At 50.2% G+C, this 57,671-nt stretch carries 54 protein-coding genes (1 of these 54 running past the window's edge); 28 read left to right on the top strand and 26 right to left on the bottom strand.

Annotated elements, in window-relative coordinates; genetic code table 11:
• On the top strand, positions 1-670 hold the 3' portion of the coding sequence (locus tag FQZ95_RS01335) for an ROK family protein (protein ID WP_032185489.1). The gene continues 263 nt to the left of window position 1, outside the view; the window shows 670 of its 933 coding nt (coding positions 264-933); the start codon falls outside the window, past its left edge; the stop codon is at positions 668-670.
• Positions 651-1,331 (top strand): D-lyxose/D-mannose family sugar isomerase, encoded by a 681-nt coding sequence (locus FQZ95_RS01330; RefSeq protein ID WP_088541994.1) that lies wholly within the window; start codon positions 651-653, stop codon positions 1,329-1,331. The genes FQZ95_RS01335 and FQZ95_RS01330 overlap by 20 nt, the downstream gene beginning before the upstream one ends.
• A 43-nt stretch (positions 1,332-1,374) precedes the next feature.
• Here FQZ95_RS01330 and FQZ95_RS01325 read toward each other — a convergent pair whose 3' ends face one another.
• Together FQZ95_RS01325 and xanP are read right to left on the bottom strand one after the other, a co-directional pair.
• Positions 1,375-3,084 (bottom strand): AsmA family protein, encoded by a 1,710-nt coding sequence (locus tag FQZ95_RS01325; protein WP_160529790.1) that lies wholly within the window; start codon positions 3,082-3,084, stop codon positions 1,375-1,377.
• A 120-nt stretch (positions 3,085-3,204) separates the two neighbouring features.
• On the bottom strand, positions 3,205-4,596 hold the full coding sequence (xanP, locus tag FQZ95_RS01320; protein WP_001295238.1) for a xanthine/proton symporter XanP: 1,392 nt from the start codon (positions 4,594-4,596) through the stop codon (positions 3,205-3,207).
• A 279-nt stretch (positions 4,597-4,875) separates the two neighbouring features.
• Here xanP and gltS point away from each other — a divergent pair, with 279 nt between their 5' ends.
• Positions 4,876-6,081: a sodium/glutamate symporter gene (gene gltS / locus FQZ95_RS01315; protein ID WP_000468837.1), complete on the top strand. Its 1,206-nt coding sequence runs from the start codon at positions 4,876-4,878 to the stop codon at positions 6,079-6,081.
• A 188-nt stretch (positions 6,082-6,269) separates the two neighbouring features.
• Here gltS and recG read toward each other — a convergent pair whose 3' ends face one another.
• The 5 genes from recG to gmk are packed head-to-tail and all read right to left on the bottom strand — an operon-like array spanning position 6,270 to position 12,133.
• Complete coding sequence (recG, locus tag FQZ95_RS01310) at positions 6,270-8,351, bottom strand: ATP-dependent DNA helicase RecG (protein WP_160529789.1); 2,082 nt, start codon at positions 8,349-8,351, stop codon at positions 6,270-6,272.
• 5 nt (positions 8,352-8,356) lie between these two features.
• The gene (gene trmH / locus FQZ95_RS01305; RefSeq protein ID WP_001070177.1) at positions 8,357-9,046 is read right to left on the bottom strand and encodes a tRNA (guanosine(18)-2'-O)-methyltransferase TrmH; all 690 of its coding nucleotides are present in this window, start codon (positions 9,044-9,046) and stop codon (positions 8,357-8,359) included.
• Between the two features lie 6 nt (positions 9,047-9,052).
• Positions 9,053-11,161 (bottom strand): bifunctional GTP diphosphokinase/guanosine-3',5'-bis pyrophosphate 3'-pyrophosphohydrolase, encoded by a 2,109-nt coding sequence (spoT, locus tag FQZ95_RS01300; RefSeq protein ID WP_032304059.1) that lies wholly within the window; start codon positions 11,159-11,161, stop codon positions 9,053-9,055.
• Positions 11,162-11,179: 18 nt separating this feature from the next.
• Complete coding sequence (gene rpoZ, locus FQZ95_RS01295; protein ID WP_000135058.1) at positions 11,180-11,455, bottom strand: DNA-directed RNA polymerase subunit omega; 276 nt, start codon at positions 11,453-11,455, stop codon at positions 11,180-11,182.
• 54 nt (positions 11,456-11,509) lie between these two features.
• Entirely contained in the window at positions 11,510-12,133 is a 624-nt protein-coding gene (gmk, locus tag FQZ95_RS01290; RefSeq protein WP_001295237.1) for a guanylate kinase, read from the bottom strand.
• A gap of 257 nt (positions 12,134-12,390) precedes the next feature.
• Here gmk and ligB point away from each other — a divergent pair, with 257 nt between their 5' ends.
• Positions 12,391-14,073 (top strand): NAD-dependent DNA ligase LigB, encoded by a 1,683-nt coding sequence (ligB, locus tag FQZ95_RS01285; protein ID WP_032185481.1) that lies wholly within the window; start codon positions 12,391-12,393, stop codon positions 14,071-14,073.
• On the opposite strand, the gene FQZ95_RS01280 is transcribed toward ligB, so the two are convergent.
• The 3 genes from FQZ95_RS01280 to FQZ95_RS01270 form a co-directional block, all read right to left on the bottom strand.
• Positions 14,070-14,687, bottom strand: a complete 618-nt coding sequence (locus FQZ95_RS01280) for a trimeric intracellular cation channel family protein (RefSeq protein WP_000924289.1) — start codon at positions 14,685-14,687, stop codon at positions 14,070-14,072. The genes ligB and FQZ95_RS01280 overlap by 4 nt on opposite strands.
• Positions 14,688-14,978: 291 nt before the next feature.
• Entirely contained in the window at positions 14,979-15,803 is an 825-nt protein-coding gene (gene dinD, locus FQZ95_RS01275; RefSeq protein ID WP_001315077.1) for a DNA damage-inducible protein D, read from the bottom strand.
• Between the two features lie 220 nt (positions 15,804-16,023).
• Positions 16,024-16,887 carry a YicC/YloC family endoribonuclease gene (locus tag FQZ95_RS01270; protein WP_032185479.1) on the bottom strand — a complete coding sequence of 288 codons (864 nt, stop codon included), beginning with the start codon at positions 16,885-16,887 and terminating at the stop codon, positions 16,024-16,026.
• 126 nt (positions 16,888-17,013) lie between these two features.
• On the opposite strand from FQZ95_RS01270, the gene rph reads away from it, so the two are divergent.
• From rph to FQZ95_RS01255, 3 genes are all read left to right on the top strand, one after another.
• The gene (gene rph, locus FQZ95_RS01265; protein WP_001247087.1) at positions 17,014-17,730 is read left to right on the top strand and encodes a ribonuclease PH; all 717 of its coding nucleotides are present in this window, start codon (positions 17,014-17,016) and stop codon (positions 17,728-17,730) included.
• Between the two features lie 65 nt (positions 17,731-17,795).
• Positions 17,796-18,437, top strand: a complete 642-nt coding sequence (gene pyrE / locus FQZ95_RS01260; RefSeq protein ID WP_000806154.1) for an orotate phosphoribosyltransferase — start codon at positions 17,796-17,798, stop codon at positions 18,435-18,437.
• A 296-nt stretch (positions 18,438-18,733) separates the two neighbouring features.
• Positions 18,734-19,693: a reverse transcriptase family protein gene (locus tag FQZ95_RS01255; RefSeq protein WP_103253763.1), complete on the top strand. Its 960-nt coding sequence runs from the start codon at positions 18,734-18,736 to the stop codon at positions 19,691-19,693.
• 43 nt (positions 19,694-19,736) lie between these two features.
• Here FQZ95_RS01255 and slmA read toward each other — a convergent pair whose 3' ends face one another.
• The 3 genes from slmA to coaBC all read right to left on the bottom strand — a co-directional run bounded on the left by slmA (position 19,737) and on the right by coaBC (position 22,096).
• The gene (gene slmA / locus FQZ95_RS01250; RefSeq protein WP_000818601.1) at positions 19,737-20,333 is read right to left on the bottom strand and encodes a nucleoid occlusion factor SlmA; all 597 of its coding nucleotides are present in this window, start codon (positions 20,331-20,333) and stop codon (positions 19,737-19,739) included.
• 106 nt (positions 20,334-20,439) lie between these two features.
• Positions 20,440-20,898, bottom strand: a complete 459-nt coding sequence (gene dut / locus FQZ95_RS01245; RefSeq protein WP_000976070.1) for a dUTP diphosphatase — start codon at positions 20,896-20,898, stop codon at positions 20,440-20,442.
• Positions 20,876-22,096: a bifunctional phosphopantothenoylcysteine decarboxylase/phosphopantothenate--cysteine ligase CoaBC gene (gene coaBC / locus FQZ95_RS01240; RefSeq protein WP_088541997.1), complete on the bottom strand. Its 1,221-nt coding sequence runs from the start codon at positions 22,094-22,096 to the stop codon at positions 20,876-20,878. The genes dut and coaBC overlap by 23 nt, the downstream gene beginning before the upstream one ends.
• A gap of 171 nt (positions 22,097-22,267) precedes the next feature.
• Here coaBC and radC point away from each other — a divergent pair, with 171 nt between their 5' ends.
• The 4 genes from radC to mutM all read left to right on the top strand — a co-directional run bounded on the left by radC (position 22,268) and on the right by mutM (position 24,484).
• A complete protein-coding gene (gene radC, locus FQZ95_RS01235; protein WP_088541998.1) occupies positions 22,268-22,936 on the top strand; it encodes a RadC family protein in 669 nt (222 codons plus the stop codon).
• A gap of 216 nt (positions 22,937-23,152) precedes the next feature.
• The gene (gene rpmB, locus FQZ95_RS01230; RefSeq protein WP_000091955.1) at positions 23,153-23,389 is read left to right on the top strand and encodes a 50S ribosomal protein L28; all 237 of its coding nucleotides are present in this window, start codon (positions 23,153-23,155) and stop codon (positions 23,387-23,389) included.
• A 20-nt stretch (positions 23,390-23,409) separates the two neighbouring features.
• Positions 23,410-23,577, top strand: a complete 168-nt coding sequence (gene rpmG, locus FQZ95_RS01225; RefSeq protein WP_001051798.1) for a 50S ribosomal protein L33 — start codon at positions 23,410-23,412, stop codon at positions 23,575-23,577.
• Between the two features lie 97 nt (positions 23,578-23,674).
• Complete coding sequence (gene mutM, locus FQZ95_RS01220) at positions 23,675-24,484, top strand: bifunctional DNA-formamidopyrimidine glycosylase/DNA-(apurinic or apyrimidinic site) lyase (RefSeq protein WP_032185475.1); 810 nt, start codon at positions 23,675-23,677, stop codon at positions 24,482-24,484.
• Between the two features lie 38 nt (positions 24,485-24,522).
• On the opposite strand, the gene coaD is transcribed toward mutM, so the two are convergent.
• Positions 24,523-25,002 (bottom strand): pantetheine-phosphate adenylyltransferase, encoded by a 480-nt coding sequence (coaD, locus tag FQZ95_RS01215; RefSeq protein ID WP_001171862.1) that lies wholly within the window; start codon positions 25,000-25,002, stop codon positions 24,523-24,525.
• A gap of 7 nt (positions 25,003-25,009) precedes the next feature.
• Complete coding sequence (gene waaA, locus FQZ95_RS01210; RefSeq protein WP_000891553.1) at positions 25,010-26,287, bottom strand: lipid IV(A) 3-deoxy-D-manno-octulosonic acid transferase; 1,278 nt, start codon at positions 26,285-26,287, stop codon at positions 25,010-25,012.
• A 412-nt stretch (positions 26,288-26,699) separates the two neighbouring features.
• On the opposite strand from waaA, the gene rfaQ reads away from it, so the two are divergent.
• The 9 genes from rfaQ to FQZ95_RS01165 all read left to right on the top strand — a co-directional run bounded on the left by rfaQ (position 26,700) and on the right by FQZ95_RS01165 (position 35,830).
• The gene (rfaQ, locus tag FQZ95_RS01205) at positions 26,700-27,758 is read left to right on the top strand and encodes a lipopolysaccharide core heptosyltransferase RfaQ (RefSeq protein ID WP_000360404.1); all 1,059 of its coding nucleotides are present in this window, start codon (positions 26,700-26,702) and stop codon (positions 27,756-27,758) included.
• A complete protein-coding gene (locus FQZ95_RS01200; RefSeq protein WP_032185473.1) occupies positions 27,755-28,879 on the top strand; it encodes a glycosyltransferase family 4 protein in 1,125 nt (374 codons plus the stop codon). Before rfaQ ends, FQZ95_RS01200 begins: the two co-directional genes overlap by 4 nt.
• Positions 28,872-29,669 carry a lipopolysaccharide core heptose(I) kinase RfaP gene (gene rfaP / locus FQZ95_RS01195; RefSeq protein WP_032185472.1) on the top strand — a complete coding sequence of 266 codons (798 nt, stop codon included), beginning with the start codon at positions 28,872-28,874 and terminating at the stop codon, positions 29,667-29,669. The genes FQZ95_RS01200 and rfaP overlap by 8 nt, the downstream gene beginning before the upstream one ends.
• Positions 29,670-29,684: 15 nt before the next feature.
• A complete protein-coding gene (gene waaO / locus FQZ95_RS01190) occupies positions 29,685-30,701 on the top strand; it encodes a lipopolysaccharide 3-alpha-galactosyltransferase (RefSeq protein WP_032185471.1) in 1,017 nt (338 codons plus the stop codon).
• Between the two features lie 16 nt (positions 30,702-30,717).
• The gene (locus FQZ95_RS01185; RefSeq protein WP_032185470.1) at positions 30,718-31,713 is read left to right on the top strand and encodes a glycosyltransferase family 8 protein; all 996 of its coding nucleotides are present in this window, start codon (positions 30,718-30,720) and stop codon (positions 31,711-31,713) included.
• 9 nt (positions 31,714-31,722) lie between these two features.
• On the top strand, positions 31,723-32,415 hold the full coding sequence (gene rfaY, locus FQZ95_RS01180) for a lipopolysaccharide core heptose(II) kinase RfaY (RefSeq protein ID WP_000633087.1): 693 nt from the start codon (positions 31,723-31,725) through the stop codon (positions 32,413-32,415).
• Between the two features lie 25 nt (positions 32,416-32,440).
• A complete protein-coding gene (locus FQZ95_RS01175) occupies positions 32,441-33,469 on the top strand; it encodes a UDP-galactose--(galactosyl) LPS alpha1,2-galactosyltransferase (RefSeq protein ID WP_000364800.1) in 1,029 nt (342 codons plus the stop codon).
• Positions 33,470-33,547: 78 nt separating this feature from the next.
• Positions 33,548-34,531 carry a glycosyltransferase family 2 protein gene (locus FQZ95_RS01170; RefSeq protein ID WP_032185469.1) on the top strand — a complete coding sequence of 328 codons (984 nt, stop codon included), beginning with the start codon at positions 33,548-33,550 and terminating at the stop codon, positions 34,529-34,531.
• 45 nt (positions 34,532-34,576) lie between these two features.
• Entirely contained in the window at positions 34,577-35,830 is a 1,254-nt protein-coding gene (locus FQZ95_RS01165; protein WP_032185468.1) for an O-antigen ligase family protein, read from the top strand.
• Between the two features lie 69 nt (positions 35,831-35,899).
• Here the strand turns inward: FQZ95_RS01165 and rfaC are convergent, their stop codons facing one another.
• From rfaC to rfaD, 3 genes are read right to left on the bottom strand one after another with little or no spacing between them, the layout of a single operon-like run.
• The gene (gene rfaC / locus FQZ95_RS01160; protein WP_032185467.1) at positions 35,900-36,880 is read right to left on the bottom strand and encodes a lipopolysaccharide heptosyltransferase RfaC; all 981 of its coding nucleotides are present in this window, start codon (positions 36,878-36,880) and stop codon (positions 35,900-35,902) included.
• A gap of 3 nt (positions 36,881-36,883) precedes the next feature.
• Positions 36,884-37,930: an ADP-heptose--LPS heptosyltransferase RfaF gene (gene rfaF, locus FQZ95_RS01155; RefSeq protein ID WP_000699228.1), complete on the bottom strand. Its 1,047-nt coding sequence runs from the start codon at positions 37,928-37,930 to the stop codon at positions 36,884-36,886.
• Between the two features lie 9 nt (positions 37,931-37,939).
• Positions 37,940-38,872, bottom strand: coding sequence for an ADP-glyceromanno-heptose 6-epimerase (gene rfaD / locus FQZ95_RS01150; RefSeq protein ID WP_000587750.1), 933 nt, complete (start codon positions 38,870-38,872; stop codon positions 37,940-37,942).
• 213 nt (positions 38,873-39,085) lie between these two features.
• Here rfaD and kbl point away from each other — a divergent pair, with 213 nt between their 5' ends.
• From kbl to waaH, 3 genes are all read left to right on the top strand, one after another.
• Positions 39,086-40,282, top strand: a complete 1,197-nt coding sequence (gene kbl / locus FQZ95_RS01145) for a glycine C-acetyltransferase (protein WP_001213834.1) — start codon at positions 39,086-39,088, stop codon at positions 40,280-40,282.
• 9 nt (positions 40,283-40,291) lie between these two features.
• The gene (gene tdh, locus FQZ95_RS01140) at positions 40,292-41,317 is read left to right on the top strand and encodes an L-threonine 3-dehydrogenase (protein ID WP_000646014.1); all 1,026 of its coding nucleotides are present in this window, start codon (positions 40,292-40,294) and stop codon (positions 41,315-41,317) included.
• 411 nt (positions 41,318-41,728) lie between these two features.
• Positions 41,729-42,763, top strand: coding sequence for a UDP-glucuronate:LPS(HepIII) glycosyltransferase (gene waaH / locus FQZ95_RS01135; protein ID WP_160529788.1), 1,035 nt, complete (start codon positions 41,729-41,731; stop codon positions 42,761-42,763).
• On the opposite strand, the gene FQZ95_RS01130 is transcribed toward waaH, so the two are convergent.
• From FQZ95_RS01130 to gpmM, 3 genes are read right to left on the bottom strand one after another with little or no spacing between them, the layout of a single operon-like run.
• The gene (locus tag FQZ95_RS01130; RefSeq protein WP_088542001.1) at positions 42,750-43,709 is read right to left on the bottom strand and encodes a divergent polysaccharide deacetylase family protein; all 960 of its coding nucleotides are present in this window, start codon (positions 43,707-43,709) and stop codon (positions 42,750-42,752) included. The two genes, waaH and FQZ95_RS01130, sit on opposite strands and share 14 nt — an antisense overlap.
• 3 nt (positions 43,710-43,712) lie before the next feature.
• A complete protein-coding gene (envC, locus tag FQZ95_RS01125; RefSeq protein WP_230146813.1) occupies positions 43,713-44,972 on the bottom strand; it encodes a murein hydrolase activator EnvC in 1,260 nt (419 codons plus the stop codon).
• 33 nt (positions 44,973-45,005) lie between these two features.
• Positions 45,006-46,550 (bottom strand): 2,3-bisphosphoglycerate-independent phosphoglycerate mutase, encoded by a 1,545-nt coding sequence (gene gpmM / locus FQZ95_RS01120; protein ID WP_015953845.1) that lies wholly within the window; start codon positions 46,548-46,550, stop codon positions 45,006-45,008.
• Positions 46,551-46,794: 244 nt separating this feature from the next.
• On the opposite strand from gpmM, the gene FQZ95_RS01115 reads away from it, so the two are divergent.
• From FQZ95_RS01115 to cysE, 5 genes are all read left to right on the top strand, one after another.
• A complete protein-coding gene (locus FQZ95_RS01115; protein ID WP_001156181.1) occupies positions 46,795-47,226 on the top strand; it encodes a rhodanese-like domain-containing protein in 432 nt (143 codons plus the stop codon).
• A 141-nt stretch (positions 47,227-47,367) separates the two neighbouring features.
• Entirely contained in the window at positions 47,368-47,619 is a 252-nt protein-coding gene (gene grxC, locus FQZ95_RS01110; protein ID WP_000024392.1) for a glutaredoxin 3, read from the top strand.
• Positions 47,620-47,681: 62 nt separating this feature from the next.
• Positions 47,682-48,149: a protein-export chaperone SecB gene (secB, locus tag FQZ95_RS01105; RefSeq protein ID WP_000003377.1), complete on the top strand. Its 468-nt coding sequence runs from the start codon at positions 47,682-47,684 to the stop codon at positions 48,147-48,149.
• Positions 48,149-49,168 carry an NAD(P)H-dependent glycerol-3-phosphate dehydrogenase gene (gene gpsA, locus FQZ95_RS01100; protein ID WP_001076194.1) on the top strand — a complete coding sequence of 340 codons (1,020 nt, stop codon included), beginning with the start codon at positions 48,149-48,151 and terminating at the stop codon, positions 49,166-49,168. The genes secB and gpsA overlap by 1 nt, the downstream gene beginning before the upstream one ends.
• A gap of 79 nt (positions 49,169-49,247) precedes the next feature.
• Complete coding sequence (gene cysE, locus FQZ95_RS01095; protein ID WP_001277561.1) at positions 49,248-50,069, top strand: serine O-acetyltransferase; 822 nt, start codon at positions 49,248-49,250, stop codon at positions 50,067-50,069.
• Between the two features lie 52 nt (positions 50,070-50,121).
• Here the strand turns inward: cysE and trmL are convergent, their stop codons facing one another.
• The 5 genes from trmL to FQZ95_RS01070 form a co-directional block, all read right to left on the bottom strand.
• Complete coding sequence (trmL, locus tag FQZ95_RS01090) at positions 50,122-50,595, bottom strand: tRNA (uridine(34)/cytosine(34)/5-carboxymethylaminomethyluridine(34)-2'-O)-methyltransferase TrmL (protein ID WP_000932361.1); 474 nt, start codon at positions 50,593-50,595, stop codon at positions 50,122-50,124.
• 47 nt (positions 50,596-50,642) lie between these two features.
• On the bottom strand, positions 50,643-51,833 hold the full coding sequence (gene lldD / locus FQZ95_RS01085) for a quinone-dependent L-lactate dehydrogenase (RefSeq protein WP_000586976.1): 1,191 nt from the start codon (positions 51,831-51,833) through the stop codon (positions 50,643-50,645).
• Positions 51,830-52,606 (bottom strand): transcriptional regulator LldR, encoded by a 777-nt coding sequence (gene lldR, locus FQZ95_RS01080; RefSeq protein ID WP_001353574.1) that lies wholly within the window; start codon positions 52,604-52,606, stop codon positions 51,830-51,832. The genes lldD and lldR overlap by 4 nt, the downstream gene beginning before the upstream one ends.
• Positions 52,606-54,261, bottom strand: coding sequence for an L-lactate permease (gene lldP / locus FQZ95_RS01075; protein WP_032185464.1), 1,656 nt, complete (start codon positions 54,259-54,261; stop codon positions 52,606-52,608). Before lldP ends, lldR begins: the two co-directional genes overlap by 1 nt.
• Positions 54,262-54,677: 416 nt before the next feature.
• On the bottom strand, positions 54,678-57,671 hold a 2,994-nt coding region (locus FQZ95_RS01070), incomplete at its 5' end, for a YadA family autotransporter adhesin (protein ID WP_202384082.1).

Below are 57,671 nucleotides of genomic sequence, written 5' to 3'. Positions count from 1 at the left end.
GTTACAGGCTGATTTGCAGCAATTGCTTGGGCAACCGGTGGTGATAGCCAATGATGGTAACTGTTTCGCGCTATCAGAAGCTTGCGACGGTGCCGGGCAAGATTATGACGTGGTATTTGGTATTACGCTTGGCACGGGCTGCGGCGGTGGCATTGCCATCAAGCAACGACCGTTTATAGGGGCCTGGGGAAATGCTGCCGAATGCGGTCATATCACGTTGCCAGGCTATACGGAGCAGGAAGATGGTCCATCAGTCAGTTGCTATTGCGGCAAACACAACTGCGTGGAGTCGTTTGTTTCCGGCAGCGGTTTTAGTGAACGCTATCAACAGATGACTGGTAACTTGCTCACTCCTGCGGCGATTGTCACCCTGGCACAACGTGGTGATGCTTGTGCCATGCAGCAGGTGGCACGTTTTCGCCAACAGCTTGCCCGCACGCTGGCAACCATCGTTAACGTTGTTGACCCTGGCGTGATTGTGATCGGCGGCGGGCTTTCGAATGTGGAACTGCTTATTACCGATCTGAACGCAGAAGTTGCTCCACTGGTTTTCACCGATCAATTCACCACTCCCATTGTAAAAGCACAGCACGGCGACAGTAGCGGAATGCGTGGCGCTGCCTGGCTTGCTATGCGCAACGGAGAAGCCAATGAAACGCTCACAAATTAATTATGTTATTGATAAAGCACATGCCATTGCGCAGACCTTCCGCGTTTGTTTGCCAGAGTTCGCCTATTTTACGGTGGATGACTGGCTGCAGCGGGAACGGGATAACTGGCAAGAAGTAGTCGACTTACAGCTCGGTTGGGATATCACCGATTTTGGTCGTGGTGATTTCAACCAAACGGGACTAACACTGCTAACGATGCGCAACGGCGCGCTGGGGTCGGCGGCATATCCAAAACCGTATGCTGAGAAAATGTTGCAGATCCAACAAGATCAGCAGACTCCCTGGCATTTTCACACCCACAAAATGGAAGATATCCTCAATCGGGGCGGTGGAGACTTATGCATGCAGTTGGCCTGGGCCAACGAAGCCAATCTCTGTGATGATCAACGAGTCATTACCGTGAATGTTGATGGTCAGCGGCGTACCATGAAACCTGGTGAAACGCTGGTGTTAAAGCCGGGGCAGGGCATTTGCCTGCCGCCGCGTCTGTATCATCGCTTCTGGGCGGAAAAAGCGTTTGTTCTCGGCTGGGAAATTTCGATGGTAAATGATGACCAACACGATAATTATTTTCTTGAGCCGGGAGGACGTTTTCCGGCGATAGAAGAAGATGAACCGGTGAAATGGTTATTGTGCAGTGAGTATGGAATTTTGCGCTAATAACGGGGAACGCTAGCGCTGATATCCGCTAGCGTCCTTATTTTTACTGCACCGGCTCCGTCGACGTAACTTCACCACTGGAAACTACGCCCGCATTCATGGTCTGGGTCACTTGCTGTTTCTCGGCGTTCACGGCATGCAATTGCCCGTTAACCGTGGGTTTCAGCGGGACATTGACCTGAATATCGCCACTGGCGGTAAGCTGAATATTGCCGTCGCCAGTCAACGGTAGTTCAGGCCATCCCCACTGTTGCAAAATATTCACCGGCACACCGCGTCCATTCAGGCTGATATGGGTCTGACGTTGTGGCGTTTGTGAAACACTGGCGGTGGCTTCCAGAATGCCTTTTTCAGTAAATGCACTCAGTTCGCTGATATTCACCGTGCTGCTGTTGGCAGTTAGCGCCAGCGACGGACGACGGACATCAACACGATTAAACGTTGCGGCGGCGGCATTCAGATTCGCCGAGCCACTCCAGACGCCCCATTTATGATCGGTAACCAGCGTCAGATTGGCACCGTAACCATCGAGCGCGGTGAGCTGCCACGGGAAGTCAGGGTCGATATCAATGATCAGATTGCGGCTGGCGCTAAATCTCTTCAGTTGCAGGCTGTTTAACCAACCGGGTGTCGTTTCCATCCACAACTGTTGCCAGTTTTTTGGCAAGGTATATTCCAGTCCGGCAATTGCCGCATCATCAAGGATCAACATTTTCCCGTCACGCAACCAGTTCCCTGACGTTCTGACCATGCCCCCTTCCCAGCGGCTGGTGAACTGGCGCAGTGCTACGCCCTGCGGGGAAAATTCCGCGTTTATAATCGGGTCAAATAAATGCAGCGAACCATAAATGAACTCGCTGGCGTTCATCGACAGTTTGCCTTCCTGTGTCTGCCAGTCATCTTTACTGAAGGTCATGTTGCGCAAGCTGAGATCGAGGTCGGTCACCGCCCAGTCCGGACCTTGCAGACGAGCGTCAATGACTTCCAGGCGACCAATCTGCAACGACGGGACAGAGCGTAATGGCGCAAAGAAGTCGGTTAGCGATTTTTCGCTTTGTAGACGGATATCCGCCAGCCGCAGATTTTCCACTTGCCAGCTGCCGTCGGCGTTACGCTGCGCGTTTCCGGTTAATGTCCCGCGGGCGATGTCGGCACCTAGGTTAGTCAGCGTAACGCGATCGTTATCAATACTGCCTTCAATGAGTACATTGGTGGCAGGAACATCATTGAGCGAAAGCGATCCGGCACTAAACTGAATCTGCGCCTTCGTACCCAGCACTTTACCGGCTTCTGGTGACCACGGAACCACGCCACCATTTACCCGCTGCGCGCTCAGTTTCCATTCGCTATTCGGGCTATTAAACGCCATATCACGCAGTTGCAGACGATCGGCTTTGAACGGTAGCGGCGCGGTCTGGTCGGTGAGATTCAGCGTCCCGTTTTCCAGTAGGATGGTATCGACATGGCGTGGTTCGGTCAGTTGGCGACTGCTTAGCGCAATGTCGACACTTTTTGCCACCAGGGTCGCGGGCTGACCATCACGACCAAACGTGACGTTCTCCAGCACGATATGAGATGGCGCGGAAAAACGGTGATCCATCGCCCCGAAGGCCAGATGATAGTCGCTATTCTCGGAAACCCATGCGCTGATATGTTCTGCTCCCCAGCGGGTTTGCAGAAGGAAATAGAGGCCAGCGATCGCCACTAACAGAGCGATGAGAATGTAGAGAAGCAGCTTCCCAATAAATTTCATGGTCTTCCATCCCGTGAAATGCACATAAGGGAGTTATGCACGATTTACGCGCAATCCTCAAGGCGGGAATGGTGAAAGAGGTGAGACTGCGGCGGTAATTATCTTACCGCCGTCAGTGAATTACTGTTTTTCTGGTGGGAAAATCAGATTCAGCACGATGGCAGTAATACCGCCCGCGGCGATCCCGGAGGAGAGCAGGTTTTTCAGCCATTCAGGGGCAAACTGCAAAATCAGCGGCTGCTGAGACACGCCCAGACCGACCGCCAGCGACAGCGCGATAATCAGAATCGCCCGACGGTTCAGCGGCTCACGAGAAACGATACGCACACCGGAGGCGGCGATGGTGCCAAACATTACAAGCGTTGCGCCGCCCAGAACCGGTTCTGGAATGTGTTGTACAAAACCGCTCACTGCCGGGAACAGACCCAGCACGATCAACATCAGCGCGACGACAAAACCGACATAGCGGCTGGCAACACCGGTCAACTGGATCACACCGTTGTTCTGCCCGAAGCAGGAGTTCGGGAAAGTGTTAAACACCGCCGAGACAAACGAGTTCAGACCGTTTGCCAGCACGCCGCCTTTCAGACGTTTCATGTATAGCGGACCGGACACTGGCTGTTCGGAAACGTCAGAGGTCGCCGTGATATCGCCAATGGTTTCCAGCGAAGTGATCATAAAGACCAGCATCAGCGGTAGCAGCAGACTCCATTCAATGCCAAGACCGTAATAGAGCGGCGTTGGCACCATAATCAGTTCTTGCGTCATCGGTTCGTTGCTTTCTGGCAACATGCCCATAAACCACGCCAGCGCATATCCGGCCGCCATCGCAATCACCAGTGAGGCCACGCGCAAATATGGGTTACGTTGACGGTTAAGCAGGATAATTAAGGCCAAGACCACGCCTGCCAGCAACAGATTTTTCGGTGCGCCGAAGGTGTTATCGCTCATGGCTGCGTAACCGCCGCCAATGGATGTTAGCCCAACCTGAATTAGCGACAGGCCGATAATCATCACCACAACGCCAGAAACCAGCGGCGTAATAATGCGGCGCGCCAGATGCAGAACACGGGAGATCACCATCTCGGTGCAACTTGCCAGCATCAGCGTGCCGAACAAAGCCGCCATCATGGTAGGAACATCAGCACCACCAGTCTTAAGCGCTGTACCGCCCATAATCAGCGGGGCAACAAAGTTGAAGCTGGTGCCCTGAATAGACAACAGCCCGGAGCCAACCGGACCCCAGGCCTTAATTTGAATAATCGACGCCACACCGGAGGCAAACAGCGACATACTAATAATGTGTTGCGTGTCTTGTGCCGGTAAACCCAGCGCCTGGCAGATTAATAGCGCTGGCGTGATCACCGCAACGAACATCGCCAGCAGATGCTGGCAGGCGGCAAACAGAGTTTGAGGAAGCGGCGGACGATCTTCAAGACGGTAAATCAGTTCGCTGTTTTGAGTCTGCGCAACCGGTTGCGCATTTTCTGACTCGAGGGTGGAAACAGACATCGAAAACAATCCCGTGGTAGCAAAGCGGGCATTTTAGCTGACCGAAAGAGAAAAGCAAACGTTTGCCACGGCCTCTGCTAAATATTTAAATGAGATAAATGCACTTTTTTATATAACTTTTGGTATTTTTCTGCTTAAAATCCATGCCATTTGTTCATTAACAGCTGAGAATTTGACCCAGGAAAGCATGACTCGATACCCGTCATATTTCATGAAGGTGCCACTGCGCGATGAAGTATGACGAGTATGAAAGAGTGATGCGGATACAAAGGAGTAACTATGTTTCATCTCGATACTTTAGCAACGCTTGTTGCCGCAACGCTGACGTTGCTGCTCGGGCGTAAGTTGGTCCATTCCGTCTCCTTTTTGAAGAAATACACCATACCGGAACCTGTTGCGGGTGGTTTGTTGGTGGCGCTGGCGCTACTGGTACTGAAAAAAAGCATGGGCTGGGAAGTCAACTTTGATATGTCCCTGCGCGATCCGTTAATGCTGGCTTTCTTCGCCACCATTGGTTTGAACGCCAACCTTGCCAGTCTGCGTGCCGGTGGGCGCGTGGTTGGCATCTTCTTGATTGTGGTTGTTGGTCTGTTGGTTATGCAAAATGCCATTGGCATTGGTATGGCTAGCCTGTTAGGGCTTGATCCGCTGATGGGGCTGTTGGCCGGTTCTATTACGCTTTCCGGCGGTCACGGTACGGGTGCTGCCTGGAGTAAATTGTTCATTGAACGTTATGGCTTCACCAATGCGACGGAAGTGGCGATGGCCTGTGCAACGTTCGGTTTGGTGCTGGGCGGCTTGATTGGCGGTCCGGTAGCGCGCTATCTGGTGAAACACTCCACCACGCCGAACGGTATTCCGGATGACCAAGAAGTCCCGACAGCGTTCGAAAAGCCGGATGTGGGCCGCATGATCACCTCGCTGGTGCTGATTGAAACTATCGCGCTGATTGCTATCTGCCTGACGGTGGGGAAAATTGTTGCGCAACTTTTGGCTGGCACTGCTTTTGAACTGCCGACCTTCGTCTGTGTACTGTTTGTTGGCGTGATTCTGAGCAACGGTCTGTCAATGATGGGCTTTTATCGCGTCTTTGAGCGTGCGGTATCCGTTCTGGGTAACGTAAGTCTGTCGTTGTTCCTGGCGATGGCGCTGATGGGACTGAAACTGTGGGAGCTGGCTTCGCTGGCGCTGCCGATGCTGGCGATTCTGGTGGTACAGACCATCTTCATGGCGTTGTATGCCATTTTCGTCACCTGGCGCATGATGGGCAAAAACTACGATGCGGCGGTGCTGGCGGCGGGTCACTGTGGTTTTGGTCTTGGCGCGACACCAACGGCAATCGCCAACATGCAGGCAATCACTGAACGTTTTGGCCCGTCGCACATGGCGTTCCTGGTCGTGCCGATGGTTGGTGCGTTCTTTATCGATATTGTCAATGCGCTGGTGATTAAGCTGTATTTGATGTTGCCGATTTTTGCGGGTTAATTGATGAAGCGGCGGTATAAGTGCCGCCGCAACAAAGGCAAATGTCTGATATGCTTCGCTTATCAAGTCTGCGTATTGATTCACAATTTATTGAATTTGTAGTTTTTTTGTAGGACGGATAAGGCGTTCACGCCGCATCCGGCAGGAAGGTAGGGTAACCTGAAATGGCGGTTTCTCACCGCCGCCTTTTACGCATTTGAGTAACGTTCCGTTTCTGGCATCCAGCGTTCTATCAGGGCTTTTGCCTGCTGTGGGTAACGTTCGTGAATATGGCGTGCCAGGCGCTGAACTTCCGGGATCATCGCCTGATCGCGCAGCAAATCCGCCACTTTAAATTCAGCATTACCCGTCTGACGCGTGCCTAACAATTCGCCAGGGCCGCGAATCTCCAGATCTTTTTGTGCAATCACAAAACCGTCGTTACTGTCGCGTAGCACTTGCAGGCGGATTTGCGCGGTTTTGGAGAGCGGCGTTTTGTAGAGCAGCACACAGTGAGAAGCCACCGCGCCACGACCTACACGCCCACGTAGCTGGTGCAACTGCGCCAGACCCAGACGCTCCGGGTTTTCGATAATCATCAGGCTGGCGTTAGGCACATCAACGCCGACTTCAATAACGGTCGTGGCAACCAGCAGGTGTAACTCGCCTTGTTTAAATGATGCCATGACGGCCTGCTTCTCGGCTGGTTTCATCCGTCCGTGTACCAGACCAACATTCAACTCTGGTAGCGCCAGTTTCAACTCTTCCCACGTGGCCTCCGCTGCCTGCGCTTCCAGTAACTCTGACTCTTCAATCAACGTACAAACCCAGTACGCCTGACGACCTTCAGTCATACAGGCGTGGCGCACGCGGTCGATAATGTCGTTGCGGCGGGTATCCGGGATAGCCACCGTCGTCACAGGCGTACGACCTGGCGGTAACTCATCAATGACCGAGGTATCGAGATCGGCATACGCAGTCATCGCCAACGTGCGGGGGATCGGCGTGGCGGTCATGATCAACTGATGCGGATGGAAGCCCTGCTGCTGGCCTTTCTCCCATAACGCCAGACGCTGATGCACGCCAAAACGATGCTGTTCGTCGATGATCACCAGCGCCAGGCCGTTAAACTGCACCTGTTCCTGGAAGATGGCGTGTGTACCGACAATCATCTGCACCTGACCGCTGGCGATGGCTTCCTGCTGTGCCAGTCGTGCTTTACCTTTCTGTTTACCGGCGAGCCAGCCCACTTCGATACCGAGCGGAGCAAACCAGTTACGGAAGTTATTGGCGTGCTGCTCGGCGAGTAATTCGGTTGGTGCCATCAATGCCACCTGTTTGCCGTGCGCAATCGCACGCAACGCGGCGAGGGCGGCGACCAGCGTTTTACCGGAACCTACATCGCCCTGCACCAGGCGCATCATCGGCACATCCAGCGCCATATCGCGCTCGATCTCCGCCACCACGCGTGCCTGTGCGCCCGTTGGCTTGAACGGTAAGGCTGCGAGGAGTTTATTTTTCAGCGCGTCATTGGCGCTCAGCGGCTGGGCATGAAAACGCTGTGCTCCGGCACGTAAGGCTAACATGCTGAGGTTGTGCGCCAGCAACTCTTCCAGAATCAGCCGGCGTTGTGCCGGATGCTGCCCGGTTTCGAGATCGCTAAGCTGTAGCGTCGGCGGCGGGCGGTGCAAAGTGCGCAACGCTTCCGGTAGCGTCATCATTCCTTGTGACAGTTCCGGCGGCAGGAGTTCTTCAATGGCGCAGGTGTCGAGCAGATCCAGCGCCTGGTCGGTTAATTTACGCAGCGTGGCCTGCTTTACGCCTTCCGTAGTTGGGTAAACCGGCGTTAGCGTTTCCTGCAACTCTGGCATACTGAGATCGCCCTGCACGCGGTATTCCGGGTGGATCATCTCCGCACCATATTTACCGCGCTTTGCTTCGCCATAGGCCAGCACGCGGCGGCCAGTCGCCAGGCTATTTTTCATTGCCGCGTTGAAGTTGAAAAAGCGCATGGTGAGAATGCCGGAACCGTCGCTGATCTGGCAGGTCATCATCCGCCGACCGCCGAAGGAGATATTGCAATTCAGTACTTCGCCTCCCACCGTGGCATAAACGCCCGGCAGTAGTTCACCGATGGGGTAGAGATGGGTGCGATCTTCGTAGCGCAGAGGAAGGTGTAAGAGTAAATCCTGCACGGTATGCAGGTTGATTTTCGCCAGCTTATTACTTTGCGCCGCGCCAACGCCCGTTAGCGAACTGAGCGGAACAGCATCTAACAGGCGACCTTTCATGGCGCTTACCCTGCTGCCTGCATAGTGGCCCACCAGTCGGCATCAGCTTCAATTTCGCCTTGCTGATTAACGTGGGGGTAGGGCAGGCCTTTGCGTTTTGCGACTTTCGCCAGCACCGGATAGCCGCCTTCAAACAGCAGGCGTTGTTGCTCCGCTTCCGGCAACATGCTGTTTTCCCGCAGATACATGCCTGCGTTTTGCCGCTGGCGCTGGGCTTCGTAAAGAATAAGGGCTGAGGCAACGGAAACATTCAGCGACTGCACCATGCCGATCATCGGAATGATGATGTCCTGATCCGCCAGGGCTAACGCTTCCTGCGTGATACCCGTTTTCTCCTGACCCATCAAAATACAGGTCGGGCGGGTGTAATCAATTTCGCGGAAATCGACAGCGTTATCAGAAAGATGTGTAGCCAGGATCTGCATTCCCTGGCCTTTCAGATGGGCAACGGCATCGCCAATGGTGCGGTGCGTTTTCACCTGTACCCAACTGTTGCTGCCAGCCGCAGCCGAAGCCATGGTGCGCATCCGGCTGCCAGGCCAGACGGCATGAACTTCATGTACGCCAACGGCATCTGCGGTACGAATAATCGCAGAAACGTTATGGGGTTTGTGGACCTGCTCCATGCAGACGGTCAGATCAGGCTGCCGCCTGGCGAGCATTTCGCAGATGCGTGCATAACGTGTTGGGTTCATAAAACATTAATTTCGGTTTCGGGTGACTTTAATCACGTCTGGCATCACGCGGATTTTGCGCATGATATTCGCCAGATGCACACGGTCACGGGCGGTCAGACGAATAAAGGCGCTGTAGACGCGACCATCCTTTTCTTCTGTATTCAAACTTTGAATATTCGAGGTCGTGGTGTTAATTGCCGCCGTCAGGTTTGCCAGCGCGCCCTGATGATTGAACATCTCCACCTTGATTTCGGTGATGAACTCCTGTGCCGTCTCTTTATCCCATTCCACAGCCATAAATTTCTCTGGCTCTTTCTGGTAGCCACGGATGTTACGGCAGGATTCATGGTGGATCACCAGACCTTTACCGGGGCTGACGTGGGCGATAATCGGGTCGCCAGGAATAGGGCGGCAGCATTTCGCAAAGGTGATCAACACGCCATCAGCACCTTTAATTGGCAGATGTCCGTGACTTTGGGTTGCCGGTGGAATGGAACCGTCTCCCTGCTGCAGATTTTTCGCGACCACCACGCTCATTGCGTTACCAAGGCCGATTTCAGCCAGCAGATCGTCAAGCGTTGCCAGCTTCATGCGGTCCAGCTCACGCTGAATATTTTCCGGCGGGATTTCATTGAGCTTACGGCTGCCACCCAACGCATGATTGAGCAGACGACGGCCCAGGCTTACAGAATCATCACGCTTGAGGTTTTTCAGCAACTGACGAATTTTGGCGCGCGCTTTCGAGCTGACGACAAAGTTCAGCCATGCGGCATTCGGGCGAGCGCCCGGTGCGGTAATGATTTCAACGGTTTGGCCGCTGGAGAGCGGCTGCGACAGCGGGTAAGGCTGACGGTCGACGCGAGCGCCCACGCAGGCATGACCGATATCGGTATGCACCGCATAAGCGAAGTCGACGGGCGTTGCACCGGCAGGCAGCTCTACAATGCGCCCTTCCGGTGTGAAAACGTAAATCTCATCCGGGAAGAGATCGGATTTAACGCTCTCGATAAATTCAAATGAGCTACCGGCACTCTGTTGCAGCTCCAGCAGGCTTTGCATCCAGCGCTGGGCGCGAATTTGTGCGGTAGTACTGGTTTCGCCGTGCTCTTTATAAGCCCAGTGCGCGGCAACACCCATCTCTGCCATCTGATCCATATCTTCGGTACGGATCTGGACCTCAACCGGCACGCCGTGCGGGCCAATCATCGAGGTGTGCAAAGACTGATAGCCGTTCGCTTTTGGAATGGCGATGTAGTCTTTCACGCGACCCGGACGCGGCTTGTACAGGCTATGCATTTGCCCGAGCACGCGATAACAGGTGTCGGAATCATTGACGATCACGCGGAAGGCGTAGATGTCCATGATCGAGTGAAAACGCTGCTCTTTGAGCACCATTTTGCAGTAGATCGAATAAAGATGCTTCTCGCGACCACTGACGCGGCACGGTATTCCCGCTTCCTGCAAACGCCCTTCGATTTCCGAGAGGATTTTTTGGATCATCTCTTTACGGTTGCCGCGTGCGGCTTTCACCACTTCTTTGATTACGCGGTAACGGTTGGGATACAGCGCCTCAAAACCCAGCTCTTCGAGTTCGGTTTTAATGTGGTGGATACCTAAACGGTGTGCCAGCGGGCTGTAAATTTCGAGGGTTTCACGGGCGATGCGGCGACGTTTGTCCGGGCGAAGTGAGCCCAGCGTGCGCATGTTGTGGGTACGGTCGGCAAGTTTGATGAGAATGACGCGGATATCCTGCACCATCGCCATAATCATCTTGCGAAAGTTTTCGGCCTGCGCCTCTTTCTTATCGCGGAACTTGAGTTTATCAAGTTTCGACACCCCCTCTACCAGCTCGGCGACGCTTTTACCAAAAAGCTGTTCCATGTCCTGGTAGGTGGCGGGTGTATCTTCAATCACGTCATGCAGCAGCGCCGCCATTAGCGTTTCATAGTCGAGTTTCATCTCGGCCAGAATGCAGGCAACCGCTACCGGGTGCGTGATATAGGGTTCACCGCTTGAACGTGTTTGCCCCTCGTGAGCATCACGTGCAACGAGATACGCCTGCCGCAGACGCTTGATTTGGTCTTCCGGCAGGTAGGTTTGAATCAGTTGATTCAGGCTTTCAAACAGATACAAGGGCGACCCGCTTTGTGATTAACGACGACCTTCAGCAATAGCGGTAACGGCTTGTAATTCAGCGGCTTCCTGCTCTTGCTGTTCCTGGCGTTCGCGAACGTCGAGGATCTGGTTGTTGATCAGACCTTCTTCGATTTCGCGCAGCGCGATTACGGTGGTTTTATCGTTTTCTTCCGGTACCAGCGGATCCTTTCCGCCTACCTGCATCTGACGAGCGCGACGCGCGGCGACCAGTACCAGGTCAAAACGGTTACCAATTTTCTCTACAGCGTCCTGAACAGTTACGCGTGCCATACTTAAAAAGCTCCACAGGTGAAGAAATGACTGGGCATGATACTGAAATCAGGTTCAGTCTGCCAACAATTTGCTGATTAAAGCGTCATGACGCTGCTTTTGGCGGCTCATGCGCAGACGTTCGGCGCGAATAATGGTCTTCAAATCGGTCAACGCGGTATCGAAGTCATCATTCACAATCAGGTAATCATATTCGGCGTAATGGCTCATTTCTGCAACAGCTTGCGCCATACGCTTTGCAATGACCTCTTCGCTGTCCTGACCGCGACCGCGTAGACGGCGGTCCAGTTCAATTTTGGACGGCGGTAAAATAAAGATACTCCGCGCGTGCGGCATCTTCTGGCGAATTTGCTGCGCGCCCTGCCAGTCGATATCGAGAAAAACATCGACACCGGTCGCCAGTACTTGCTCAATGGCCTCACGCGAAGTGCCATAGTAATTACCAAAAACTTCTGCGTGTTCCAGGAACGCATCTCTGCTAATCATTTCTTTAAATTCATCATGATTAACAAAGAAATAATGTTCACCGTGGACTTCACCAGGACGCGGTTGGCGTGTGGTGTGTGAAACAGAAACCTGGGTGTCATACAACGGTTGGGTTTTTAATAAAGCCTGAATCAGGCTGGATTTACCCGCGCCACTGGGGGCAGAAACAATATAAAGCGTGCCTTGAGCCATGAGTATCTTTCGTATGTGATTAGCGAAATAAAGCCTACATACGAGCTTATTATACACGGCGCGGCCATGTGACGTAGCCCTTGCTCACACTTTTTGCGCAAAGTTGTTGCGTTTTGCGTAGCTGCTTCCGCATTTGCCTGTGATTCACTGCAATAAAGACGATTCTCAGGAAGCGTCCTCGCAGACTCCGTTTTTGCCACTCGGCTTTGCTTTCATCACGTTGTATATCTGCCTGACTATCTACAGCGGAGGTGATGATGAAAGTATGGATGGCGATATTAATAAGTATCTTGTGCTGGCAATCATCGGCGTGGGCGGTCTGTCCGGCCTGGTCGCCAGCCAGAGCACAGGAAGAAATTTCCCGCCTGCAACAGCAAATAAAACAGTGGGACGATGACTACTGGAAGGAAGGGGAAAGTGAGATTGAAGACGGTGTTTACGATCAGTTAAGCGCCCGTCTCACGCAGTGGCAACGCTGTTTTGGGAACGAGTCCCGCGACGCGATGATGCCACCTTTGGCAGGCACAGTTATGCATCCAGTTGCGCATACAGGCGTGCGTAAATTAGCGGATAAAAATGCACTACGTCTTTGGATGCGTGAACACAACGATCTTTGGGTGCAACCGAAAGTCGATGGCGTTGCGGTAACCCTGGTTTATCGGGACGGGAAACTGAACAAAGCAATCAGTCGCGGCAATGGCCTGAAAGGGGAGGACTGGACGCAGAAAGTTAGCTTAATTCCCTCTGTGCCGCAAACCGTTAGCGGGCCTTTAGTCAATAGTACACTTCAGGGGGAAATATTTCTCAAGCGCGAGGGGCATATCCAACAACAAATGGGGGGAATAAATGCCCGCTCAAAAGTTGCTGGTCTCCTGATGCGCCAGGGGAATAGCGACACGCTGAATTCACTGGGCGTTTTTGTCTGGGCATGGCCGGATGGAACGCAGTTAATGACCGATCGTTTACAGCAGCTGACTACCGCAGGTTTTACTCTAACGCAGACGTATACCCGTGCGGTTAACAATGCTGATGAGGTTGAGCGCATACGCAATGAGTGGTGGAAAGCGAAATTACCCTTCGTCACCGATGGCGTGGTTGTACGAGCGGCTAAGGAACCCGAATCTCGCCATTGGCTGCCGGGCCAGGCAGAGTGGCTGGTGGCCTGGAAATATCAACCTGTAGCTCAGGTTGCCGAAGTGAAGGCGATTCAGTTTGCGGTGGGCAAGAGCGGTAAAATCTCGGTGGTTGCGTCACTTGTGCCTGTCATGTTGGATGATAAAAAAGTTCAGCGGGTGAATGTTGGTTCCGTCAGACGCTGGCAGGAGTGGGATATTGCGCCTGGTGATCAGATCCTCGTCAGCCTTGCCGGGCAGGGTATTCCTCGCATTGATAATGTGGTCTGGCGCGGTACAGAACGCACAAAACCGACACCACCAGAAAACCGCTTTAACTCGTTGACCTGCTACTTTGCTTCTGATGTTTGTCGGGAACAGTTCATTTCACGCTTAGTCTGGCTGGGGTCAAAACAGGTTCTGGGGCTGGATGGCATTGGTGAGGCTGGCTGGCGCGCGCTGCATCAGACTCATCGCTTTGAGCATATCTTTTCCTGGCTTTTATTAACGCCAGAGCAATTACAGAACACGCCGGGGATCGCGAAAAGTAAAAGCACACAGTTATGGCATCAGTTTAATCTGGCTCGTAAGCAGCCTTTTACTCGCTGGGTGATGGCAATGGGAATACCACTAACCCGGGCGGCGCTTAACGCCAGTGATGAACGGTCCTGGTCGCAACTTTTATTTAGCACAGAACAGTTCTGGCAGCAGTTGCCGGGGACTGGATCGGGGCGCGCCAGACAGGTTATTGAATGGAAGGAAAATGCGCAAATCAAGAAGCTGGGCAGTTGGCTGGCTGCCCAGCAGATCACAGGTTTTGAACCTTAGTGACCTTCGTGGCTGTAGTAAAAGACCGGTAATCCCAGCTTAAGACGTAGCGCCAGTAAACGGGCAAAAAAGCCGAATACCAGGGTGGAGATAATCACCACATCATGGTTAGAAACATAGTGTTGCAGCGCGATGTACAGCACGGCGGAGGCAAATGAGACACCGGCATACAACTCTTTCTGGAATACCAGTGGGATGCGTTTACAGAACATATCGCGCAAAACGCCGCCAAATACGCCGGTCGTCACAGCTGCGACAACGGCAATGATCGGGCCGTGTCCCATATCCAGTGCAACCTGTGCGCCAATGATAGAAAAAACTACCAGTCCGAGCGCATCGAGCACCAGAAACACTTTGCGCAGGTAAGGCATTACAGGAGCAACAATAGTGGTGAGTACTGCGGCGGTAGCGACGATAATCACATATTCCGGGTGTTTGACCCAGCCGAGCGGATAGTGGCCCAGCAGAATATCGCGCACTGACCCTCCGCCAATTGCCGTGGCGGTCGCAATAATAATTACGCCAAATGTATCCATGCGCCGTCGTCCGGCCGCCAGCGCCCCCGTCATGGCTTCGGCAGTAATGCCAACCAAATACAAAATGTGTAACAGCATGGTTCTCTCCCTAAAAATCTGTCTGGCAGGGTAGCGATTTGTGCGCATTGTCACGATTGAGATTTTTTAAGGTGAGAGGGAATTGATAACTTGTAGTTATGTGAAATTGTTATTTTCTGTAGCGTAGATGCATTCTTCTGACTTCTTGTCTGAGAAAATGCATAAGAAAAAATAGGTTAAAATTGAGGGGTGGAAAAGAAAGGTGCAATGTTTAGCCATTGTGTTCACCGCACCTGGACTTTGGCTTACGCATCGGGTATCTCAATCAACAAAAAGAGTTTTTAGTTTCTGCTATTTCTTCTCTGTAATTTTTACACTGTTTTCCAACTGCTTGATGCTGACCTGCGGGGTCGGCAACTCCTCAGGCATGGTTCCGCCAAGTTCCTGAATGGTTTGCCTCACCTTGCTACCCACGTCAAAGTGTGTGGTATTAGCTTGCTGTTTTGAATTCACGCCATCCCGCTTGAGTTTTTCTTCTGTTTGGGTAGCTCGAAAGAGATTAGCCGCCAGTTCTGTTGAACCCATATGATCCAGGATCTTCTGACTCTTTTTCAGCCCCTTCCGCTGATGGATGGCTTTCTGATCTAATCCACCATACAGTCCCCGGTAACCATGATTCTGAAATATGGCGAAATCGATAGCTGTCGCTACCCCAGCTTGCTGCGCTGCCTCAACTAATTGTTTGTTATGTTCTTTCAACTCATTTCTCAGAAAAAGACGCTTTTCGTCTTCACGAAGTTGCCTGAAAGCTTCATCGTCAGCCAGCTCCTGCCGTCGGGTCTGGATAGCAAAATAAGTTTGCCCTGCCGCAATAACCGGTTTCGCAGGGTCGCCGTTTTGTACTACCAGGTAACAGGCATAGCGGGAGAGTACGATGTCTTTTAATGCTCTTTTGGCATTTGAGCCAATTTTGACCATATCGAGGATCTCCTCGAAATGGTCATCAATTGTGTGACCACTATTCAGACAAGCTTCTTTGGCGCGCGTTAATACAGGTATAAAGTGACGATACTCTGAATAACCCAGTAGTTTTCCAAGTTGTCTTGCTGACCATTGTTCTGCTCCGTTTGCATTAATCAGCTTTATCTCTTCAAAAGGTTGATGATGTTCGTTCATTGCCCACTCCATGTGATATCGATTGCAAAGAAAGTAAATCTGCAGCTGTATTTATATACAGTTGTGAGTATCTCACGTTCTCAGTGTGCTGGGCAAAAAAACATCGCAAAATCTGGAGCAGGCACGCAAAACAGAATTGAAGTTGCGGGGAAGAAAAATGCCGCTCTGTTTGAGTGGGCGGCATTTGTGAAGGCTGAAAAGTAAGAATTGGCGTTACGAGTTATTCAATGTTCTGAATCTGCTCGCGCATCTGCTCAATCAACACTTTCAGCTCAATCGCGGAGTTTGTCACTTCGGCATTGATAGACTTCGAAGCAAGAGTGTTCGACTCGCGGTTAAACTCCTGCATCATAAAGTCCAGACGACGACCAACGGCTTCTTTTTTCTTCAGAATGTTGTAGGTCTCTTTAACATGCGCTTCGAGGCGGTCCAACTCTTCGGCAACGTCAATTCGTTGTGCCAGCAGAACCAACTCCTGCTCCAGACGGTTGTTCTCCAACTGAACCTGAGCATCTTCCAGCTTAGCGACCAGACGCTCACGCTGCCATTGCAGGATTTCCGGCATATGGGCGCGGACTTTGATCACTTCGGCGGTAACGCCTTCCAGACGCTGCTCGATCAATGCTTTCAGCGCCTGACCTTCGGTTTCGCGCGCGACGATAAAGTCATCCAGCGTACCATCCAGCGCCGCGAGAATTTCAGCAGCAATCGCGTCGAGATCCTGCTCCTGGGCTGCCATCACGCCTGGCCAACGGAGAATATCAACCGGGTTGATTTCCCCTTCGTCACTCTGCATTTTTACCCAGTTCGCGGCAGTTACCAGCTGTTTAGCCAGTTTTTCGTTGAGGATCAGCTCACCTTGTGCGCTGACATCTGGCTCATAGCGCAGGGTACATTCCACTTTACCACGCGTCAGGCGAGAACGAATACGCTCGCGAACGACAGGTTCAAGGCTACGGAACTGCTCCGGCAGACGAAAGTAAGTTTCCAGATAACGCTGGTTTACCGAGCGCATTTCCCAGGTTGCGCTCCCCCATTCACCCTTGATTTCACGCCGGGCGTAGGCGGTCATACTGCGGATCATAGACGTTCCTGTTTATAAAAGGAGAGGTGGAAGGATTATAGCCATCGATGCCTTGTCAGGATAGGAATAACCGCCGGAAGTCCGTATAATGCGCAGCCACATTTGTTTCAAGCCGGAGATTTCAATATGCGTCCAGCAGGCCGTAGCAATAATCAGGTGCGTCCCGTTACCTTGACTCGTAACTATACAAAACATGCAGAAGGCTCGGTGCTGGTCGAATTTGGCGATACCAAAGTATTATGTACCGCCTCTATTGAAGAAGGCGTGCCCCGCTTCTTGAAAGGCCAGGGCCAGGGCTGGATCACCGCAGAATACGGTATGCTGCCGCGCTCTACTCATACCCGTAATGCCCGTGAAGCGGCGAAGGGTAAGCAGGGCGGCCGCACGATGGAAATCCAGCGTCTGATCGCTCGTGCATTGCGCGCCGCAGTAGATTTGAAAGCCCTCGGTGAGTTTACTATTACGCTGGACTGCGACGTACTTCAGGCCGATGGCGGCACCCGCACTGCTTCTATCACCGGTGCTTGTGTTGCACTAGCCGATGCCCTGAATAAACTGGTTGAAAATGGCAAGCTGAAAACCAACCCGATGAAAGGGATGGTAGCCGCGGTTTCTGTCGGGATTGTGAACGGCGAAGCGGTTTGCGATCTGGAATACGTTGAAGACTCTGCCGCTGAAACGGACATGAACGTGGTGATGACCGAAGACGGGCGCATCATTGAAGTTCAGGGAACGGCAGAAGGCGAGCCGTTTACCCATGAAGAGCTACTCACCTTGTTGGCGCTGGCCCGAGGGGGAATCGAATCCATTGTAGCGACGCAGAAGGCGGCGCTGGCAAACTGATTTTTAAGGCGACTGATGAGTCGCCTTTTTTTTGTCTGTAGAAAAGTAAGATGAGGAGCGAAGGCATGAAACCATATCAGCGCCAGTTTATTGAATTTGCGCTTGGCAAGCAGGTGTTAAAGTTTGGCGAGTTTACGCTGAAGTCCGGGCGCAAAAGCCCCTATTTCTTCAACGCCGGGCTGTTTAATACCGGGCGCGATCTGGCACTGTTAGGCCGTTTTTACGCTGAAGCGTTAGTGGATTCCGGCATTGAGTTCGATCTGCTGTTTGGCCCTGCTTACAAAGGGATCCCAATTGCCACTACTACCGCTGTGGCGCTGGCGGAGCATCATGACCTGGACCTGCCGTACTGCTTTAACCGCAAAGAAGCAAAAGATCACGGTGAAGGCGGCAATCTGGTCGGTAGCGCATTACAAGGACGCGTAATGCTGGTGGATGATGTGATCACCGCCGGAACGGCGATTCGCGAGTCGATGGAAATTATTCAGGCCAATGGCGCGACGCTTGCTGGCGTATTGATTTCGCTCGATCGTCAGGAGCGTGGTCGCGGCGAGATTTCGGCAATTCAGGAAGTTGAACGTGATTACAACTGCAAAGTGATCTCTATCATCACCCTGAAAGACCTGATTGCTTACCTCGAAGAGAAGCCAGAAATGGCGGAACATCTGGCGGCGGTTAAGGCCTACCGCGAAGAGTTTGGCGTTTAAAAATATGCGCTGCGCAGGTTTTTACTGTGCGCAGCGTGATGCGGTTTAAGATATCGTGTTAATCTGCTTTCGCCAGCAGTGGCAATAGCGTTTCCGGCCTTTTGTGCCGGGAGGGTCGGCGAGTCGCCGACTTAACGCCAGTAGTTTGTCCAGATACCCAAAGTCGCTCCATTGTACTTAAGTACGCTTCGCGTACGTCGCGCTGACGCGCTCAGTACAGTTACGCGCCTTCGGGATAGTTTGAGGGTATTGCCGCTGTTGGTGCCTCTTTTGGTCGCCGTGATGTGGAGAGTGGAATGGATGCTACCCGGATAACCCTTCTGGCGCTTGATTTGTTCGGCTCGCCGGGCTGGAGCGCCGATAAAGAAATACAGCGGCTGTATGCGCTCAGTAATCATGCCGCACGCCATTACCGACGCATTATTCTTTCTAAACGTCACGGCGGTCAGCGGGTGGTGTTAGCCCCTGATTACTTGCTCAAAACCGTACAGCGCAACATTCTTAAGAACGTCCTTTCACAATTCCCTCTTTCCCCTTTTGCTACCGCCTACCGACAGGGTCGCCCAATCGTCAGCAACGCGCAGCCTCACTGCCAACAGCCGCAGATCCTTAAACTCGATATCGAAAACTTTTTCGATAGCATTAGCTGGTTACAGGTCTGGCGTGTGTTTAGCCAGACCCAGTTGCCACGCAATGTGGTAACCATGCTGACCTGGCTTTGTTGCTATAACGACGCGTTACCGCAGGGGGCGCCAACTTCGCCTGCCATTTCCAATCTTGTGATGCGCCGTTTTGATGAGTGCATAGGGGAATGGTGTCAGGCTCGGGGAATTACCTACACCCGCTACTGCGATGACATGACCTTTTCTGGTCACTTCAATGCCCGCCAGGTTAAAAATAAAGTATGCGGATTGTTAGCGGAGCTGGGCCTGAGCCTCAATCAACGCAAAAGTTGCCTGATAGCTGCCTGTAAGCGCCAGCAGGTAACCGGGATTGTTGTTAATCACAAGCCACAGCTTGCCCGTGAAGCGCGCCGGGCGCTGCGTCAGGAAGTACACTTGTGCCAAAAATATGGCGTTATTTCGCATCTTAGTCATCGTGGTGAACTTGATCCTTCTGGCGATCTCCACGCACAGGCAACGGCGTATCTTTATGCTTTGCAGGGAAGAATAAACTGGTTATTGCAAATCAATCCTGAGGATGAGGCCTTTAAACAGGCGAGGGTGAGTGTAAAGCGAATGCTGGTGGCATGGTAAGAAAAGCGTCAGGCAGACGTTTCTGCCTGAACGTTTGGGAGAATTACTGCAACTGCGCAGCAATTAGCGGCCAGCGGGCGTCAAAGTCATCCGTCGGGCGGTATTTAAACTCGCTGCGGACAAAGCGTGACAGCATACCTTCACAGAAGGCCAGGATCTGGCTTGCCAGCAGGGTTTCGTCGGTGGTGTAACCTTCACCCTCACGCATTCTCTTTTCACGCAATACCTGACGCAACTGCGCTTCAATACGCTCGAATAGCTGGTTGATGCGCCCTTGCAGGCGATCCTGTTCAAACATTAGTGCATGACCAGTGAGGATGCGGGTCAGGCCAGGATTACGCTCACCAAAACCGAGAAGCAGCAACACAATCAGACGCAGGCGCGCTGTGGTGTCTTTCTCATCTTTCAGAATCAGATTGATGCGAGTAATCAGGCTATCTTCGATAAACTCAATCAGGCTATCGAACATGCGGGTCTTACTGGGGAAGTGGCGATACAGTGCCGCTTCGGAAACGCCGACAGAGGCGGCCAGTTTTGCCGTCGTGATACGTTGGCTTCCATCGCTGGATTCCAGCATCAGCGCCAGAGACTGAAGTATTTCCTCGCGACGGTTCCTTTTCGCAGTTTGTTTTTCTGCCATGTTACAAAATACCCCTGAAAATAAGCACTTGCCAGGCGGCACCCACGCTATGACCGCAAACGAAATGTTTGCGGCTATGTTATGACGTTATTCGGATGCGTATGTGTTACTGACGACCAGAGTGACCAAAGCCGCCTTCACCGCGGTCGGTGGCGTCGAAATCTTCCACCAGATTAAATTCAGCCTGTACTACCGGAACAAAAATCATCTGGGCGATGCGTTCGCCAGGTTGAATGGTGAAGCTGTCCTGACCACGGTTCCACACGGAAATCATCAACTGGCCCTGATAGTCAGAATCGATCAATCCTACCAGGTTACCAAGCACGATACCGTGCTTATGTCCCAATCCGGAGCGCGGCAGCATCATTGCCGCCAGTGAAGGATCGGCAATATGAATCGCCAGCCCGGTCGGAACCAGCGTAGTGTCACCCGGAGCCAGTTCTACGGCGTCGTCGAGACAGGCACGCAGGTCAAGTCCGGCAGAGCCAGAGGTGGCATAAGTCGGGAGCGGAAATTCCTTCCCAACGCGCGGGTCCAGAATCTTAACGTCGATTTTTTTCATCATAACGGGTCACGATCTCGTCGAGTAATAATTGGCCAAGGAGCTCTTTGCGCTCAAGCGGTAAGACTTTATCTCCGTCCTGCCAGAAAAGGTGTAATGCGTTGTTGTCGCTGTTAAATCCTTGAGTTGGCTGGGAAACATCGTTCGCGCAGATCAGATCAAGGTTTTTACGGATACGTTTTTGCCGGGCGTATTCTTCCACATTATTTGTTTCGGCGGCAAATCCAACGACGTAGGGTCGATGGTCTTTTAGTGCGGCAACGCCTGCGACGATATCGGGGTTTTTAACCATTTTTATTGTTAATTCATCACCCTGCGTGGCCTGCTTTTTGATTTTCTCTGGGGCCACGGTAGCTGCGCGATAATCCGCCACGGCGGCGCAACCGATAAAAATATTTTGCTGCTGTATAGAAGCATTCACGGCCGCTTCCATTTCCAGCGCAGTCATCACATCAACACGTTTAACAAACGGTGGCGTCGGTAGTGAAACCGGACCTGATACCAGCGTGACGTTCGCGCCACGACGGGCAGCGGCGGCGGCGATAGCAAAACCCATCTTGCCTGAGCTGTGATTAGAGATATAACGCACCGGATCGAGCGGTTCACGCGTCGGGCCGGCGGTAATCATAATGTTCAGATGTTTCAGGTCGTTGACGGGCGAAAAATGCGCTACCGCCATATCAACAATGGTTAACGGATCGAGCATTCGCCCAGGGCCGATATCACCACAAGCCTGACTGCCACTGTCTGGCCCCCAGATGAGCAAACCACGGGAAGCAAGCACCTCTAAATTATGCTGCGTGGCAGCGGCACGGTACATCTGCTGGTTCATGGCGGGGAGCACGGCTACAGGCGCAGGTGTAGCCAGGCAAATTGTTGATACCAGGTCATTCGCCATTCCGGCAGCAACACGGGCAATCAAATCTGCCGTGGCAGGGGCGAGAATCACTAAATCAGCCCATTTACCCAGCTCAATATGGCCCATAGCGGCTTCGGCTGCCGGGTCAAGCAGACTGTCGGAAACGGGATACCCCGAAACTGCCTGCAAGCTAAGTGGGGTGATAAAGGCTTTTGCCGCTTCGGTCATGGCTACGCGGACGTCGGCCCCGCGCTCGCGCAAACGACGCACCAGTTCAGGGGTTTTATAGGCAGCAATGCCGCCGCTAACGCCGAGAACGATTTTTTTACCGGCCAGGCTCATGATGATTTTTCCTGTTGGGTGACACCAGAAGTTGGCGATTTTATCACAATACTTTTGTTGTCGTGCCTTCACCTGAAAATCACTTTGCGAGGCGCTTTCCAGGATTGAAAACTGACCGTCGATTTAACGGAACGGCTATGACAGGATGCGAGCACCACAAAGGAGGTGAAGGTGAAAAACAATGCACAGCTGTTGATGCCGCGCGAAAAAATGCTGAAGTTTGGCATTGGTGCGTTAACGGATGTTGAGCTGCTGGCGCTATTTCTGCGTACCGGAACGCGCGGTAAAGATGTATTAACCCTGGCAAAAGAGATGCTGGAGAATTTCGGCTCTCTTTATGGCTTGTTAACCTCTGAATATGAACAATTTAGCGGTGTTCATGGAATTGGTGTGGCGAAGTTCGCTCAGTTAAAGGGGATTGCTGAACTGGCGCGGCGTTACTACAACGTACGGATGCGCGAAGAAAGCCCGTTGCTCAGCCCGGAGATGACGAGGGAGTTTTTACAAAGCCAACTTACGGGAGAGGAACGAGAGATCTTTATGGTGATCTTTCTCGATTCCCAACACCGGGTCCTTACCCACAGCCGGCTCTTTTCCGGCACGTTAAATCATGTGGAAGTCCATCCACGAGAAATAATTCGTGAAGCGATAAAAATAAATGCCTCGGCGCTGATCCTTGCACATAATCACCCTTCGGGTTGTGCTGAACCCAGTAAAGCGGATAAACTCATCACCGAACGGATAATAAAAAGTTGTCAGTTCATGGATTTACGCGTGCTCGACCATATCGTGATTGGGCGTGGAGAGTATGTTTCTTTTGCCGAACGCGGCTGGATTTAACCCGCTATGCGCGATCCTTCGGGATCTTTGTCTGTTCGGGACTTGAGCACATCGCTGAGTCAGCGTATACTACGCCACCTTTGAGAATCTCGGGTTTGGCATTTGGGCCTGGCAATCGAGAGTTCACATAGAACTGCGATGACCGGGCTGTAAAGCCTGACGAGGCGCCAATACCCCATACGAAGCTCGAGCTAATTTGATTTTTGGAGAATAGACATGTCCCGAGTCTGCCAAGTTACTGGCAAGCGTCCGGTGACCGGTAACAACCGTTCCCACGCACTGAACGCGACTAAACGCCGTTTCCTGCCGAACCTGCACTCTCACCGTTTCTGGGTTGAGAGCGAGAAGCGTTTTGTCACCCTGCGCGTATCTGCTAAAGGTATGCGTGTAATCGATAAAAAAGGCATCGATACAGTTCTGGCTGAACTGCGTGCCCGTGGCGAAAAGTACTAAGTACTTAGAGGAAATAAATCATGGCTAAAGGTATTCGTGAGAAAATCAAGCTGGTTTCTTCTGCTGGTACTGGTCACTTCTATACCACTACGAAGAACAAACGTACTAAGCCGGAAAAACTGGAACTGAAAAAATTCGATCCAGTTGTTCGCCAGCACGTGATCTACAAAGAAGCGAAAATCAAATAATTCTCGCTTTGATGTAACGAAAAACCTCGCTCCGGCGGGGTTTTTTGTTATCTGCTTGCCCCCATATTGACTGCATCTGTTCATTCCCGGAGATGCTATGCCTGAATTACCCGAAGTTGAAACCAGCCGACGCGGCATCGAACCGCATCTCGTTGGTGCAACCATTCTTCATGCGGTGGTGCGCAACGGTCGCTTGCGCTGGCCGGTTTCAGAAGAGATCTACCGTTTAAGCGACCAACCAGTGCTTAGCGTGCAGCGCCGGGCTAAATATCTGCTGTTGGAGCTGCCTGAGGGCTGGATTATCATTCATTTGGGGATGTCTGGCAGCCTGCGCATCCTTTCAGAAGAACTTCCTCCCGAAAAGCATGACCATGTTGATTTGGTGATGAGCAACGGCAAAGTACTGCGCTATACCGATCCGCGCCGTTTTGGTGCCTGGCTGTGGACCAAAGAGCTGGAAGGGCATAATGTGCTGGCCCACCTTGGACCGGAGCCGCTTAGCGACGATTTCAACGGTGAGTACCTGCATCAGAAGTGCGCGAAGAAAAAAACGGCGATTAAACCGTGGCTGATGGATAACAAGCTGGTGGTAGGCGTAGGGAATATCTATGCCAGCGAATCTCTGTTTGCGGCGGGGATCCATCCGGATCGGCTGGCGTCATCACTGTCGCTGGCAGAGTGTGAATTGTTAGCTCGGGTGATTAAAGCGGTGTTGCTGCGTTCGATTGAGCAGGGTGGTACAACGCTGAAAGATTTTCTGCAAAGTGATGGTAAACCGGGCTATTTCGCTCAGGAATTGCAGGTTTACGGGCGAAAAGGCGAGCCGTGTCGAGTGTGCGGTACGCCTATTGTGGCGACGAAACATGCGCAGCGGGCAACGTTTTATTGTCGGCAGTGCCAGAAGTAATTGATGCGCGCCGGATGGCATACCATCCGGCATAAACGCTACGCTAATTTTGCCATCAATGCCTGATGGACATTCTCTGGCAGGAAATGGGTGACATCGCCCTGATGGCGCGCCACCTCTTTCACCAACGATGAAGAGATAAACGACCACTCTTTCGAAGGCATCAGAAACACACTTTCCAGTTCCGGCATTAAGTGGCGATTCATATGCGCCAGCTGCATTTCATATTCAAAATCCGCCACCGCACGCAGGCCACGAATCAACACCGTAGCGTGTTGATTACGGGCGAAGTTAGCCATCAAATCACTAAATCCGACCACTTCCACGTTTCCCAGATGCGCAGTTGCGTGCTGTGCCAGCGCCACACGCTCTTCCAGAGTAAACATCGGTTTTTTACTGGGGCTGGCGGCAATCGCCAGAATAACGTGATCGAACATTTGCGTGGCACGCGTCACGATATCGATATGACCATTGGTAATGGGATCGAAAGTACCCGGATAAATCGCCCGTTTTTGCATAACAACCTCAATGCGTTTTCGGTGGCAGGTAAGGTTCCAGCAGTTGAAGCAGACGCTGTAGCGCGCCCTGGTTTTGATACAGCACTTCAACGGCATGACGGCCATAGAAACTACGGTAATCGGCGTCGGTGAGTAAAGAGGAAACCTCTTTTGCAAGCGTAGTGGCATCGGTGACGGTAATCAGCCCGCTTGCCTGCTCCAGCCGCGCGCAAATGTCTTTAAAGTTAAAAGTATGCGGTCCCATCAATACCGGAATAGCGTGTGCGGCAGCTTCCAGCGGGTTATGCCCACCACGTTCAACCAGTGAACCGCCAACAAAGGCGAGATCGGCAATGCCGTACAGTAACATCAGCTCGCCCATCGTATCGCCAACCACAACCTGCGTGCTGGTGGAGGGGACTTCCCCTGAAGAGCGTGTGATATAGCTTAGCCCAGCCTGGCGGACAAGGTTAATCGCATCCGGGAAGCGTTCCGGGTGACGTGGTACCAGGATGAGCAATAAGTTCGGGAATTGCTGTAACAATGCCTGATGTGCGGCAATGACCACACTCTCTTCGCCTTCGTGAGTGCTGGTGGCAATCCATACCGGGCGATGAGGTGCCCACTGGCGGCGCAGCGTTACTGCTTTGGCAGCCAACTGCGGCGTGACAGAGATATCGAATTTCAGGCTACCAGTGATGGTCACCTGATTATTTTTTGCACCCAGCGCCACAAAACGTGCACCATCTTCTTCATTTTGGGCGGCAATCAGCGTAATTCGACGTAGCAAGCGACGGACGAATTTGCCCAGTTTGGCGTAACCTGCGGCCGAGCGGGCAGAGAGTCGCGCGTTAGCGATCACCAGCGGAATTTTACGTTTATGTAGCGCCGCAATCAGGTTAGGCCATAGTTCGGTTTCCATAATCAACACCAGTTTAGGGTCGACTTTATTCAGGAAACGATTAAGCGCATCGGGCAGGTCGTACGGCAGATAAACGTGCTGAACATCCTTACCGAACGCAGATTGTACGCGTTCCGAACCGGTTGGCGTCATGGTGGTGACGGTAATCGGTAAATCAGGATAACGATGACGCAGCGCGCGCACCAATGGGATCGCCGCCAGCGTTTCACCAACGGAGACGGAGTGCAGCATAATGCCGCCTGGTTTTAGCGGATGGCGGTAAAAACCGTAACGTTCACCCCAGCGTTTTCGATAGGCCGGAGCCTTACGTCCGCGCACCCAGAGCCGTATCCAGATCAGCGGCTGAATAAGGTAGAGAAGGGCGGTGTAAAGCAATTCGAGCATAGTAAATAGCTGACTTATGGATGTGCTGGGGATTCTATGTATTTAGCTGTGGCTTTACCATTACTTTTCCCGTTTTTGACTTAAATAGCAATTTACCCGCCAATTCTTGCTGAACATCTATACTTTTTTTGTATTTTTATGCGATTCATTGATTTCCGCAGTACGTGCAGTAAGGAATCGCGGAGCAACAGTGAAAGAATATTGTTGCTAATGATTTTATTTGATTGATTTCTTTATTGAAAAACAACGATGTGCTTAAAAATCATTCGGATCGGATTGCCGCGAAAGAAGTGATACACTAGCGCGTCAATATCAGTACGGTATCAGTATTCAGGTAGCTGTTGAGCCTGGGGCGGTAGCGTGCTTTTTCTGCTTCACCTTAATCGGATAATCTCAACAAAAAGAGTTACTTGTGGATAAGCCATTTCGAAGAATTTTGCTCATTAAGATGCGTTTTCATGGGGATATGTTATTAACTACTCCCGTCATTAGTTCGCTGAAAAAAAATTACCCTGACGCAAAAATCGATGTGCTGCTTTATCAGGATACCATCCCGATTCTGTCTGAAAATCCAGAGATTAACGCGCTCTACGGCATAAAAAATAAAAAAGCAAAAGCCTCAGAAAAAATTGCCAACTTTTTTCATCTCATCAAGGTATTACGTGCCAATAAGTATGACCTTATCGTCAATCTTACCGATCAATGGATGGTTGCTATACTGGTTCGCTTATTAAATGCCCGTGTGAAAATTTCCCAGGATTATCATCATCGGCAGTCTGCTTTTTGGCGTAAAAGCTTCACCCATCTGGTGCCGTTGCAGGGTGGAAATGTGGTGGAAAGTAACTTATCCGTGCTGACGCCACTGGGTCTCGAATCGTTGGTGAAGCAGACAACCATGAGTTACCCGCCTGCAAGCTGGAAACGAATGCGTCGCGAACTTGATCACGCAGGTGTTGGACAAAATTATGTGGTTATCCAACCTACCGCGCGGCAAATCTTTAAATGCTGGGACAACGCCAAGTTTTCCGCTGTGATTGATGCCTTACATACACGTGGCTATGAAGTCGTTCTGACGTCCGGCCCGGATAAAGACGATCTGGCCTGCGTCAATGAAATTGCCCAGGGATGCCAGACGCCACCAGTAACGGCGTTGGCCGGAAAGGTAACCTTCCCGGAACTTGGTGCGTTAATCGATCATGCGCAGCTGTTTATTGGCGTTGATTCCGCACCGGCGCACATTGCCGCTGCAGTTAATACGCCGCTGATATCGCTGTTTGGTGCAACAGACCATATTTTCTGGCGTCCCTGGTCAAATAACATGATTCAATTCTGGGCGGGAGATTACCGGGAAATGCCAACACGCGATCAGCGTGACCGAAATGAGATGTATCTTTCGGTTATTCCGGCGGCAGATGTCATTGCTGCTGTTGATAAATTATTGCCATCCTCCACGACAGGTACGTCGTTATGATCGTTGCTTTCTGTTTATATAAATATTTTCCCTTTGGCGGTTTGCAACGCGATTTTATGCGTATTGCTCAGACAGTTGCGGCCCGAGGGCATCATGTTCGGGTTTATGCCCAGTCATGGGAAGGCGAATGCCCTGATGTGTTTGAACTGATCAACGTGCCGGTTAAGTCGCATACCAATCACGGGCGTAACGCGGAGTATTTTGCCTGGGTGCAAAAACATTTACGCGAGCATCCGGTCGATAAAGTCGTTGGATTCAACAAAATGCCGGGGCTGGACGTTTATTATGCCGCTGATGTTTGTTATGCCGAGAAAGTGGCGCAGGAGAAAGGCTTTTTCTATCGCCTGACGTCACGTTATCGCCATTATGCCGCCTTTGAGCGGGCAACCTTTGAACAGGGCAAGCCGACACAGTTGCTGATGCTGACGGACAAGCAAATCGCCGATTTCCAGAAACATTATCAGACTGAAGCGGAGCGTTTTCATATTCTGCCACCGGGGATTTATCCTGATCGTAAATATAGCCAGCAGCCAGCCAATAGCCGTGAAATCTTCCGTAAGAAGAATGGAATAACCGAACAACAATATTTATTGTTGCAGGTCGGTTCAGACTTCACGCGTAAAGGTGTTGATCGTTCCATTGAAGCACTTGCTTCATTACCGGATTCGCTGCGCCACAACACATTGCTATATGTTGTTGGGCAGGATAAACCGCGAAAATTTGAGGCGCTGGCAGAAAAACGCGGCGTGCGCAGTAATGTTCACTTCTTCTCGGGGCGCAACGATGTCTCGGAATTAATGGCGGCGGCGGATTTATTACTGCATCCTGCCTACCAGGAAGCGGCGGGAATTGTGCTGCTGGAAGCGATTACTGCAGGATTACCGGTACTAACAACAGCCGTTTGTGGCTATGCGCATTATATTGTTGACGCCAATTGCGGCGAGGCTATTGCTGAGCCATTCCGCCAGGAAACATTGAATGAGATTTTACGCAAAGCGTTAACGCAATCTTCATTGCGCCAGGCCTGGGCGGAAAATGCGCGACATTATGCTGATACACAAGATTTATACAGTCTGCCAGAAAAAGCGGCGGATATCATAACGGGTGGTCTGGATGGTTGAACTTAAAGAGCCGTTTGCCACGTTATGGCGCGGTAAAGATCCTTTTGAGGAAGTTAAAACCTTGCAGGGTGAGGTTTTTCGTGAACTGGAAACTCGCCGCACTCTGCGCTTTGAAATGGCGGGCAAAAGCTATTTTCTCAAATGGCATCGCGGCACGACCCTGAAAGAGATAATCAAAAATTTACTCTCATTGCGGATGCCAGTATTAGGTGCAGACCGCGAATGGAATGCGATTCATCGACTGCGGGATGTCGGCGTTGATACTATGTATGGGGTGGCATTCGGCGAAAAAGGCATTAATCCGCTGACCAGAACCTCGTTTATTATAACCGAAGATCTGACACCAACCATCAGTCTGGAAGATTACTGTGCTGACTGGGCGACTAACCCTCCAGATGTTCGCGTAAAGCGTATGCTTATTAAGCGTGTCGCGATGATGGTGCGCGATATGCATGCTGCGGGCATTAACCACCGTGACTGTTATATCTGTCATTTCCTGCTGCACTTGCCTTTTTCCGGTAAGGAAGAGGAGTTAAAAATTTCAGTAATTGACCTGCACCGGGCGCAGCTTCGCACGCGCGTTCCACGTCGTTGGCGCGATAAAGATCTTATAGGGCTTTATTTTTCTTCGATGAATATTGGCCTGACTCAGCGGGATATCTGGCGGTTTATGAAAGTGTATTTTGTCGCCCCGCTTAAAGACATTCTCAAGCAGGAACAAGGGCTGCTGTCGCAAGCAGAAGCAAAAGCCACAAAAATCAGGGAAAGAACGATTAGAAAATCGTTGTAATTTCCGGAGAGAAATATGAGTGCCCACTATTTTAATCCACAAGAGATGATCAATAAGACAATCATCTTCGATGAAAGGCCAGCGGCGTCAGTGGCATCATCATTCCATGTTGCTTATGGCATTGATAAAAACTTTCTTTTTGGTTGTGGTGTTTCAATCACGTCAGTTTTGTTACATAACAACGACGTGAGTTTTGTTTTCCACGTTTTTATTGATGATATCCCTGAAGCCGATATCCAGCGTTTAGCCCAATTGGCGAAAAGCTATCGTACCTGTATCCAGATCCATCTAGTAAATTGTGAACGGCTTAAGGTATTACCGACGACCAAAAATTGGTCTATTGCCATGTATTTCCGTTTTGTAATTGCAGATTACTTTATTGATCAACAAGATAAGATCCTGTACCTGGATGCTGATATCGCCTGTCAGGGAACCTTAAAACCGCTGATAACAATGGATCTTGCCAATAACGTTGCTGCTGTTGTTACTGAACGCGATGCTAACTGGTGGTCGTTACGGGCTCAAAGTCTGCAGTGTAATGAACTTGAAAAGGGTTACTTTAATTCAGGTGTCCTGTTAATTAATACACTAGCGTGGGCGCAGGAGTCCGTTTCTGCTAAAGCGATGTCGATGCTTGCTGATAAAGCCGTCGTTTCCCGTTTAACCTATATGGATCAAGATATACTAAATCTTATCCTGTTAGGGAAAGTTAAATTCATTGATGCTAAATACAATACGCAATTTAGTTTAAATTATGAATTAAAAAAATCATTTATTTGTCCAATTAATGATGAAACCGTATTAATTCATTATGTCGGCCCGACAAAACCCTGGCATTACTGGGCCGGTTATCCAAGCGCGCAGCCATTTATCAAAGCCAAAGAAGCATCGCCATGGAAAAATGAACCGTTAATGCGGCCAATTAACTCAAATTATGCTCGTTATTGCGCTAAGCATAATTTTAAACAAAATAAACCAATTAACGGGATAATGAATTATATTTATTATTTTTATTTAAAGATAATAAAATGACATTGAGAAAAGTTAAATGAATGAATTTATAAAAGAACGGTTTTCGTATTTAGCATATAATAAAAAAGAAAACGTCCCAGAGCTAAATGTTTCCTACGGTATCGATAAGAATTTTTTGTATGGTGCTGGCGTTTCAATTTCTTCCGTTTTGATTAATAATTCAGATATTAATTTTGTCTTTCATGTTTTCACTGATTATGTGGATGATGATTATTTAAAGTCATTTGATGAAACAGCAAAACAATTTAATACCTCAATTATTGTATATTTAATTGACCCAAAATACTTTGCTGATCTGCCGACGTCACAGTTTTGGTCGTACGCGACATACTTCAGGGTATTGTCCTTTGAATATCTGAGTGAAAGTATTTCCACACTGCTGTATCTGGATGCCGATGTCGTTTGTAAAGGAAGTCTGAAACCTCTCACAAAAATTATATTTAAAGATGAGTTTGCTGCGGTTATTCCTGACAATGATAGTACTCAGGCGGCATGTGCAAAACGTCTTAACATTCCCGAAATGAATGGACGTTATTTCAATGCAGGCGTTATCTATGTCAATCTTAAAAAATGGCATGAAGCAAATTTGACACCGTATTTACTCACGCTTTTACGAGGGGAAACTAAATATGGCTCTCTTAAATATTTAGATCAGGATGCGTTGAATATCGCATTTAATATGAATAATATCTACCTCGCGAAGGATTTTGATACTATTTATACCCTGAAAAACGAACTTCATGATCGTAGTCATCGAAAGTATCAGCAAACCATTACCGATAAAACAGTATTGATTCACTATACAGGGATAACTAAACCATGGCATAGCTGGGCTGGATATCCGTCTGCATCATACTTTAATATCGCGCGTGAACAATCTCCCTGGAAGAAATATCCTCTTAAAGGGGCGCGGACTGTTGCAGAAATGCAGAAACAATATAAGCATCTGTTTGCCCATGGTGACTATATTAAAGGTATAACTTCATTAATTAAGTACAAGCTTAAGAAATAAATTACTCTTATGATTACAAGTATACGCTATCGCGGCTTCTCATTTTATTACAAAGATAACGATAATAAATATAAAGAAATCTTTGATGAAATACTGGCCTATAATTTTAAAACAGTAAAAGTATTACGTAATATTGATGATACCAAAGTATCGTTGATTGATACGAAATATGGTCGCTATGTTTTTAAAGTCTTTGCTCCGAAAACGAAAAGGAATGAACGTTTTTTAAAATCTTTTGTAAAAGGTGACTACTATCAGAATTTGATCGTTGAAACCGATCGTGTCAGAAGTGCAGGTCTTACTTTTCCTAATGATTTTTATTTTCTGGCTGAGCGTAAAATTTTCAACTATGCCAGTGTTTTTATCATGCTTATCGAGTATGTCGAGGGCGTAGAGCTCAATGATATGCCGATTATTCCAGAAAATGTTAAAGCAGAAATTAAGGCTTCAATGGAAAAATTGCATGCCTTAAATATGCTATCGGGCGACCCACACCGGGGTAACTTTATCGTTAGTAAAGATGGTGTCAGGATAATTGACCTATCCGGTAAAAGCTGTACGGCAGAGCGGAAAGCCCGTGATCGTCTGGCCATGGAACGTCACCTGGGTATTGCCAACGAAATAAAAGATTATGGCTACTATTCAGTAATCTACAGAACCAAACTACGCAAATTTATTAAAAAATTAAAAGGCAAAGCGTAAACCACACAGTCAAAACGGAACCAACATGGATTTATTAGCTGAGAGTATTACTGAAGTCGCTGTCTCTGGGGAAATTGCTAACACCGATCGTGTGTTAAATATCGCTTACGGTATTGACCGCAACTTTTTATTTGGTGCGGCAGTATCTATGCAATCAGTTGTTATGCATAACCCGGACCTTGCGGTTAAGTTTCATCTCTTTACTGACTACATTGATGAAGATTATCTACAACGTGTTAATGCTTTTACCAGCAAAAATGCTAACGTTGAAGTAAGAATTTATAAAGTATCCAGTGCCTTTATTGATATCTTCCCCAGCCTGAAACAGTGGTCTTATGCAACATTCTTCCGTTTAGTTGCGTTCCAGTATCTGAGTGAAACTATTGAAAATCTGTTATATATCGATGCTGATGTCATCTGTAAAGGCTCATTAGCTGGATTGCTTGATATTAATTTTGATGGCGATAAGTTCGCAGCTGTTATTAAAGATGTGCCTTTTATGCAGGAAAAACCAGCGAAGCGTCTGGCTATAGAGGGACTTCCAGGGAATTATTTCAACGCCGGTGTAGTATATCTGCAGCTTGAAGCATGGGCGAAAAATGATTTTATGAATAAAGCCATTGCTATGCTGGCAAGTGACCCGCAGCACACGAAATATAAATGCCTTGATCAGGATATTTTAAATATTCTGTTCTTTGGTCATTGTATTTTTATTAGCGGCGATTATGATTGCTTTTATGGCATTGACTATGAGTTAAAAAATAAAAGCGATGAAGATTATAAAAAGACCATTACCGATGATACTAAGCTGATTCATTATGTTGGCGTAACGAAGCCCTGGAACGACTGGACAAATTATCCCTGCCAGAAGTATTTTAATGAGGCTTATCAGGCTTCTTGCTGGAATGATGTGGCGTTTATTCCAGCCACGAATGAAAAACAGTATCAAGTGAAATATCAACATGCAAAGAAAAATGGTGATACGTTTAACGCTTTTATTTACTTCATTAAATTCAAATTAAATAAGTATAAAAGAAAACTATTTGGGCAATAAAAATCATGGATGTCTGAGATACAATAATAATTAAGGATGAGTACTATCATATTTTATTAGTTCAGGCAAGAGAACACGATGAGCAATGATTACCCTTTAGTGTCCATAATAATACCGACGTATAATTCATCTGATTACATTACTGAAACTCTAACGAAATTAGAAAAACAAACTTACCCAAATTTTGAAATTGTTATTGTTAATGATGGTTCTAAAGATAACACATCAAACGTTTTGAGAGAGTATGGGTTAACCCACTCGCAATTAATTATTATCAATAAAGAAAATGGCGGTGTTTCGTCTGCCAGGAATACAGGTATCCGCAAGGCGCAAGGACAGTTTATATGTTTTATGGATGATGATGATGAGATAGATCCTAACTATCTGCTGAAGATGTATTCCAGACAACATGAGACGGGAGGGGATGCGATTTATTGTGGGCTTTATGGGCATCATATAAAAAATGGTGTTACTTACTCACCTATAAATACAGAGTTTAATGAAGGGTCTTTACTTTTCGACTTTTTTTATAAAAAGGTCAGATTCCATATAGGGTGCTTGTTTATAAGAAAACAACTCCTGGAAGATAATAATCTTTTTTTTGATGAAGATTTACGACTAGGAGAAGATCTGGATTTTATCTATCGACTGCTAATTACATGCGATATGTATGCGGTTCCATATTATATGTATAAGCATAACTATAGAGAAAATTCCTTAATGAACTCATGTAGAACCATCACTCATTATCGACATGAGTCATTTGCGCACGAAAGAATCTACTCTTCTGTGATGCAGTTATACAAAGGTAACCGGAAAGAAGAAATTCATACATTATTGAGTCAAAATAGAGCTTATCATAAAACTCGTTATTTATGGAATGTTCTACTTAATGGTGATTTTGAACTATTAAATCAATTAGTTGAAAGCAATGAAAAAGAATTAAAAGATTGTAATCTTCCTGGCAAGAGAGATAAGAGACGAGCAAAAATATTAGTATCAAAAAATTATATTCTCTGGAGGATGGTAAGACTGGTAAATAGAAAAAAGAATAAACGTTAGGTCCTGCATTAAATAACCCATCCTCGTAGCATAGGTTGAAATTATATGTCGTTTTGTTGGAATGAAATTAATTCTGGTATAAAGTCTTTAATTCTCATATTATGTATTTTTTCTTTGATGACTTTGTCTTTATGGGATGATGTTGCGACAAAGTTTCTTCATGCAGCTGGAATTATATCTGCATTGTATTTTCTAATGACACCAAAAAAAACAATAACTAATAATCCTACGTTGTTAATTTTCATCTCATTATGTCTTTTGGGTATCGTTAATATCATCTGGTATTCACATTATAAAGTTTCAGGCTCGGTTTATACCAATGCATATCGTGGCCCAATGGAAACTGGAAAAATTGCCTTGTGTAGTGCTTTTATTTTCTTAGTTCTTTTTGCTAAAGATGAGATGAGAACCAAAATAAAATTTGGGAAACTAATTCTGTTCGCATCCTTGGCAACGCAGTTACTTTTTTTTGCGCATGCCATGTGGCAACATTTCTATTTAAACGTCGACCGTGTTGCATTATCAGTTTCCCACGCTACAACAGCAGGCTACATCATCCTTTTCCCTTCTTTACTGGCATCAATTCTCATTTTAAAATCCGACTTTAGACATAAAACAACATTATATACAATTAACTTCATGCTTAGCTTATGTGCTGTCATAGTAACTGAGACGCGTGCAGCCATATTAGTGTTTCCATTCTTTGCGTTACTATTAATCGTAATGGATAGTTATATTAATAAGCGAATTAATTATAAGTTATATTGTTTTATTGCGATTGCATTATTAGCAGGTGTATTTTCTTTTAAAGATACATTACTTACGAGAATGAATGACTTAAATAGGGATTTAGTTAATTATTCGCATGATAACACCAGAACTTCAGTCGGTGCCCGTCTGGCAATGTATGAAGTTGGTTTAAAAACATATTCTCCAATAGGACAATCACTGGAAAAACGCGCGGAAAAAATACATGAACTAGAAGAGAAAGAGCCTAGATTAAGTGGCGCTTTACCCTTTGTAGATTCTCATTTGCATAACGATCTCATAGATACGTTATCAACGCGTGGTATTCCTGGAGTAGTATTAACAATTTTAGCCTTTTCAGCAATATTCATATATGCCTTAAGAACTGCTAAAGAACCTTATATTTTAATCTTGCTTTTTTCACTACTGGTAGTAGGCCTAAGTGATGTAATACTCTTTTCTAAACCGGTTCCGACTGCTGTGTTTGTCACCATAATATTGCTTTGTGCTTATTTTAAAGCACAATCGGACCAATGTTTATTAGATAAGTAATGAATATGTGAAATAAAATCAGCAAGGAAGCTGATTTTATTTCAAAATTATCTATTAAAGAGTTGTAATTTAAATCATGGCAGCTTTTTCAGCGTTTTCTTCAATGAATTGCTTAACAGCATTTGCTGTCAATTGAGACAACTCATTCCCCGGAGCCCTACAAACCATCTGATTCTTCCCATACCCACCAATTAATCCCGGATCGGTAGGTCCATAAACCGTGATATTGGGTCTATCCAGTGCCGCCGTTAAATGGCTTAACCCCGTATCCACCGACACCACAAATTTAGCCCCGGCCAGCACGCGGGCAACGCCTTCCAGACTCATCTTCGGCAATACTTCAACATAAGCAAATCCTTCCGCCAGTCTTTTTGCCCGCTCTTCTTCATGCGGCGCGCCCCACGGAAGTTTAATCCGTATTCCTGAATCTGCCAGTAAACCAATCAACTCTCGCCAGTGTGCTTCCGGCCAGTGTTTATCATCACGGGTTGTTGCATGAAGAAATACGGCATATTCGCCAGCATCTGTCGGCAGGTTCGTCAGGAAATGCTGCGCAATGGCATAATCGCCCTGAGTCTGCGGTTTGCTATAGCCCAGACTTTTGGCAAACAGTTCGCGGGTGCGTTCTACGGCGTGCTGCTGTTTTGCAATATGATGCTTACGATTGTAAAACAGGCTGGCTAAGGGTTCGCGAGCGGTTTGCCAGTCCATTCCATGCTTTACGCCATGCGCCAGACGCGTCACCAGCGCCGCGCTTTTTACCAGCCCCTGAGCGTCGATAACTGCGTCATAGTTCTCTGCTTGTAGCGCTTCACGAAACGCTTTGCGTTCAGCTTTTATGGGGGCCGAGAACCAGGCTTTACGCCAGCGACGTATTGCCACAGGAATAACTCGCTCAACGGCAGCGTGCCAGGAAGGAATCTGTGCGAACCCTTCTTCCACCACCCAGTCAAACTTAATCCCTGGGATTGCCTGCTGGGCATCAGTGAGTGCGGGCAGCGTATGGAGAACATCGCCCATCGACGATGTTTTAACGATCAGAACCCGCATCCGTCAGGCTTCCTCTTGTAACAATAGCGCGTTGAGTTCTTCCAGTACGCGCTGGGGAGTAATGTCGATCAAGCTCTGGTGATAACCCTCCGCAGCGTCACCTTTACGCACTTTGTGATAGCCGGTAATCAGGCGGATCACGCGCGCTTTATGGGATAGTGGCGGTGTGAAGTCCGGGCTACTCGGACCATACAGGGCAACCAAAGGACGATTGAGCGCCGCCGCAACGTGCATCAGGCCAGAATCGTTAGTGACAATGGCTTTACAGGCTGCAATCAGGATAACCGCTTGATCAAGCTGTGTTTCCCCCGCCAGGTTCCGGCACCATGCCTGCTGCTCGGTATTCAAAGCGGCAAGAATCTCATTGCCCGCTTCATGATCTTTCGCCGAGCCAAACAGAACCACCTGATAACCTTCATCAATCAGCTGCTTTGCCAGCTCCGCATAGTGGTAGTGTGGCCAGCGTTTTGCCGGACCAAACTCCGCTCCGGGGCAAAAGCCAATCATCGGACGTTCTGATGAGAGCGAAAATTGATTACAGGTATATGATTTTTCACCTTCGCTCACCTGCAACTGCGGCCATAACAATGGCTGCGGCAGATCTTGTGCGGTACGCATAATGCCTTTGTCATAGGCCAGCGCGACATAGCGTTCCACCATTAGCGGCCAGGCTTCTTTATCGAGCACGCGTACATCGTTAAGTAAACCGTAGCGCATCTCGCCGCGCCAGCCGGTGCGATGAGGAATACCCGCGAAGAAAGGCACTAATGCGGACTTGAAGGAGTTGGGTAAGACGTAGGCGCGGTCGTAGCGCTTTTCACGCAGACTATGACCCAGTTTGCGGCGTTCGCCGATTTCCAGCGCTCCGTGACCGAGAGGCATAGGGATAGCTTCGTTAACTTCCGGCATCCGCGATAACAATGGACGGCACCATGCCGGTGCCATCACGTCGATTATCGCCTGGGGATAGCGCGCCTGGAGCGTGCGATAGAGACTTTGCGACATCATCATGTCGCCAACCCAAGACGGGCCGATCACCAGTATTTTCATGCAGAGCTCTTATGCGTCGCGATTCAGCCAGGCCATGTATTCCGTTACACCTTCAGCAACGGTTTTGAACGGTTTGTCGTAACCCGCCGCGCGCAGATTCGTCAGATCTGCCTGAGTGAACGCCTGATAGCGGCCTTTCAGTTTATCCGGGAACGGAATGTATTCGATCTGGCCTTTCTTGTGATAAGCAAGCGTAGCATCTGCTACTGCCTGGAAGGATTCTGCACGACCGGTGCCGAGGTTGAAGATGCCGGAAACGCCGTTTTCCAGGAACCACAGATTCACATCAGCCACGTCGCCCACATAGACGAAGTCACGTTTGAAGTTCTCGCTACCTTCGAACAGCTTCGGTGATTCACCGTTGTTAAGCTGAGTGTTGAGATGGAAAGCGACGCTCGCCATGCTGCCTTTATGGCCTTCACGCGGTCCATAAACGTTGAAATAGCGGAAGCCAACAATCTGCGAGTTCGCTTCTGGCAGGATTTGGCGAACATATTCATCAAACAGGAATTTTGAGTAACCGTAGACGTTCAACGGTTTTTCGTACTCGCGGGATTCAATAAAGTCGGAGGTGCGACCGCCGTAAGTGGCCGCGGAAGAAGCGTACAGGAACGGGATTTCGCGTTCCAGACAGTAGTGCAGCAGCTCTTTGGAGTATTGATAGTTGTTATCCATCATATACTTGCCATCCCACTCGGTGGTGGAAGAGCACGCGCCTTCGTGGAAAATCGCTTCGACATCGCCGAACTCTTCGCCAGCCATAATCTGGATCAGGAAGTCTTCCTTATCCATATAGTCCGCGATATCCAGATCCACCAGGTTCACAAACTTGGTGCCGTCTTTCAGGTTGTCCACCACCAGAATATCGGTGATGCCTTTGTCATTCAGGGCTTTAACGATGTTGCTGCCGATAAAGCCCGCGCCGCCGGTAACGATGATCATAACTGTAACCTTCGAATTATGGAGTCAGAGACAATCTCAGACACGAATGCTTCTATCATATCACTACACGGCGTTGGCTTCAGCCATTCGCCAAAAGTGAGATTGATGGACGTTATTTATCCTGAATTTTGCAGAAGTGTTAACGCGTCATCTCGTCGCAACCTATAAGTTTGGGTAATATGTGCTGGAATTTGCCCTGTCTGGAGAATCGCAATGCGTGGAGAATTTTATCAGCAGTTAACCAACGATCTGGAAACCGCAAGGGCGGAAGGGTTGTTTAAAGAAGAGCGCATTATTACGTCTGCGCAACAAGCAGACATCACTGTGGCTGATGGAAGCCACGTCATTAACTTTTGTGCCAATAACTATCTCGGACTGGCGAATCATCCGGATCTGATTGCGGCGGCAAAGGCGGGAATGGATTCTCACGGTTTCGGCATGGCTTCAGTACGTTTTATCTGCGGCACTCAGGACAGCCATAAAGAGCTTGAACAAAAACTGGCGGCCTTCCTGGGGATGGAAGATGCGATTCTCTACTCTTCCTGCTTTGATGCTAACGGTGGCCTGTTCGAAACGCTGTTGGGCGCGGAAGACGCCATTATCTCCGACGCACTGAACCACGCGTCTATTATTGATGGTGTGCGTCTGTGTAAAGCTAAACGCTATCGCTATGCCAACAACGATATGCAGGAGCTTGAAGCTCGTCTGAAAGAAGCGCGTGAAGCCGGTGCGCGTCATGTGCTGATTGCCACCGATGGTGTGTTCTCGATGGACGGCGTGATTGCCAACCTGAAAGGTGTTTGCGATCTGGCAGATAAATACGATGCCCTGGTGATGGTAGACGACTCCCACGCCGTTGGTTTTGTCGGTGAAAATGGTCGTGGTTCCCATGAATACTGCGATGTGATGGGCCGGGTCGATATTATCACCGGCACGCTCGGTAAAGCGCTGGGCGGGGCGTCTGGTGGTTATACCGCGGCACGCAAAGAAGTGGTTGAGTGGCTGCGCCAGCGTTCTCGTCCGTACCTGTTCTCCAACTCGTTGGCACCGGCCATTGTTGCCGCTTCCATCAAAGTGCTGGAGATGGTTGAAGCGGGTAGCGAGCTGCGTGACCGTCTGTGGGCGAACGCGCGTCAGTTCCGTGAGCAAATGTCGGCGGCGGGCTTTACCCTGGCGGGTGCCGATCACGCCATTATTCCGGTCATGCTTGGCGATGCTGTAGTGGCGCAAAAATTTGCACGTGAACTGCAAAAAGAGGGCATTTACGTCACCGGTTTCTTCTATCCGGTCGTTCCGAAAGGTCAGGCGCGTATCCGTACCCAGATGTCTGCGGCGCATACCCCTGAGCAAATTACGCGTGCAGTAGAAGCATTCACGCGTATTGGTAAACAACTGGGCGTTATCGCCTGAGGATGTGAGATGAAAGCGTTATCCAAACTGAAAGCGGAAGAGGGCATCTGGATGACCGACGTTCCTGTACCGGAACTCGGGCATAACGATCTGCTGATTAAAATCCGTAAAACAGCCATCTGCGGGACTGACGTTCACATCTATAACTGGGATGAGTGGTCGCAAAAAACCATCCCGGTGCCGATGGTCGTGGGCCATGAATATGTCGGTGAAGTGGTAGGTATTGGTCAGGAAGTGAAAGGCTTCAAGATTGGCGATCGCGTTTCTGGCGAAGGCCATATCACCTGCGGTCACTGTCGCAACTGTCGTGGCGGTCGTACCCATCTGTGCCGCAACACGATCGGTGTCGGTGTTAACCGTCCGGGCTGCTTCGCAGAATATTTGGTGATTCCGGCGTTCAACGCTTTCAAAATCCCCGACAATATCTCCGATGATCTGGCTTCCATTTTTGATCCCTTCGGTAACGCCGTGCATACCGCGCTGTCGTTTGATCTGGTGGGCGAAGATGTGCTGGTTTCTGGTGCAGGTCCGATAGGTATTATGGCTGCGGCGGTGGCGAAACACGTCGGTGCACGCAACGTGGTGATCACGGATGTTAATGAATACCGCCTTGAGCTGGCGCGTAAAATGGGTATCACCCGTGCGGTTAACGTCGCCAAAGAAAATCTCAATGACGTGATGGCGGAGTTAGGCATGACCGAAGGCTTTGATGTCGGTCTGGAAATGTCCGGTGCGCCGCCAGCGTTTCGTACCATGCTCGACACCATGAACCACGGCGGTCGCATTGCGATGCTGGGTATTCCGCCGTCTGATATGTCTATCGACTGGACCAAAGTGATCTTTAAGGGCTTGTTCATTAAAGGTATTTACGGTCGTGAGATGTTTGAAACCTGGTACAAGATGGCGGCGCTGATTCAGTCTGGCCTCGATCTCTCGCCGATCATTACCCATCGTTTCTCCATTGATGATTTCCAGAAAGGCTTTGATGCCATGCGTTCGGGCCAGTCCGGGAAAGTTATTCTGAGCTGGGATTAACACGAACAAGGGCTGGAATACCAGCCCTTGAAGCTGATGGCAAACACAAAATTGCCTGATGCGCTACGCTTATCATGCCTACGCGGTTCCTGCAAAATATTAAATTTGCACAATTTGGTAGGCCGGATAAGGCGTTTACGCCGCATCCGGCATAAACAAAGCGCACTTGGTCTACAATCTGAAAATCCAAAATACCAGCCCTTTTCCCTGAGGATAATCTGTTAAATATGTAAAATCCTGTCAGTGTAATAAAGAGTTCGTAATTGCGCTGATCTCTTATATAGCTGTTCTCATTATCTCTCTACCCTGAAGTGACTCTCTCACCTGTAAAAATAATATCTCACAGGCTTAATGGTTTCTTAATACAAAGCCTGTAAAACATCAGGATAACTTCAGAGGTCGTCGGTATTTATGATGAACAGCACCAATAAACTCAGTGTTATTATCCCGTTATATAATGCGGGCGATGATTTCCGCACTTGTATGGAATCTTTAATTACGCAAACCTGGACTGCTCTGGAAATCATTATTATTAACGATGGTTCAACGGATAATTCTGTTGAAATAGCAAAGCATTACGCGGAAAACTATCCGCACGTTCGTTTGTTGCATCAGGCGAATGCTGGCGCATCGGTGGCGCGTAATCGTGGGATCGAGGTGGCGACGGGCAAATATGTCGCTTTTGTCGATGCTGACGATGAGGTCTATCCCACTATGTACGAAACGCTGATGACCATGGCGTTAGAGGACGACCTCGACGTGGCGCAGTGCAACGCTGACTGGTGTTTTCGTGAAACGGGAGAAACCTGGCAATCCATCCCCACCGATCGCCTTCGCTCAACCGGCGTATTAACCGGCCCTGATTGGTTGCGGATGGGGCTTTCTTCCCGCCGTTGGACTCACGTTGTCTGGATGGGGGTTTATCGTCGTGATGTCATTGTTAAAAATAACATTAAATTTATTGCCGGATTACATCATCAGGATATTGTCTGGACAACAGAATTTATGTTTAACGCGCAACGCGTGCGATATACCGAGCAATCGTTATATAAATATTATTTGCATAATACGTCAGTGAGCCGATTGAATAGACAGGGAAATAAAAACCTTAATTATCAACGCCACTATATTAAGATTACCCGACTGTTGGAAAAGTTAAATCGCGATTACGCAGACAGAATAGTGATTTACCCGGAATTTCATCAACAAATAACTTACGAAGCATTACGTGTTTGCCATGCGGTACGTAAAGAGCCAGATATTATTACCCGCCAACGGATGATTGCTGAGATATTTACTTCCGGTATGTATAAGCGCCTGATTTCCAATGTACGCAGCATAAAGGTGGGTTATCAGGCGTTACTGTGGTCTTTCCGCTTATGGCAATGGCGCGACAAAACGCGGTCGCACCATCGCATTACGCGTAGCGCCTTTAATTTGCGCTAGCGTTAAGTTTTGCCGCTTCGGGCTGCTTGCCCCAGCCTTGCCACTGATGCTGGAAGTAAACGATCAGCGTGCTCTGGCTGATGCTTTCGCTTAATACTTCAAAGAAGCGATTAGCATAAACCGGTTCCAGCGGTTTCTTCGGTTTACACAGTTTCACGCCACGGAACGGATTATGCGGTGCATCAGGCACAGCGTTTTTCGGCGGTGTAGAAGTATCAACCTGCGGTTCATTCAGCAAGCTGCTGGCTTTCACCAGTGTAATGTCTGGCGGCAGGTTATAAACCATCTGTTGCAACACGCGTACCGTTGAAGGGTGAGGATGCCCAATGGCAATGGTCGAACCGTTGCGACGCGCCAGGTCAATTGCACGATTAAACTGCACACGGATGTCCGCTTCATTTTGCGAATCGTCGAGGAACACCTTCCGTTTGATCACCTTCACGCCAGTGCCTTGCGCTGCGCGCATCGCCTGGGTATTACCGATAGTTACGCTGTCGAGGAAGTAAAGATTGTAACGCTCCAGCGCCTGCATCACTTTCTGCATACCAAACAGGTTAGAGGTCATCTTGCTGCCCATGTGGTTGTTGATCCCCACGGCATAGGGCACGTTATTGACCGCACTACGAATAATGCGCTCAATTTCGTCGCTGCTCATCTCCGGGCGTAGCGTATTTTTCTCCAGCGGCTGTTTACTCAGTGGTGCCATCGGTAGATGAATCAACACTTCGTGACCGCTGTTATGTGCTTTGGTCGCCATCTCTCTGGCGTGCGGTGAATCGGGTAATACAGCGACGGAGATAGCGGAAGGCATCGCCAGCACCTGGTTTTCGTTGTGCGGGCGATACCCAAAATCATCAATGACGATGGCAAGTTTGCCAGCAAGTACGGGGGAGGAGAGCGCCAACAGAGCGGCAAATGCAAGAACGTTACGACGAAATGGAAACAAAACTTATCTTCCCAACCACGGCTGTGGATTGACCGCCTGACCCTGGCGGCGAATTTCGAAATAGAGTGAAGGCCGACCCTGACCGCCACTGCTGCCCACCAGTGCAATTGGCTGGCCCGCACGAACCTGCGAACCAACGCTCACCAGCGCGCTTTGATTATAGCCGTAAAGACTCATGTCGCCTTTACCATGCTCAACCACCACCACCAGACCGTAGCCTTGCAGCCAGTCAGCCAGAATCACCCGACCGTCGGCAATCGCTTTAACTTCAGTACCTTCAGAAGCACCAATCACCATCCCTTTCCAGCGCAGCTCACCCTGTAGCTGCTCGCCATAACGATGCAGCGTCGGCCCGCGAACCGGCCAGAATGCCTGACCACGCGGCGCGCCCAGGCCACCAGTTCGGGACATCAGCGATTTTTCGCTTTCGGTCGGTTTGTAGGTGGTGCCTTTGCGCGTCGCTTCTTTCTGACGGTCGCGAACCGCCTGGGCTTCGCGCGCCTCACGTTCAGCACGCGCTTTCGCCGCCGCTTCCGCACGGGCAATGCTGTTACGTAGACGAGATTCGTTGGCGCGCAGCTCGCTCAACTGTTGTTGACCTTGCTGGATGGAAGACTCTAGCCCAGCCAGCGTCTTTTTACGCTCGTTCAGCGCCTGGGTCAGCTTCGCCTGTTGGGCGCGCTGCTCATATAACAGCGTTTGCTGCTCGCTCTGTTTCTCTTCCAGCTCGGCGCGTTGCATAGCGACTTCTTCACGCGTTTGTTTCAACTGAGCAATGGTTTCTTGTCGCGCCTGGTTGAGATAACCGAAATAAGCCTGTAAACGCTGACCACGCTGGCTTTCTTCACCGCTGAGAATGAGCTGAATACCGGTATGCTCGCCCTGACGAAACGCGGCATCCAGTTGCGCGGCGAGGCTGCGTTCTTGAGCGGCTTTTTGCTGCTCCAGTTTGGCAATCGACGCGTTCATCTCATCAATCTGTTTATTCAGTTGATTGAGTGTGTTTTGCGTTTCGCGCAGCTTTCGAGTGGCTTCAGAGATCGCTTCTTCCTGCTTTTTCAATTGTGCGAGCAGGCTTGCGCGTTGTTGTTGTTTTTGGCGTACCGCGCGCTCTTTCGCGGCGATATCGGCCTGAATAGATTTGAGTTGGTCGCGATCATCCGCGTGGGCGGAAAAGGCGCACAACAATACGCCAGCGCTAAGAACGCTGGCGTAGATGATGGGCCTGATTGCAAACCTGCGCGGTTTCACGGCCCGTGTCATGGTATTAATCGCCTTTCCCCTCATGGGGAGGGATTATTCCACGATGAACAGCGGCTTACCAGTCATCTCTTGCGGGATTTCCATACCCATCAGCGACAACATGGTCGGCGCGATGTCAGAAAGTTTGCCGCCTTCAACCGCTTTCACGTTCTTATCGCCAACGTAAATCAGCGGAACAGGCAGGTTGGTGTGCGCTGTGTGCGCCTGACCCGTTGCCGGATCGCGCATCTGTTCAGCGTTACCGTGGTCAGCGGTGATCAGCAGTTGTCCACCCACGGACTCAACCGCTTTCGCGACTTCTTCCACGCAGTGATCCAGCGCTTCAACCGCTTTAACCGCCGCTTCCATCACCCCGGTGTGACCTACCATGTCGCCGTTCGGATAGTTACAGATAATGGTGTCGTATTTGCCGCTCTTGATGGCCGCAACCAGTTTTTCGGTCAGCTCTGCGGAGCTCATTTCCGGTTGCAGATCGTAGGTAGCCACTTTCGGCGAGTTGATCAGAATGCGGTCTTCGCCTTTGAACGACTCTTCTACACCACCGTTAAAGAAGAAAGTGACGTGAGCATATTTTTCGGTTTCGGAAATACGCAGTTGAGTTTTGTCGTTTTTCGCCATCCACTCGCCGAAGGTGTTAACCAGAGAAGCTGGCGGGTAAGCAACCGCAGTTTTGATGTCAGCGGCGTATTCGGTCAGCATCACGAAATCGATGTTAACCACTTTCTTACGCGCGAAGCCGTCGAAATCAGCGTTCACGAATGCACGAGTGATTTCACGCGCGCGGTCAGCACGGAAGTTCATGAAAATCAGCGCATCGCCATCTTCCATTGCCGCGTCTGGCTGGCCTTCAGCACGGATAACGGTCGCTTTCACGAATTCGTCGTTTTCGTCGCGAGCATAAGCAGCCTGCAAACCGGCAACAGCGGTGTCGGCCTGGAATTCGCCCTGCGCCAGCGTCAGCAGGTCATACGCTTTTTCAACGCGATCCCAGCGATTGTCGCGGTCCATTGCGTAGTAACGACCAATGATGGACGCTACGCGGCCTTTGCCCAGCGCGGCAAATTTCTCTTCGAATTTTTTCAGCGAGGATTCAGCACTGCGCGGCGGGGTGTCGCGACCGTCAAGGAATGCGTGCAGGTAGATTTTTTCTGCGCCGCGTTCCGCTGCCAGTTCTACCATCGCCATGATGTGATCTTCGTGGCTGTGTACACCACCTGCGGAGAGCAGACCCATAATGTGTACTGCTTTGCCTGCGTTTTTCGCTTTATCTACCGCACCAGTCAGCACCGGATTAGCGAAGAAAGCGCGATCTTTGATTTCAACGTCCAGACGAGTCAGGTCCTGATACACGATGCGGCCGGCACCCAGGTTAACGTGGCCTACTTCGGAGTTACCCATCTGACGGTCAGGCAGACCGACTTCCAGACCGGAAGCGTCGATCAGGGTATGCGGACGATTGGCCCACAGTGCATCCATTACCGGGGTTTTAGCACTAAAAATGGCGTTATCCTGCTGTTCTTCGCGATAGCCATAGCCATCCAGAATCACCAGTACCATAGGTTTTTTAGAAACCGACATTGCGACAACCTCATACTCAAGAGTCAAAATTTGCGTAATTTTACTACAGCTGAATCGATAAAATAGCCTCTGAAGATCAAAATATACGACCGCTCGCGGCAAGCCGATGCCAGATTTACGCTTTTTTTTCGTAGCACCCCGCAAAATTGCATTCCAGTTAACGCGCTGGCTGTATTTGCCGCACCGCGCAGGTATACTCCTTTCCTGGTTTTTTTAATCACTACGTCGGGAGTTGTTACCCCCCATGCAAGAAATTATGCAATTTGTTGGCCGTCATCCCATACTGAGTATCGCCTGGATCGCGTTACTGGTGGCGGTTCTTGTGACTACGTTTAAGAGCCTGACCTCGAAAGTGAAGGTGATTACTCGTGGTGAAGCTACACGTCTGATCAACAAAGAAGACGCTGTGGTTGTGGATTTACGTCAGCGTGATGACTTCCGTAAAGGCCATATCGCAGGTTCTATCAATCTGTTGCCGAGCGAAATCAAAGCCAATAATGTTGGTGAGCTTGAGAAGCACAAAGACAAGCCGGTTATCGTGGTAGACGGTTCTGGCATGCAGTGCCAGGAGCCTGCAAACGCGCTGACGAAAGCAGGTTTTGCGCAAGTATTCGTGCTGAAAGAGGGCGTCGCTGGCTGGGCTGGTGAAAACTTGCCTCTGGTGCGCGGCAAATAATTTACCTGTCGTCTTTCATGATGCAGGCCGTTAGCTGCAATTAGGCCCCCTGAGACTTATTGTTATAAGCTTCTGGGGACACTCCATTTTGCTGCCGCCCTGCAACATGAAATTTCAGGGTAAAAAAACAGGAGCTAATTTATGGCCAATGTTGAAATCTATACCAAAGAAACCTGCCCGTATTGCCATCGTGCGAAAGCACTGCTGAGCAGCAAGGGTGTGAGTTTTCAGGAGTTGCCGATCGATGGCAACGCCGCTAAGCGTGAAGAGATGATCAAACGCAGCGGTCGCACCACGGTTCCCCAGATTTTTATTGACGCACAGCACATTGGCGGCTGTGATGACTTGTATGCATTGGATGCACGTGGTGGACTGGATCCCCTGCTGAAATAACGTGTGAACGTTGGCATTACATTGCGCAGTATTGAAGGACAACACTTAAGGGTTTTCGACACATGTCAGAACAAAACAACACTGAAATGACTTTCCAGATCCAGCGTATTTATACCAAGGATATTTCTTTCGAAGCGCCAAACGCGCCGCACGTTTTCCAGAAAGATTGGCAGCCAGAAGTTAAACTTGATCTTGATACGGCATCTTCTCAACTGGCAGATGACGTTTACGAAGTGGTACTGCGTGTTACCGTAACGGCATCCCTGGGCGAAGAAACTGCGTTCCTGTGCGAAGTTCAGCAGGGCGGTATTTTCTCCATCGCGGGTATCGAAGGCACCCAGATGGCACATTGCCTGGGCGCGTACTGCCCGAACATTCTGTTCCCGTATGCTCGTGAGTGCATCACCAGCATGGTATCCCGCGGTACATTCCCGCAACTGAACCTTGCGCCGGTTAACTTCGATGCGCTGTTCATGAACTATTTGCAGCAGCAGGCTGGCGAAGGTACTGAAGAACATCAGGATGCCTGATGAACCAACGTAATGCTTCAATGACTGTGATCGGTGCCGGCTCGTACGGCACTGCTCTTGCCATCACCCTGGCAAGAAATGGCCACGAGGTTGTCCTCTGGGGCCATGACCCTGAACATATCGCAACGCTTGAACGCGACCGCTGTAACGCCGCGTTTCTCCCCGATGTGCCTTTTCCCGATACGCTCCATCTTGAAAGCGATCTCGCTACCGCACTGGCAGCCAGCCGTAATATTCTTGTCGTCGTGCCAAGCCATGTCTTTGGTGAAGTGCTGCGCCAGATTAAACCGCTGATGCGCCCTGATGCGCGTCTGGTGTGGGCGACCAAAGGTCTGGAAGCGGAAACCGGACGTTTGTTACAGGACGTGGCGCGTGAGGCGTTAGGCGATCAAATTCCGCTGGCGGTTATCTCTGGCCCAACGTTTGCGAAAGAACTGGCGGCAGGTTTACCGACGGCTATTTCGTTGGCCTCTACCGACCAAACCTTTGCTGATGATCTTCAGCAGTTGCTGCACTGTGGTAAAAGTTTCCGCGTTTACAGCAACCCGGATTTCATTGGCGTGCAACTTGGCGGCGCGGTGAAAAACGTCATTGCCATTGGCGCGGGGATGTCCGACGGTATCGGTTTTGGTGCGAATGCGCGTACGGCGCTGATCACCCGAGGTCTGGCTGAAATGTCGCGTCTTGGCGCGGCGCTGGGGGCCGATCCTGCCACCTTTATGGGCATGGCGGGGCTGGGTGATCTGGTACTTACCTGTACCGACAACCAGTCGCGTAACCGCCGTTTTGGCATGATGCTCGGTCAGGGCATGGATGTACAAAGCGCGCAGGAGAAAATTGGTCAGGTGGTGGAAGGCTACCGCAATACGAAAGAAGTCCGCGAACTGGCGCATCGCTTCGGCGTTGAAATGCCAATAACCGAGGAAATTTATCAAGTATTATATTGCGGAAAAAACGCGCGCGAGGCAGCATTGACTTTACTAGGTCGTGCACGCAAGGACGAGCGCAGCAGCCACTAAACCCAGGGAACCTTTGTTACCGCTATGACCCGGCCCGCGCAGAACGGGCCGGTCATTATCTCATCGTGTGGAGTAAGCAATGTCGTGTGAAGAACTGGAAATTGTCTGGAACAATATTAAAGCTGAAGCCAGAACCCTGGCGGACTGTGAGCCAATGCTGGCCAGTTTTTACCACGCGACGCTACTCAAGCACGAAAACCTGGGCAGTGCACTGAGTTACATGTTGGCGAACAAGCTGTCATCGCCAATTATGCCTGCCATTGCTATCCGTGAAGTGGTGGAAGAAGCCTACGCCGCCGACCCGGAAATGATTGCTTCTGCGGCCTGTGATATTCAGGCAGTGCGTACCCGCGACCCGGCAGTCGATAAATACTCAACCCCATTGTTATATCTGAAAGGTTTTCATGCCTTGCAGGCCTATCGCATCGGTCACTGGCTGTGGAATCAGGGCCGTCGCGCGCTGGCTATTTTTCTGCAAAACCAGGTCTCTGTGACGTTCCAGGTGGATATTCACCCGGCAGCAAAAATTGGTCGCGGTATCATGCTCGACCACGCGACGGGCATCGTTGTGGGTGAAACGGCGGTGATTGAAAACGATGTGTCGATTCTGCAATCCGTTACCCTTGGCGGTACGGGTAAATCTGGCGGCGACCGTCACCCGAAAATTCGTGAAGGCGTGATGATTGGCGCAGGTGCGAAAATTCTCGGTAATATTGAAGTTGGTCGCGGTGCGAAGATTGGCGCAGGTTCCGTGGTGCTGCAACCGGTACCGCCACATACCACCGCCGCTGGCGTTCCGGCACGCATTGTCGGTAAACCAGACAGCGATAAGCCATCAATGGACATGGACCAGCATTTCAACGGTATTAACCATACGTTTGAATATGGGGATGGGATCTGACGTCCTGAGATTGTGCCGGATGCGATGTAATCATCTATCCGGCATACAGTAACTAATCTCTCAGCACCGCTCCCGGATACCCCAACTGCCGCCAGGCTTCATACACCACGACCGACACCGCATTGGACAGGTTCATGCTGCGGCTGTCCGGCACCATTGGAATGCGAATTTTTTGTTCAGCGGGCAGGGCATCGAGAATACTCGCGGGCAGGCCGCGTGTTTCCGGGCCAAACATCAGATAGTCGCCATCCTGATAACTTACGGCGCTGTGTGCGGGCGTGCCTTTCGTGGTGAGGGCAAACAGACGCTGGGGATTTTCTGCTTCCAGGAACGCAGCATAGTTATGATGACGCGTAACGGCGGTAAATTCGTGGTAGTCCAGTCCTGCGCGGCGCAGGCGCTTGTCGTCCCAGGCAAATCCCATCGGTTCGATGATATGCAGACGAAAGCCGGTATTAGCGCAAAGACGGATGATGTTGCCAGTATTTGGCGGAATTTCTGGTTCGTAAAGTACGATGTTTAGCATACTGCCCCCTTAGTGCGGGGGCAGGATAGCAGATATTCATCTAACTCTTAAGCCGCATTCCCTTTCGCCATCGGAGCCAGCGCCGCAGGCAACTCTTTACCCAGCCCCTGCACCAGCGAATCTTGCGTAATTTCACTGATCGATTTTGCGCCAGTCAGTGTCATCGCCACTTTCATCTCTTTCTCTATCAGATTAAGCAGATTTGCCACGCCCGCCTGGCCCGCCGTTGCCAGCGCATACAGGAAAGCACGACCCAGCAGTACAGTATCGGCACCGAGTGCAATCATACGCACGACATCAAGCCCGTTACGAATGCCGCTATCTGCCAGAATGGCGATATCACCTTTCACCGCATCTGCAATAGCAGGCAACGCACGGGCAGAAGAGAGTACACCGTCCAGCTGGCGGCCACCGTGGTTAGAAACCACAATGCCATCTGCGCCAAAACGTACCGCATCACGCGCATCTTCTGGGTCGAGGATCCCTTTGATCACCATCGGGCCATCCCAGAAATCGCGGATCCACTCAAGGTCTTTCCATGAGATAGAAGGATCGAAGTTATTCCCTAGCCAGCCGATGTAATCTTCCAGTCCGGTCGGTTTGCCGAGATAAGCCGAGATATTACCGAGATCATGCGGACGACCATTCAGGCCCACATCCCACGCCCATTGCGGATGCGTTACCGCCTGCAAGTAGCGGCGCATTGCCGCGTTCGGGCCGCTCATTCCAGAGTGCGCATCACGGTAACGCGCACCAGGCGTTGGCATATCCACAGTGAAGACCAGAGTTGAACAGCCTGCCGCTTTTGCACGCTCCAGCGCGTTACGCATAAAGCCGCGATCGCGCAGCACATATAACTGGAACCACATCGGACGCTTGATGGCGGGGGCGACTTCTTCAATTGGGCAAACAGAAACGGTCGAGAGAGTAAACGGAATGCCATGTGCATCCGCCGCTTTTGCGGCCTGAACTTCGCCGCGTCGCGCATACATGCCACACAAACCTACCGGACCTAGCGCCACCGGCATCGACAATTTCTCATTAAACAGCGTCGTTTCCAGGCTTAAGTCGGACATGTTTTTCAGAATTCGCTGGCGCAGCGCCACCTCTGACAAATCTTCCACGTTGCGGCGCAGGGTGTATTCAGAATATGCCCCCCCATCCATATAGTGGAACAGGAATGGCGGCAGAATGCGTTGTGCTGCGGCGCGATAATCGCTGGCTGCGGAAATAATCATGCGTTTTTCTCCCTCGAATTCTCATTATGGTCACCAGGCAGGCGGGTAATGCGTGCATGGCGAGCCTGATCTTCATCGAATCGTTTCATGGTGGTGTGAACAAAGCTAAGGTGCGCCATCATTGCTTTACGCGCCCCGTCAGCATCACCGGCAAAAATGGCGTCAATGACTGCCTGATGCTGTTCGGTCAGCTGTGAAAAAACCGGGGGTACCAGATACATCCGCTGGCGGCTATGCTTCACTGAGGATTGCAAGACATCGAAGAAACCGCGCATGGTTTGCAGCAGCACAATGTTATGTGAGGCTTCGGCAATCGCCAGATGAAAACGAACGTCCGCTTGTGAGGCGAGATCCGGGTCTTCGCTGAGTGTTGCTTCAAAGCAAAGCTGAATTTTCTCTTTTTCGCCAGGCGTGGCGCGCATTGCTGCATGCCACGCGGTGCTGGCTTCTATGGCGTAGCGGGCTTCCAGAATATCGAAACTGTAATCCGGATCATCGGCCATCAGCGTTTTCAACGGCTGGACGATGTTTTGCTCCGACCATGTGTCATGACGCCAGCGAATAAACGTCCCGCCGCCGCGTCGACTGAGCAACACACCTTCGCTCACCAGTTTCGCCAGCGCCTCGCGCAGTGAATTTCGCGACACACCGAGTTGCATTGCCAGTTGACGTTCAGCGGGCAATTTCATGCCCGCCTCCAGGTTTTTTTCATCAATCAGCGCCCGCACACGATCGGCAACCTCGTCTGACAGGCGTCTGGGTAAAACAATCATTAAGGAATCATCCACGTTAAGACATAGGCCTGAAGCGTGGTGATCACGCCCACCATACAGGTGAAGATCAGGCTGTGTTTGACAGTAAAGCGGAACAAATCAGACTCTTTGCCCACCAGTCCTACCGCCGCACAGGCGATAGCGATAGATTGCGGAGAGATCATTTTGCCGGTGACACCACCGGTGGTGTTGGCAGCAACCAGCAACAGGTCAGAAACGCCAATTTGTTGTGCGGCGGTAGCCTGCAAAGCGGCAAACAAAGCATTAGATGACGTATCCGACCCGGTCAGGAATACCCCAAGCCAGCCGAGGAACGGCGAGAAGAAGGTGAATGCATGACCGGTATGCGCCAGTGCCAGCGCCAGTGTTGATGACAGTCCGGAATAGTTCGAAATAAAGGCGAATGCCAGCACCATACCGATGGAGTAGATAGGCAGAGCCAGTTCTTTTAGTGTGTTGCCGAAGGTGCTGATAGCGTCAGATGGTTTCATCTTCAGCCAGACAATTGAGAGCAGGGCAGCAAAAAGAATGGCGGTACCGGTAGCAGAGAACCAGTCGAACTTAAACACGGCGGCGTAAGCTGTCGCTTCGCTGACCACTGGCGGCATACGGGCAACCAGTTTATCGAGGTACGGCACCGGAATATTGATCACCCACTCATACAGCGCGCCACCCGATGCGAACAGGGCTTTAAACGGCGGGATACTCCACAGTGTTACGGTAGCGGTCAGGAACAGGAACGGTGTCCAGGCACGTAATACCTGACCCGCGGTGTAACCGGTGTGGGCTAGCGTCATATCAACCTGTGACGCCCCCAAATCACCAAAACGGAATACGCGCACCGGCTGCCAGCGTTTGAGGAACAGCGTCAGGCAGAGCAGTGATACCAGCGAAGAGATAATGTCTGGCAGTTCCGGCCCAATGAAGTTAGAGCTGAGGTATTGAGCGATGGCAAACGAGCCGCCCGCAACCACGACCGCAGGCCAGGTTTCTTTGATACCGCGCCAGCCGTCCATAATCGCCATAATCCAGAACAGCACGATAATGGTCATAAACGGTAGCTGACGCCCCACCATCTGGCCAATCTCAAAGCTGTCGATGCCTGTTACCTGCCCGGCGACCAGAATCGGAATACCCATCGCACCAAATGCCACTGGCGCGGTGTTAACAATCAGGCACAGCCCGGCGGCGTACAGCGGTTTAAAGCCCAGGCCGACCAGCAATGCGGCGGTAATTGCTACCGGTGCGCCAAATCCTGCGGCCCCTTCGAGGAACGCGCCGAAACAGAAACCGACGATCAGCATTTGCAGACGCTGGTCAGGGGTTATCGAAAGAATAGACGAGCGGATGATGTCAAACTGCCCGGTTTTCACCGAGATCTTATAGACGAACACCGCTGCAATAATGATCCACGCGATGGGCCACAAACCGTAGAAGAAGCCATAAACCACCGAGGCCAGCGCGTTAGCGACCGGCATTTTATAGAACAGCAAAGCCACGGCAAGGGCGATTGCCACCGTCCACGAGGCGGCGACGTATCCTTTCAGTTTGAGCTTAATCAGCGCAAAGAAGAAAAACAGGATGGGAAGCGATGCTATCAGGCTGGAAAGCCAGATATTCCCGGCGGGATCATAGTTTTGTTGCCAGAGATTCATTGCAGGTCTCCTGCAGTCCACACACGCCGCGTAATGAGTCTGTTGCTCATCTCCGTGTCACACGTTGTGTAAAAGTGGCACTGCCAATTGTGTTGTGTAGGGATAATGACAATGAATAGTTAACTAAATGTTATGTATTGGCAACATTGATGTGAGTTTTAATTGGGGAACTGTGAACCAGAGGTCAGATAAGCGAAGAATTGGTAGGGCCAATTTGGAGTGAGAGAGATGTCTGTAAAGAAAAGGGCAATTCCCATCAGAGAATTGCCCTCAGATTGTTGATCTGGTGCGCCTTATCTTGCCGGATGCGGCGTGAACGTCTTATCCGTCCTACAGGAATGTGCTGAATCATCCCGTAGGTCTGATAAGCGTAGCGCATCACGCAATTTGGCGTTTACCCATTCATTAATGAATCATTACCACTGAATACCGGCACCGAGTGCGGCGGAGTATTCACCCTGGCTATTGGTACTACCTTGTAATTTGTAGACCCAACGACCATTGGCGCTCACCATCGACACACCTAAAGCAACAGCCGATTCGCCGTTGTAAGTACCACCACCAATAGAGGCCATGCTGGCTCCCGGCGTGTAAGCCTGCGGCAGACCGGTCATTGCCATTGCGGAAGCGATACCACCGCTCAACTTGCTTTCGGTTTTGGACAGTTTGTTATCCATCTCAACCATGCGCTGATCGGTGTATTGCTTCGTTTCCTGCACACTTTGCTTCAACTGTGCATAGTTCACTGCGTCGTTGTTGTTCACGCCAGCAGAAACGTTGCTGATGCGAGTCGTACCGCCATTGCCGCCACCGAGAGTGATGTTGCTGTAGTCGATAGAGCCATCAGCTTTGGTGTCGTAGCGAACGCCACCTGCTTCGGAAGACTTCAGTTGCGAAACGTTAACCGCATCGGTGGCATTAACACCGGCAGCAACGTTGGTGATACGGCGCTGGTTGGTAGAAGAACCCACAGAGATTGTGTTTTCTTCGTTGGCCACGGAGCCTGTACCCAGAGCGACGCTGTTGTCAGCGGCAGCAATGGATCCAGAACCAATCGCCACACTGTCTTTACCCTGGGCGTTAGCATCTACGCCATCGGTGTTGGTCTTGAAGTACTTGGTGCTACCTGTGGTCACGATATCGCCAATACCGTTCTCGATATTGGTCACGCGAGTATCCAGATTCGTCACCTGATTGTTCAGGTTAGTAATGCTCTGGGTATTCTGGGAAACCTGCGCATCCGTTACTTTCAATTGACCCACGTTGACCGCATCGGTATCCGCCGAACCAGCCGCGACGTTGGTGATCTGACGTTGACCATCTTCGCTGCCGACAGAGAATTCACCTACAGAGTTCTGCGGTGCATCCATATTGTAGGCGGTGTAGCCAGTTTGTGCGCCACGGGTAGTTTGCGAACCATTACCCATTGCAATGCTGTTTGCATGGTTTGCACGCGCGTTGCTACCGATAGCAATACCGTTAATCGCATCTGCCAGAACTAAAGTGTTCAGGCCGATACCAATACCTGCATTACCATTAACGATGGTTTTTGCGCCCATTGCCAGCGAGTCTTCACCGACTGCCAGTGAGTCTTCAGCCGTTGAGTTGGCGTGATAGTATTTGGTCGGCGTGGTGGCTACTGCACCAATCGCATTCTGCAACTGGCGAACCGTAACGGCATCATGGGCTTCAGAACCATCGGCAACATTGATGATTTGACGATATTTACCATCGTCACCGATCGACAATGCGCCAAGCAGTTCACCGTCAGTTGTGTCATAACCAATCACAACACCTTCTTCCGACACGCTGGTGTCACGAGAACCTTTAACTATTACACGGCTGGAAACGGAACTGCTACCAAGAGCGATACCTGTATCAACGTCACTGTAGCTGTCCTGACCGATGGCCACGCTGCTATCGCCTTTGGCAACAGAGTTATAACCCACAGCGGTAGAGCCAATACCTGCTGCGCTGGCATCGGTGAAGGTTAAACCGGTGTCATTGGTACGCACATAGTTAATACCTGCACCATTTTCTTCGATGTAGGTTTCACTGGTGTTACCGGCAAGCTGATTGATGACTTCGCTGTTCTGCTGGATCAGCATATTGGTGTTAAACAGCTGAGAACCGTTGATAGCATCGGTGCTACCTTCACCAATGTTACCATCAGCAACGTTTGTGATAATGCTGGCCTTGCCGTCATGACTGGCGTTGTAAGCCCCTTCGCCGTTATTGGCGGTCGCATCCCACAGCAGCGCGTTCTCATCAAGCGCATCCAGAGCTTCACCGACATTGTTGTACTCGGCATTCGCAATGGTGTAAGTCGGCGCAGTGATAGTACCGTCAGCGTTAACTTCTGCATCACCGCCCAGAGCATCTGCGATATATTTATTAGTGGTATAGAGTTGTGAGCCGTTAATCGCGTCACTGCTGGTGGCAGAGATTGCACCATTTGCGACGTTAGTAATCTTACTGGCAGTGTTATCTACCCCACGACCGGCGCTGAATGCACCAGCACCGTCATTGGCTGTTGCATCCCAGAGCAGGGCGTCATCCAGCGTGGTATCGATCGCTTCCAGTGCGTCACCAACGTTGCTGTAACTGCCGCCAGCGATGGCATAAGTCGGTGCGGTGATACTGCCATCCGCATTCACCACAGCGTTCCCGCCCAGAGCATCGGCAATGTAGTCACTAACGCCATAAAGTTGAGAACCATTAATAGCGTCGCTACTGGTGGATGAGACTGCACCGTTTGCAACATCAGTGATTACACTGGGATCATTATTAATGCCGTGTTTGGCGCTGAATTTGCCTGCGGTTGTATCCCAGAGCAGAGCATCACCGAGAGAATCACTAAATGAAGTGTTAATCGCAGCCAGAGCATCCCCGACGTTAGTGTAGTCAGTGCCGCCAATACTATAGGTTGGCCCGGTTAATACACCTGTATCGCTAATATCAGCACCACCACCCAGATAGGACGTGAATGAATCAGCCAAACCGTAAAGTTGTGAGCCATTTATGGCGTCAGTGCTGTCAGAGGAGACTATGCCAGCTTGTACGTTGATGATTTTGTTGGTGGCGTTAGTGCCGTGTGCAGCGGTGAATGCGCCTGCGGCGTCGTCCCATTTCAGGGCGTCTTCACCGAGGTTAGTCACCGTATCAGTCAGGTTAGTGATATTGGTGGTGTTAGTCGCCACGTTATCGTTAGTGGTTTTCAGCTGAGAACCGTTAACGGCGTCGGTGCTGGTGTCAGAGAGCTCGCCAGCGGTGACGTTAGTGATTTTGTTGGTGGCGTTGGTGCCGTGTGCAGCGGTGAATGCGCCTGCGGCATCGTCCCATTTCAGGGCGTCTTCACCGAGGTTAGTCACCGTATCAGTCAGGTTAGTGATATTGGTGGTGTTAGTCGC

Source organism: Escherichia sp. HH41S (genome assembly GCF_009820115.1).
In the GTDB taxonomy this organism is placed as follows: Bacteria; Pseudomonadota; Gammaproteobacteria; order Enterobacterales; family Enterobacteriaceae; genus Escherichia; species Escherichia coli_F.
Note: the sequence above shows the minus strand (reverse complement) of the source record. Positions and strands in the feature narration are given on the sequence as shown.

Excerpts from the sequence above, each read along its gene's own strand:
- coaD (WP_001171862.1), bottom strand. The coding sequence starts at position 25,002 with ATGCAAAAACGGGCGATTTATCCGGGTACTTTCGATCCCATTACCAAT.
- rpoZ (WP_000135058.1), bottom strand. The coding sequence starts at position 11,455 with ATGGCACGCGTAACTGTTCAGGACGCTGTAGAGAAAATTGGTAACCGT.
- FQZ95_RS01270 (WP_032185479.1), bottom strand. The coding sequence starts at position 16,887 with ATGATCCGCAGTATGACCGCCTACGCCCGGCGTGAAATCAAGGGTGAA.
- coaBC (WP_088541997.1), bottom strand. The coding sequence starts at position 22,096 with ATGAGCCTGGCCGGTAAAAAAATCGTTCTCGGCGTTAGCGGCGGCATT.
- gmk (WP_001295237.1), bottom strand. The coding sequence starts at position 12,133 with ATGGCTCAAGGCACGCTTTATATTGTTTCTGCCCCCAGTGGCGCGGGT.
- gpsA (WP_001076194.1), top strand. The coding sequence starts at position 48,149 with ATGAACCAACGTAATGCTTCAATGACTGTGATCGGTGCCGGCTCGTAC.
- lldP (WP_032185464.1), bottom strand. The coding sequence starts at position 54,261 with ATGAATCTCTGGCAACAAAACTATGATCCCGCCGGGAATATCTGGCTT.
- rfaY (WP_000633087.1), top strand. The coding sequence starts at position 31,723 with ATGATTACAAGTATACGCTATCGCGGCTTCTCATTTTATTACAAAGAT.
- FQZ95_RS01185 (WP_032185470.1), top strand. The coding sequence starts at position 30,718 with ATGAATGAATTTATAAAAGAACGGTTTTCGTATTTAGCATATAATAAA.
- secB (WP_000003377.1), top strand. The coding sequence starts at position 47,682 with ATGTCAGAACAAAACAACACTGAAATGACTTTCCAGATCCAGCGTATT.
- FQZ95_RS01280 (WP_000924289.1), bottom strand. The coding sequence starts at position 14,687 with ATGCTGTTACACATTTTGTATTTGGTTGGCATTACTGCCGAAGCCATG.
- grxC (WP_000024392.1), top strand. The coding sequence starts at position 47,368 with ATGGCCAATGTTGAAATCTATACCAAAGAAACCTGCCCGTATTGCCAT.
- ligB (WP_032185481.1), top strand. The coding sequence starts at position 12,391 with ATGAAAGTATGGATGGCGATATTAATAAGTATCTTGTGCTGGCAATCA.
- FQZ95_RS01325 (WP_160529790.1), bottom strand. The coding sequence starts at position 3,084 with ATGAAATTTATTGGGAAGCTGCTTCTCTACATTCTCATCGCTCTGTTA.
- pyrE (WP_000806154.1), top strand. The coding sequence starts at position 17,796 with ATGAAACCATATCAGCGCCAGTTTATTGAATTTGCGCTTGGCAAGCAG.
- rpmB (WP_000091955.1), top strand. The coding sequence starts at position 23,153 with ATGTCCCGAGTCTGCCAAGTTACTGGCAAGCGTCCGGTGACCGGTAAC.
- slmA (WP_000818601.1), bottom strand. The coding sequence starts at position 20,333 with ATGGCAGAAAAACAAACTGCGAAAAGGAACCGTCGCGAGGAAATACTT.
- rfaD (WP_000587750.1), bottom strand. The coding sequence starts at position 38,872 with ATGATCATCGTTACCGGCGGCGCGGGCTTTATCGGCAGCAACATCGTT.
- tdh (WP_000646014.1), top strand. The coding sequence starts at position 40,292 with ATGAAAGCGTTATCCAAACTGAAAGCGGAAGAGGGCATCTGGATGACC.
- recG (WP_160529789.1), bottom strand. The coding sequence starts at position 8,351 with ATGAAAGGTCGCCTGTTAGATGCTGTTCCGCTCAGTTCGCTAACGGGC.
- FQZ95_RS01330 (WP_088541994.1), top strand. The coding sequence starts at position 651 with ATGAAACGCTCACAAATTAATTATGTTATTGATAAAGCACATGCCATT.
- dinD (WP_001315077.1), bottom strand. The coding sequence starts at position 15,803 with ATGAACGAACATCATCAACCTTTTGAAGAGATAAAGCTGATTAATGCA.
- rfaC (WP_032185467.1), bottom strand. The coding sequence starts at position 36,880 with ATGCGGGTTCTGATCGTTAAAACATCGTCGATGGGCGATGTTCTCCAT.
- lldD (WP_000586976.1), bottom strand. The coding sequence starts at position 51,833 with ATGATTATTTCCGCAGCCAGCGATTATCGCGCCGCAGCACAACGCATT.
- waaA (WP_000891553.1), bottom strand. The coding sequence starts at position 26,287 with ATGCTCGAATTGCTTTACACCGCCCTTCTCTACCTTATTCAGCCGCTG.
- gltS (WP_000468837.1), top strand. The coding sequence starts at position 4,876 with ATGTTTCATCTCGATACTTTAGCAACGCTTGTTGCCGCAACGCTGACG.
- FQZ95_RS01115 (WP_001156181.1), top strand. The coding sequence starts at position 46,795 with ATGCAAGAAATTATGCAATTTGTTGGCCGTCATCCCATACTGAGTATC.
- rpmG (WP_001051798.1), top strand. The coding sequence starts at position 23,410 with ATGGCTAAAGGTATTCGTGAGAAAATCAAGCTGGTTTCTTCTGCTGGT.
- trmH (WP_001070177.1), bottom strand. The coding sequence starts at position 9,046 with ATGAACCCAACACGTTATGCACGCATCTGCGAAATGCTCGCCAGGCGG.
- trmL (WP_000932361.1), bottom strand. The coding sequence starts at position 50,595 with ATGCTAAACATCGTACTTTACGAACCAGAAATTCCGCCAAATACTGGC.
- xanP (WP_001295238.1), bottom strand. The coding sequence starts at position 4,596 with ATGTCTGTTTCCACCCTCGAGTCAGAAAATGCGCAACCGGTTGCGCAG.
- rfaF (WP_000699228.1), bottom strand. The coding sequence starts at position 37,930 with ATGAAAATACTGGTGATCGGCCCGTCTTGGGTTGGCGACATGATGATG.
- FQZ95_RS01175 (WP_000364800.1), top strand. The coding sequence starts at position 32,441 with ATGGATTTATTAGCTGAGAGTATTACTGAAGTCGCTGTCTCTGGGGAA.
- cysE (WP_001277561.1), top strand. The coding sequence starts at position 49,248 with ATGTCGTGTGAAGAACTGGAAATTGTCTGGAACAATATTAAAGCTGAA.
- lldR (WP_001353574.1), bottom strand. The coding sequence starts at position 52,606 with ATGATTGTTTTACCCAGACGCCTGTCAGACGAGGTTGCCGATCGTGTG.
- FQZ95_RS01200 (WP_032185473.1), top strand. The coding sequence starts at position 27,755 with ATGATCGTTGCTTTCTGTTTATATAAATATTTTCCCTTTGGCGGTTTG.
- rfaP (WP_032185472.1), top strand. The coding sequence starts at position 28,872 with ATGGTTGAACTTAAAGAGCCGTTTGCCACGTTATGGCGCGGTAAAGAT.
- rph (WP_001247087.1), top strand. The coding sequence starts at position 17,014 with ATGCGTCCAGCAGGCCGTAGCAATAATCAGGTGCGTCCCGTTACCTTG.
- waaO (WP_032185471.1), top strand. The coding sequence starts at position 29,685 with ATGAGTGCCCACTATTTTAATCCACAAGAGATGATCAATAAGACAATC.
- FQZ95_RS01165 (WP_032185468.1), top strand. The coding sequence starts at position 34,577 with ATGTCGTTTTGTTGGAATGAAATTAATTCTGGTATAAAGTCTTTAATT.
- FQZ95_RS01170 (WP_032185469.1), top strand. The coding sequence starts at position 33,548 with ATGAGCAATGATTACCCTTTAGTGTCCATAATAATACCGACGTATAAT.
- FQZ95_RS01255 (WP_103253763.1), top strand. The coding sequence starts at position 18,734 with ATGGATGCTACCCGGATAACCCTTCTGGCGCTTGATTTGTTCGGCTCG.
- waaH (WP_160529788.1), top strand. The coding sequence starts at position 41,729 with ATGATGAACAGCACCAATAAACTCAGTGTTATTATCCCGTTATATAAT.
- mutM (WP_032185475.1), top strand. The coding sequence starts at position 23,675 with ATGCCTGAATTACCCGAAGTTGAAACCAGCCGACGCGGCATCGAACCG.
- dut (WP_000976070.1), bottom strand. The coding sequence starts at position 20,898 with ATGATGAAAAAAATCGACGTTAAGATTCTGGACCCGCGCGTTGGGAAG.
- kbl (WP_001213834.1), top strand. The coding sequence starts at position 39,086 with ATGCGTGGAGAATTTTATCAGCAGTTAACCAACGATCTGGAAACCGCA.
- envC (WP_230146813.1), bottom strand. The coding sequence starts at position 44,972 with ATGACACGGGCCGTGAAACCGCGCAGGTTTGCAATCAGGCCCATCATC.
- gpmM (WP_015953845.1), bottom strand. The coding sequence starts at position 46,550 with ATGTCGGTTTCTAAAAAACCTATGGTACTGGTGATTCTGGATGGCTAT.